The following is a 56,291-nucleotide window of genomic DNA, read 5'->3' on the forward strand; positions in this document are numbered from 1 at the left end:
ATCACTTCAGTATTTTCATTTACTGTTAGATTAGGTCCTGCTTCTACAGTGGGTAACTCATTTAATCGTAGTACATTTATTGTGACGATATCAGAACTAGTACCGCCGTCATTATCTGTTACCGTTAAAGTAAATTGTAGAGTCTCATCAGATAATAAATCTGGTGTTACGAAAGAAGGATTACTCAGAGTCACATCAGATAAATTAACTGAAGTGCCCATGTTTTGAGTCCAACTAAAACTTACAATACTTCCATCAACATCAGATGCTGTGCCACTTAAAATAACCTCTGAGCTCTCATTAACTGTTTGCTCTAATCCTGCATCTACTTCAGGCAAACTATTAACATTTTTGTTATTTAAGCCTCCAGAATTGCTTCCTCCACCACATGAAGAAATCATTAGACTGAACAACAATAAACGGCCTATTTTAAGCCTATAAAAGCTATCCATTTCTTATACCCTAGTATGTTGGTTTGTCTAATTTTTATTCTGTGTTTTGAAACTTATAATAAAGGTCAATTTTTAGCAATATCAACCTTTGCATAAACCTAAATAACTCACCCTTGTTATTAATACATATTAAACTCAAAAAATAAAATGGCTTTAACTTAGCAGTTAATGGAGCACCCAAACTCCCCTTTTCTATTAATAGCATAGCGCTAACCATGGTAGAAAAGTTACATTTAAAAGGTTATTTGGTACTACAGTTAACCATGGTTTCTACAATACACTCTATAAACCACTGCACAAATCAAACAAACAGTTACCGGAAAAAGTAGTGCATAAAAATGATATTCCGCATAACTAATAGTACCCACAGTTCCACCTATAACAAACCCTAAAATAATTAGACTGAATAATTTAGCCTTACGAGTGTCAAGAGGTTCTCCCCTTAAAACGGCTCCAATCATAATACCTAAATCCGTAAAGATCCCCGTAACATGAGTTGTTCTAACTACCGCTCCACTGTATTTAGTTGCCAAAGCATTTTGTAAACCACAGGCAGTAGAGGCCAAAAAGTGACCCAAAAAGGACTCATTAAGTAATGAAGTTAATGCACCTAACAACAAAATGGCTTCAATAAATAAAGCAGTATCGTAGTGCTTGCCCAATTTTAAAGTCGCGCCATGTAAAAGAAAACCAGCCAAGGCAGAGCCGATTAGGAATGACAATAGTATGCCAAGTAAGTGAAAAACTTGTTGCAAGGACCCATTAGCTAAACTTGTCCCCAAAAAGGTAGCAGTACCGGAAACATGTGAAACAGATTGATGCTCAAAACTCAAAAGCCCGATAGCATTTACAAACCCAGCAATTAGCGCCAAAACAAAGGCCCCAACTTCAACCCATTTAGGCAGTTTCGAAATCAATTTTGTAACTTCCTTAATAATCTCAATTTAATAAAGTAATCGGAAGGGCACCTTAAATTTTTCCATTATTATTTTCCCCTTGGTAAATACACTCATAATTTACTATTTACACACTTCGCCATCTTGAGTTTGATCAAAAAGCTCTTAAAATATTCTATCCAATTATTTTTAATTAAAAACTACTCTGCTATTAATCAATATCTGGATACAAGCCAAATTTTATATGCAGCGTGTAGCAAAGTATTTGATATTGATACTTTAAAGCCACCTTCATGATACTAATCGCATAATGGTTTATTTATTTATTACCATTAATTACTTTAGAGCCAGTTAAACAATACTACTGATTACAAATAAAGGAAATATTCATGAAAATTCAAGCACCTACTAAGTCTTACACTCTAGCCTCTATCGTTGCTTTAATTATCGGTGGCGCCGCCTATGGAATAGGACTATTTAACGCAGAAATGGCCCTGAATGAAAAAGGCTATTACTTGGCTATAATTTTATACGGGTTGTTTTCTATGGTGTCATTGCAAAAAACAATTAGAGATAAAGCAGAAGGGATCAGTACCTCGAAAATCTATTATAGCCTTTCTTGGGGATCGGCTGGCATATCAGTTGGGTTACTAATAATCGGTTTAATTAATGCGGATTTATTACTCAGCGAAAAAGGTTTTTACGCCATGGCCTATGTATTGAGTTTATTCGCAGCTGTTACTGTTCAAAAGAATGTTCGCGATAAACAAGCCTTCGAACCTGAAATAAATAACACCCCCGATATATTGCAGGAAAAGCAAGTTTCACAATAGCAAACTCCCATAAAAAGAGGACTTTAAAGTCCTCTTGAGCTTTTTCAGAAACCTTGCCTCAAACTGCTTAAATCAATTTCACTGTAAAACTTTCATTACCAAAGTGCACAATATCACCGCCCATAATTTTCTTACGTCGCCTAGTTTCTACAACGCCATTTACTAAAACTTTACCGTCATCAATTACCCCTTTAGCTTCGCCACCACTAGACACCAAAGCCTCAAACTTAAGTAATTGATATAAAGCTATAGGTTCATCGTTAATTTCAATAATTTTCATTGGATAGTCATGTCTAATTGTTTTAAATAAATTTACTCTATCGCCAATAACAATTACAGTATTTAGGTATTTTCTATAGAATATATATTCTTCCTAATACCATTATATTTGATCCACAGAGCAACATAAATGAAACTGTTAATTAAGCTTATTCGTAACCTACTAGGTAGTATTATTGCTGTCATTGATTTAATCACCAGAGGCCCCAAAAAAACACGCACACCAGAAGCTCAACAAAAAGTAACGCATGAAATACAAGGCCTATCTCTTTACCAATTCTTTGCATGTCCATTTTGCATTAAAACCAGAAGAGTGATGCACAAACTTAATTTACCTATAATTCGACGAAATGCTTCGAAATCACCCTATAGAGAGCAGCTTTTAGCAGAAGGTGGGAAAATCCAAACTCCTTGTTTGCGAATTGAAGATGGTGGAAAAGTTGAATGGTTATATGAATCATCTGAAATTATTAAATACTTGGAAAAACGTTTTTCTTAAAATACCAAGTAATTTAAATGAGACTCAAAATCAGCGACTAAAGTCGCTGTTTTTTTATATTATAAGTGCACTTCCCCACTTCTAAAAAACTCCAATTCCGTTATTGTATAAAACAAACAGATACCACTCAAAACTCTGAAATTATTTATTTTATAATACTAAATCAAATACTTCTCATTAATTCAATTTATAAATAAAGCCAAATAAAACATAGAAGCATTAAGTGGCTTTAGTAAATAACTATCAATTAGTAACACCTAGTTTAAATTGGGCGCTCTACCTTGTTCATCGAGTTTTTGCCCTTTAACAAACAGAGATATCCGTCGACATAATATGTAAAACACTGGGGTAAAGAGCAAACCAAATAAGGTTACCCCTAACATACCACTAAATACAGTTACCCCCAGCGCTCGACGCATTTCAGCCCCCGCGCCGGTTGCGATAGCTAAAGGTACCACCCCTAAAATAAATGCAAATGATGTCATTAGTATTGGACGTAATCTTAACTTTCCAGCGTCAACCACAGCTTTGTACATAGGTACACCCTGTTGTTCGAGGTGACGGGCAAATTCTACAATGAGAATAGCGTTTTTACTGGCTAAGCCTACCAAAACAATTAACCCAACTTGAGTCAAAATATTATTATCCATATCTAACAACCATACCCCAGTAATAGCACTTAGCAAACACATCGGCACTATTAGGATGACAGATAAAGGTAACGTCCAGCTTTCATACAATGCCACCAATAATAAAAACACAAACACGACAGCTAAAACGAAGGCAATGATTGCAGTATTACCCGCCTGTTGTTGCTGATAGGCAAGTTCTGTCCATTCAAAGTCAATACCCGGCGGTAATATCTCTGCAGCAAGCTTTTCCATAGTGGCAATCGCTTCACCCGAACTATAGCCCGGTGCGGTATTACCTAGTAAATCTGCAGCCGGATACAAATTATATCTTGGCACCCTTGAAGGCCCTGAGCGATATTCAAACGTCGCCACTGAACTTAAAGGCACCATCAACCCATCTTCATTACGAACTCGAATACGCCCTATGTCTTCAGGTGTCATTCTATACTGAGAATCTGCCTGAGCCGTTACTCTGAAAGTTCTTCCTAGATAACTAAAATCATTAACAAAAGCACTACCAAGATAGACCTCTAAAGCAGAAAACACTTCAGACACAGGTACACCTAAACGCTCTACCCTTTCTCTATCGATGTCTACATATAGTTGTGGAGTATTGGTTTCAAATAGGCTGAACACTTGAGTAGTAGCGGCGGCTTGGTTAGCAGCCCCGGCAAGTTGCCACATAGATTGTTCTAGAAACGGTAAGCCATGGCCTACTCTGTCTTCAATCATCATTTTAAAACCGCCGCCATTACCTATGCCTCGCACTGAAGGCGGCGGTATAACCACTATAAAGGCTTCTTTAATTTGTGCCATTTGAGCTTGAACATCAGCGTATATTTTTTCGAAGGTTAGTCCTTTCTCTGCCCTATCTTCAAAGTATAACATTTGAGTAAATATCGCCGCAGAATTAGACGCACTGGTAAAAGTAGCACCTGAAAACCCAGCAAATGCGACTGACGTACGAATACCCTCAACACTAAGTAAACGGTCTATCGCCTCTTGAACCACTTCATCGGTTCGCCCTAAAGACGCCCCCGCAGGTAACTGAATGCTAACAATCACATAACCTTGATCCTGTTGCGGAATAAAACCTCTGGGCACAGATGAGAACAAATACCCAGCCAAGACCATTAAACCTACGTAAACCAAAATCACTAACGGTATTAAACGAATAAGCTTACCTGTGATAAATCCGTAACCTTGAGACAACTTATCCATAAAATGATTGAAACTATCTGCAAGGGTTGTCGTAATACCGCGCTTGCTTGTTTTTTCACTGTCTTTTTTATGGGCTTTCAGCAAAACCGCAGACATGGCAGGGCTGAGAATAAGAGATACTGAAACTGAAATCATGGTGGCTATGGCAATAGTAATACCGAACTGGCTATAAAACTGACCAGATATCCCACCAATAAATGCTGTTGGCAAAAATACCGCAACCAGAACCACACCAATAGCCACAACTGCGCCACCTACTTCTTTCATGGTTTCTCTCGCCGCTTCTATGGGCCCTTTACCATCGGCAAGCAAACGTTCCATATTTTCAACCACAACAATCGCATCATCTACTACTATGCCTATGGCCAACACTAATCCGAAAAGCGTTAGATTATTGAGAGAAAAACCCAGGGCACTCATAATCGCAAACGTACCAATTAATGAAACCGGAATAGCAACAACGGGTATAATCGCAGCGCGCCAACTTTGTAAAAACACTATGACCACTAAAACCACTAAAGCGATGGCTTCGTATATGGTCATTTTAACCGCATCTATTGATTGGCTAATAAATTCAGTAGGGTTATAAGCAATTTGATAAGCTAAGTCTGGTGGAAAGTCCTGTTCAAGCTCTTCCATTATGCTTTTTATGGTGTCAGCTGTTTCCAATGCATTGGTGCCTGGTCGCTGGAATATGGGGATTGCTATGGCCTTTTTATCACCTAGATAACCACGGGTTGTATAACTCTCAGCACCTAACTCAACGCGACCTACATCTCTAAGTCTAACAATTTTACCATCCGTATTTTTGATGATGACATTCTCAAACTCTTCAGGCTCCTGTAATCGCCCTTGGGTTTGAACTGCTAATTCAAATGCTGTCTGCCCCTGTAAAACAGGAGATTGATTCAAAGTACCACTAGAAACCTGTATATTTTGACTTTGTAATTGTGCAACAACTTCAGCAGCCGTCATACCTATTGAGGCGATGCGATCGGGATCTAACCACACCCGCATAGAATATTGACTAGCTCCAAAAATCCGTAGGTTTCCTACTCCCTCTACCCTCGAAATCCTGTCTTGAATTTGTAGCGCAACATAGTTTGCTATATAGGTTTGGTCATAAGTACTATTGGGCGAGTACATGTTAACTACCAGCATTAAATCTGGAGAGTTTTTGGCTGTGGTTATCCCTATGCGTTTAACAGGCTCAGGCAATCTAGGCTCTGCAATCGCCACTCGGTTTTGTACCTGTACTTGCGCTTTATCAAGGTCTGTCCCTAATTTAAAGGTAACAGTAACTGTTACTGTGCCATCGGCGGTAGACTGTGACGATAAATAAAGCATATCTTCAACACCATTGATCTGTTGTTCAATGGGTGTAGCAACAGTTTTTGCAGCGATTTCTGCGTTTGCACCTGGGTAAGATGCCGTAACTTGAATAGTTGGAGGAGCAACTTGTGGATACTGCTCTATGGGCAGTCCTAAATATGCAATGCTGCCTATTATCATCACCATTATGGCAAGTACAGAGGCAAACTTGGGGCGGGAAATAAAATATTGAGTAAAATTCATGGGTAACCCTAATTACAAGTCAAACTGTTTACTGATATCGACAACATTAGGCGAAACAGAGGCTCCGGGGCGAGTACGTGCGAAACCGTTAACGATTAATTTATCTTCCGAAGTGATACCCGACTTGATGATCCTTAGCTCTTGAGTGTGTAATTTCCCTAGGGTTACATATTTTCGCCCTACCTTATTATCGCCATTAATTACCGTTACGTACTTACGGGATTGATCTGTACCAATAATGGCGTCGGGCACTAAAATTACGTTGGCATTTTTTGTTTCAATTAAGCTAATACGAGCAAAAAGCCCAGGCAAAATAAACCCGTCTTTATTATCAAAAATGGCTCGTCCTTGAATGGTTCCAGTACTGTCATCAACTTTATTATCGACAAAATCCATCACGCCAAAATGACTAAAACTATCTTCATCTTGTAAACGAACTTTGACCTCATTTGGATAGACTCGAGAGCTTTTTCTGTTGTCAGATTGAGCAAGGCGTAAGTATTTAAGTAGATCTCGCTCACCGGCCTCAAAATAGAAATGAATCGGGTCAACCGAAACTACAGTAGTAAGAAGTGTCGTACCAGAAGCACCACCAGTTACTAAGTTACCTTTATTAACCAAATCTCTAGAAACCACCCCATCAATTGGTGATTTAACTTCTGTAAACTCTAAGTCTAATTTTGCGTTATCAAAAGCGGCTTTAGCTAATTGATACTCAGACACTCGGCGGTCTGACTCTTCTTGTGAAATAGAGTTATTACTTTGTAACTCTAAGCCTCGCTTGTATTCTTTTTCAGCAATATCTAAATTTGATTGAGCGCTTTGTAAATTAATTTTAAATGGTCGCTGATCAATAATAAATAACACATCACCCGCTTTAACTTGCTGTCCGTCTTCAAATTTTATTTGATCTAGATAACCGCTCACGCGAGCTCGAATTTCAACATAATTAACAGCTTCAAAACGCCCCGTATAATCATCCCAAATATCAACGACCGCACTTATGGGCGTGCTAACATCAACCTCAGTTAAAGGGCGAGGTTGTTTTGGTGGTTCATCTTTATTACAAGCAACTAAAAACAAACTCGCGGTAATCGCCGCAAACGCATAAAAAGACCTAAAATTTCGAATAGGCATAACTGACCCTGTATGTATGTGTGTTTAAAAAAATACTCTTTTTGTCTTACATATTAATGAAATAAAAAGTTCAATAATATGTAAGGCACTAAAAGTTTTACCTTTGGAAATGCCTAATTGGGGTTGAAACTTAAAAGCCAAGAAACAAGTACAAAATTTGATAGATGCAGCACTTGTACTCGTTAATCTATCAACAAACTAGTTTTTGTACCTATTGATCATTACGTTTTGCATCTACAGAGTAGGAATCATATTCCTTGAAGACAATTAATACTAATGAAGCAAATAATAATGTTGTAGATGGGAAAAAAGTCAATTTGGCTGAGTCAGCGATGTACTTCCCAAACGGGTCGATTATATAGGGTAAAATTGGTAATAACCCCATAACATACCACACAAGTTGACCATAATAAGAAATACGCCTAAACAAGCCAATAACAACTAAAGCTCCTATTATTACTTGCAAAGAACCCAAGCCAAGATTGATTAAATCACCACTTAATAAACCATTGTAATATTTGTCAGAGACAGCATTAGCCTTATCTGTTGCGGCTAGTTTAACTGTACCCCAAAAAATTAAATATAAACCAGTGGAAACCCTAAGTAATAATAAACTGATCGCCTGCATGCTATTCCTTTCTAAAATTTAAATAAACAGTGAAAGCTTAAAGACCAGATAGTATCTAATAACCTTTCGTCAAAATAAAAATTATTAACGATTAAGTTGATTTACTTTCTGCGATTTCTATTAGAAGTTTTATTATTTCGCCCCTTAAAAGGTTTGCTATGTGCTTCAAAGTTACCATATAGATCATTATCACTTTCTTTTTGTGATATCTTCGGTTTTTTCTTAGATGGTGCAAACCCCGATACAAGTTCTCGTTGCAGTTTTTGCCCTATAAAATTTTCAATAGACAATAGCTGCTTAGATTCTTCTTCGCTAAATAATGTAATGGCCATACCAGACGCCCCCGCCCTGCCAGTCCGACCAATTCGGTGTACGTAATCTTCAGCCACAAATGGTAAATCGAAATTAATTACACAAGGTAACTGACTAATATCTATTCCCCTTGATGCTATATCTGTGGCAACCAAAACAGATAGCTTGCCATTTATAAAGTCACCTAACACTTGAACTCGGGCGTGCTGGCTTCTATTAGCATGAATTGAGGCAACATTAACCCCTGACGTTTCTAACTTTTGAACTAGTAAATCGGCACCATGCTTAGTGCTAATAAACACAATTACTTGGCGCCATTGGTGTTTATTTAACAGATGACTTAACAATTTTGCCTTATTATTCTTATCAACTGGGTGTATTAGTTGTTTGATATTACTAACAGTGCTATTCACCTTATTGACTTCAATCACGTTAGGTTGATTAAGTAAACCTGTAGCTAGACTAGTAATTTCTTTAGAAAATGTCGCAGAAAACATTAAGGTTTGATACTTTTTAGGTAAATGCTTTTGAATTTTACGGATATCGTCAATAAACCCTAACTCCAACATACGATCTGCTTCATCTAATACTAGGGTTTCTAGTTGCTGAAAATTCACAGCTTGCTGACGATAAAGATCTAACAAACGCCCTGGAGTAGCAACTAGCACATCTACGCCATCCCGTAACTTCGCTATTTGAGGCTCAATTCGCATACCCCCATATACGCCAGTGATATTGAGATTCAAATCACAGCCATAAACCTGAAAACTTTTAGTCACCTGTGCTGCTAACTCTCTTGTAGGCGTAATCACCAAAGAACGTATATTTTTAGGAAGTACCACTTGGCTAGCTGACATCAATTGCAAAATTGGCCATGCAAAAGCACCGGTTTTACCTGAGCCTGTTTCTGATATCACTACCAAATCTTCACCCTTGAGCACTACAGGTATTGACTTGCGCTGAACTTGAGTCGGGCTAGAATAACCTAAGTTTTCTGCGGTTTTTGATAACACATCACATAAGCCTAAATCGACAAATGACATTAAATTTCCTTAGGAGATATTGCTAAAATTGGTTAACACCAATAACTTATTAAAACTTTAAATAATGAGTTAACTGATATGTTTTAAAAGCATACTAGCTGAAATAGGTGGAATCTGTTGCTCTGGTACTCTAGATCTATTTTGTAAATTAGTAATCAGAGCACACATTTTTTCATTAACAGGGCAACTAATACCCAGTTTTTTAGCATGTCTTAGCACGGCACCATTTATATGCTCAATTTCAGTTATTTTACCTTGTGATACATCCCACCACATTGAAGACCTAACCTTAGGATCTATTTCTAACATTTTATTGGCTACACGGTTAAATATAAAGTTTGGTAACCCAAGTATGAAAGGTATTTTATGTACCGAAATTGCAGTGATTTTTGGAAGGTTCAGGCCTAAACCGTCAGTAACATTAAGGAGTTCTGTCATTAAAAGTCCAATAACTTTTCAATAACTCCTTTGCTGTAACATCGCTTTAACGGGAATGTCAGCTAAAGCATTAACACTGTTACCTAAGTTCAATTGTAACTTAGCCCACAATAAAGCATTCATGTATTGGGTACTAGTTATAGGCAAGATAAAAGATTGTAGCTCATTAACTAATTGAGTTACTTTGTGAGCAGTATCTTTAGTTTGTTCTATGGTTACAGAGCCCTCTGACCCACGATGAAATTGACCTGGCTGTGATTCTACAACATTAAAAGGCACCATAACTCTCAATACCTTGTTATTTGGATAGGCATTTTTGACAATAGCATCTGATCCTAACCCATTTTGACAACACAGGATCAATGTATTTGGATGCACCCATGGCTTCATATCTAGCACTGCTTGGTCTATACCTGTGCACTTTACTGTTAACCATAAAATATCAATTTTAGACTGCGACTTTTGAACCTCTCTATTTAGTAAATTATCAATACAGCTTATAGATACTGTGGATTTATCATTTCCTTGATAATCTGTAAGGCGTATGCCTGAACTTAAACCTAGTTTGATTTTAGGCCGACAAACCAGTGAAACTCTCTTTCCAAGAATGTTCAAGGCTCCACCGATATAACATCCAATCAAACCTGCACCGAATATTAGGTGCTGCTGGGATACATTTGACATCAAGGAAACTAACTCCACGCTACTTTAGTAATTAGCTGCAGACTAACATACGGGTATATCTATGATTGTAATATCCTTTACAATATCTCAATATTATTTACTCAGTCATTTAAAGCTAAGATAAAATCAGCTCTAGATACCTAGGCAGTAATCTTAGTAAACTTCAACAAATAGTGAATAGATGAACAAACAAAGTGTATTAGTTTTGGGTTATGTGTGGCCAGAGCCCAACTCATCCGCAGCAGGCAGCCACTTATTAAGCCAACTAAAACTATTTTTAAAACAAGGGTGGCAGGTGACCTTTGCAAGCCCTGCACAAATGGGTGAACATAAAATTGACTTAAACCAATTTGGAATTGAACAAGTTCATATCAAAATTAACTGCAGCAGTTTTGATGAATTTTTGCTGGAGCTTTCCCCAACTATCGTATTGTTCGACCGTTTTATGTTAGAGGAGCAATTTGGGTGGCGAGTGGCGAAGCATTGCCCCACTGCACTAAGAATTTTAGATACAGAAGACCTGCATTCCCTACGCAACGCTCGTCACCAAGCTCTTAAACATCAATCTAAAGTAGACCTTAATAGTGAGATGGCAAAACGTGAAATTGCGGCAATATTTAGATGTGACTTAAGCCTAATTATTTCTGATTACGAACTTGAATTACTCAAGAATTATTATGGTGTGCCGCAACACCTATTAATACATTGCCCCTTTATGTTAGAAGCCACAACTTTAAGTAACCCAGGTGATACTTTTATTAGTCGCCAACACTTTATCAGTATTGGCAACTTTCGCCATGAACCTAATTGGGATGCTGTATTATGGTTAAAACAAAAAATATGGCCATCTATTCGTAAACGGTTACCTAAAGCAGAGTTACATATTTATGGGGCCTACCCTCCTCCAAAGGCCACACAATTACATAACCCTAAACAAGGTTTTTTGGTTAACGGTTGGGCGAGCGACGCAAAACAAGTAATGCAGCAAGCGCGAGTCTGTTTAGCACCATTACGTTTTGGGGCAGGAATAAAAGGTAAGTTAGCAGAAGCTATGACTTGCGGCACACCAAATGTCACCACACAAATTGGTACAGAGGGTATGCAGTTTGGGCAAGCTTGGCCAGGCTTAGTTACAGACCTAACTCAGTGTGTAGATTTAAATTATGCTGCTGAACAACTAGCAAACAACGCGGTTAAACTTTATCAAGACCAAGTCCTATGGAAAAAGAGTCAAGAATTAGGCTATTCATTATTAGCTCAAAATTTTGATACTCAAACCATTGAAAATAGAGTTATGGCTAAAGTAGAAGAGGCACTAAATGATTTAGGAGAACATAGAAAGAAGAACTTTATTGGTCAAATGTTACAACACCATCATTTGAAAAGTACTCAGTATATGTCTCAATGGATTGAAGAAAAAAACAAATAAGCATTCGCTCTGAACGCTTATTCACATGACTATGAGTTTAGTACTAATAACCTAGCGATAAAAAGCCTCTACCTCACCTTTTTGAGTCATAAGTAAAGGTTGGCCTCGTCGATCTAACGCTTTAGGAGAAGGTATTTTAATCCACCCTTCGCTAATACAATACTCTTCGACATTAGTACGTTCTTTGCTATTCAAACGAATACCAATTTCATATTCAAAAAAACCTTCATTATAGAAAGGGCTTCGGGAGTTGCTGGAAAGGCGATCAGGGAGATCAGGGCGAGTAGGAGTGTTCATGTGTATTACCTAAAGTAGAAAATCACGCCATTGTAGACATAATAACTACAGTGCTCAAGTAACTAAAACACACCTTTGTTATAACTCAAGCATAGGAATGAAGTCTCTGTGTGACCAACCAATCAATTAAGTTTGGATCTAGAAAAAAGTTTTCGCCGACCTCATGCCCCACACCACCTAGCTCTTTATAAATCACATTACCCCCGGCATCTTGAATTGCTTTAACATTTTGCCGCGCTAAAGCATTGGTACTAATATGGTCGTCTGACCCTTGATACATCCATATATTCATTTTAGCTAGTTTTGGCGCATCACTTGGGACTATCACTGCTGACCCTGCCGAGGCAGCTATCGCTGAAATTTTATTAGAGTGTTGTGCGCCATATCTCATAGCACCTTCACCTCCCATAGAATGTCCAGTGAGACTAACTCTTAATTTGTCAATATTGTAATTGCTTAACACATATTGAATAGACTCAGTTAAGTAATCTGACACATTAGGAGCTGATTCTGTGCCAAAGGTACTTAACCTCCAATTCGTTTGAATTGGTTTGGCAGGTATATGAGCCCACACTTTATCCCCTAAACACAAAGGTAATAAAACGACAGCTGGAAACTCTTTCTCATACTCATTAATCGCTAAACGAATCAATTGATGATTAGCGAATCGAATATCAGCATCACAAAATCTCTCGCCTCCACCATGTAAGTAGACAATTAAGGGCCACTCCTTAGATGGGGAATAGCCTTTTGGAATAAATAAACCGGCAGTTCGTTCTACACCTTTTAGGTTAAAAGTAATTTTCTCAAAGTTCACCCCTCTAGGTGGAACCCCTTTTGAAGGAACCAAACTATAGATCAATGGCGTAATTAACCTTTTTATATTTCGAAAAATCCGTCCCATTACCATTCCGTATTAACCCTTATACAATCTCTCATCTGTTGTTTTGCCACCGCAGCTAGCAATATTTTATTACAATGTTGTATTACTTAGAGTCAGCCACTTAATTACTCATTTTTTACATTTAAAAAATATGTGTTCCATTTTGCCAAACATCCCAATTTTTAACTATTCGGTCGACTACTAGACTCCCTACTAAAACGATGTTTTCTAAGGTTTCTGTAAACCCTCCAGCGGTTTCACCGGGTGCAGGGTCAAGGTGCTCTAAGGTATTTTCGTTTTTATGCCCTTGATCAAAATTAACCGAACCTCGTAAACTTAAAATACGTTCAATGCCATGTAGCCGGCTAATCACCTGTGTTATCGCTGCAGCCTCCATTTCAGTGGAAGTATAATCATCTGCGCCATACAGCTCTGCTATATATTGAGCTTCTTTTGATAAACCAGGTCCGTGAAAAAACGTGTCCCCTGTCATATGGGTACCAACCAAAACTTTTGGTGAACGCCTAGCTTGAGGTTGAGAATAACGCATACGATAAGCCTGTGCTGAAGCTGAATCTCTTAATTTTACCTTAGAAGTAAGATTATATGCCCACTGAACCAACTCATTGTTCAATTGATAAAGCCTAATATTTTCATATCCTTTGCGAGGCATAAACACTGGTGCGCCAGGCTCTCCTTCTTCAGGTGCCCAGCGATGGCCTAGATCGTAATCGATTAACCAACTCCCCCAAATTACATCAGCTATAGTGCCTTTATTCGGAGGAGTCCCCCCCACACCACTTAAAACAAAATAAGCTTTATCAAAATTAAAGTTGGAATTAAGCAATATAGCTTGCATTGAAGCAGATGACGCGACTTTTCCCATGCCTAAAACAGCGCCGCACACCCCTGACTTATTACAATAAACAGGCCGGTGGGAACCTCTAACTTCAATGACTTGAGACTCTGAAAAATACTTTTGATACCAAAATTGGAATTCGCCTGGTTTATCACCCGTATTTGCACCAATTTCGAACATGGCTGCTACAAACACTTTAACGTCTATCGGCTTTTCATCAGCTCGGCTGATACTGCAGCAAAATGCATAAACAAAAGTACAGCCAATAAACACTATATGCTTAATCAAACTTTCTACCTTTGTTGTTTTTGTATGTCATTTAATAACTTACCGCTTTAGATACTTTTTGAAGATTATTAGTAAATTCCTGAGGCTCAAAAACTAGCGGTAACTGTACTAATTTGTTGGCATTGTCATCCAACACTAACAGTGTTGGAAAGCCTACTACATCATAGGTGTTGCGAAAATCTAGCCCTTCAGGTGTTTCGTATTCAATACGTGCAAATACATAATTCTGTTGTATCTGAGCCTTAACTATTTCACTGCTGAATATTTCTTTATCTAGTCGTCGACACGTTGGGCACCAAATAGCAGACATATCAGCCAGTACTAATTTTTGGCTACTTTTTGCAGCCTCTAAAGCATTATGCAATGACATAATATCAAGGCCTGTAGCGGCTATAGCAGATTGTCCAAGGTAGCTCTGCACCGTTTTATTAACCCAATAACCAGCAACAGATAACACAACAATAACGGCGCAACCTATGCCGAACTTTTGCAGTAAAGGCCGCTGTGTTTGTTTTGATGGATGAATTGACATCTAGTACTCCGGATTCATTTCTCGTTTTTTGAGTCGGCTTTACAAAAATCAAAAATATTATTTACCACAGCTTTAATACCATTGGCTCTAGAATCACTTAAATACCGAGCTAAACCAATTGAACGTAGATGCCCATCTAAATCAAATGCTAAAACTGTGGCAGGTTTTTTACCTTCAAGTGCTTCAAAAATGATAGCCAGTAACCCCCTTACTATTTTACTAGGGGAGTCACCTTGAATCTCTAATACTGTATCATTTAGCAGACACTTCACCCATACTTGGCTTTCACAGCCATACACTTCTAAATCTTTAGTATGTTGCCCTTGTGTTAAGCGAGGTAAGGTTTTTCCGGCTAACATTATTTGTCGGAATTTTTCATCCCAACTTTTAGCGTCAGCAATGGCTTGAGCCAACTCGCCTTGAGTATCAATCTTGGTATCTACTGACTTAACAGCCTCACCTTTAGTAAACAAATGAACACCTGCTTCTAAAGCCTCGACAAATTTATCTAATTCTTGTTCAGTGTTATAACAATGAATTGATACACGTATCGTGCCATTAATACCAAGAGATGCCATTAATGGCATGGCACAGTGGTGACCGACTCTTACAGATATATTCTGTGTATTTAAATAGCTTCCTAAATCATAATGAGTCACCCCACTAACGGTAAAAGAAAAGGTCGCTATTTTATTATTAAGATCGCCCCAAATAGTTAAGCCTTCAATTTTAGATAAACGTTGTTGTAAATAACACTTTAAATAGTCTTCTTGTTTTACAATCCCGTCTCTATGCTCTTGAATAAAAGAAGAAGCGACAGCAAAACCTAGTACACCCGCTATATTAGGAGTGCCAGCTTCAAACTTAAGAGGCGAGCCAAGAAACTCACTGCCTTCAAAGCTCACTGTTTTAATCATTTCTCCACCTGTTTGGTAAGGCGGCATTATTTCCAATAAAGCTAGCTTGCCATAAAGTACACCTACTCCAGTAGGTCCAAACATTTTATGGCTACTGAACACGTAAAAATCACACCCTAACTCTTGTACATCGACTTGTATATGACTAACAGCTTGGGTGCCATCAACAACGGTTAGTGCTCCTACAGCTTGAGCCTTAGCGATAATAAGTTTTACAGGATTTATGTTTCCAAGGGCATTCGATACATGGCCTATAGCAACCAAGGCAGTATTTTGATCAATAACCTCTAAGCCTTTCTTTATGTCTAGCACACCATAATTGGTTATTGGCATAACTTTAATCTGTAAGCCCATTTGTTCCGCCAGTATTTGCCAAGGCACTATGTTCGCATGGTGCTCTAGGGCAGATATAACGATATTTTGCCTTTTTCTAAATGACGCACGAGGGATACAAGCAGCCAATAAATTAATACTTTCAGTGGCTCCTTTCGTCCAAACAATTTCTCTACTATCTGCGGCGTGTATAAAGTTTTGTATAACTGCCCTAGCGTCTTCAAATTTTTGAGTCGTGTCTGACGCCTGTTTATAACTCGATCGATGCACATTAACAGAAGATTGATAGTATTGATCTGTGATATCTATAACGGTTTGTAATTTTTGAGTAGTTGCAGCGCTGTCTAAATAAACCCAACTAGCATTCGCTGAATGTGTAAAAGCGGGAAAGTAAGGCCTGAATGGATTAGGTGACATATTCAATTTCTATAGATGTTTGGTTGTTTTATTATGATTGCCACTTTGCTGTCGAATTAATTCGACCAAAGTCACAATCTTAATATTAGATAATTGGCGATAATCAAAATATGGGCAAACTATCAGCTTTGCCTTAGGTGCAATTGCAAAGTCATCATTAATCCACTCTAGTGATAATCCAAGGCTTTTAGCGTAGGTTTTCCCCATAACTATGTGAATATCATCATTAGATAGTTCAGGGGGTGTAAATAACAAGCTTGTATTTGACGCCGCTTGCAGCAGATACTTATCTCTGAACTCTTGCCAAGTTGCAGCCTTATGAACAGACACTAGGCGCTCACAGTTAAGTGCGAACAACACCTTGGCGTAAACATTAAATACTTTTCGCCAACCATTTCCGCACGTTTTACCTATCGCATCTAACTCTCCGCCCCCCAAAGGAGTTACCTTTTGGGTATCCTGAAAATCTGCAAAATTGGGACGGTTGGCTATATACACCTTAAACTGAGTGTTTATGTCACCAAGGCCTGTGTCCATCATGGAGCCCAATACTTATTCAATGTCGGGTTTTGGCAAGGTTCCTAAATCTTCCTCAATACAATCCAGCATTTCTTGGGCGTCTAGCATAATGCCTTCTTCTTCATCAGCAAGAGGAAAAACCAGCACTAAGGTATTGTTCTTTTTCATGCCTGGTAACCAGGTACCTAACCACTGTGGAAAACCGATTTGTTTCGGTTCACTGGCGGGGTCATCGGCTTTTTTCCAAGCTAAGGCAAACTCTTTGTGGGGCCAAACAGGAAAACACGCATCTTCATCAGCTCTTAGCATCACCCAGCCATTTTCGCCGTAAAGTCCCCATAAGATTTGCGTTTCATATATTTTCTCTAATGCATACTCGAACCTTTGTTCAGGGGACATTTTACTTAAGTCTTGAAATACGTCTTTTGGTAAATCACTCATTATTAAGAGCCTTTCTCAATTACTTTATATTGGCGGTATTTTAACGTGGAAGCGGCATAACTGTCTTGTTTAGTTTTGACTATTTGCAGCCACACTTGGGTTATTTTTGAATTCACTGTGCAAGATAGAATAAACAGCATGATCGACAAATTTGTCATACAACCATTCGCATTCTCGCAAGGTCGCCTCAAAGGTTAACCCTAAACGCTCTATTACGGCCTTACTTTTATGGTTTTGTGTTGCACAGCGAATTTCAATTTTGTGTAACTGCTGTTCGTTAAATCCGTAATCTAATAACTGGTTCACAACCTTAGTGATAATCCCTTTTCCCATGTAAGATTGACATAGCCAATACCCTATTGTGCCCCAACGATTTACATGGTCGAACTGATTAAACCCTGCCACCCCAACCAATTCTTGGTTATATAAAATAACGAATGTTGAGGCCTGGTTATGATTATGTTGATGTATAGCGGTTTCAATAAAGGTTTCCGTATCTTCATAGGTTTTTACCAAGTCAATCCAACCGAGCCACTGTTTTAAGTGCTCTCGATTTTTATCAGTTAGTTTAAATAGTCCTTGAGCATGCTCAGGGCTAATGTGCGTGATTTGGATACTTGAGTTCACCTGAAATTTCATGTTTTAACTGTTTTATATCACCAAAAAAGGCGATGATATTACATTAGCTAATACTTTTTCACGGGATATTTTTGCCGCATATTAATTCTGTAGATGTTCTACGTAAACAACAACAAGCATTATCAACAAAAAATTTTAGAGCTAGAGGCTACAAAGTTACTCGTTGTGATAGATGTTTGATCCCTGTCGATAACTGCATCTGCTCACAAAGACCTACTGTTAAAAGTGAAGCTGCGTTTTGTTTATTGATGTACAAAAGTGAATATTATAAGCCTAGTAATACTGGTAGATTGATTGCTGATGTCATAACTGATAACTACGCGTTTAAATGGGATAGAGTCGCTCCAGACCCGCAGTTTTTAGCTCTGTTAGACAACCCCAATTATGCTCCCATTTTAGTATTTCCTCACCAACATGCTGCGCCAGAAAGATGCATTGATGCCCCCAAACAAGCATTGATTAATCAAACACAAAAAATCCCCTTGTTTATTTTGCTTGATGGCACATGGAGAGAAGCGAAAAAAATGTTTAAAAATCCTTCTTTATCTGGAATCCCAGTATTAGGAATTGAACCAGAAAAAGCCTCTTCTTACCAGTTGAGAGAAGCGGCCCATGAACACCAATTATGTACAGCAGAAGTAGCTGTAGAGGTATTAAAGTTAACAGATGACAAAGCCACAGCTAAAGCATTACATGACTACTTTCAGATATTCAGACGGGCGTATATTAAAGGTAAACCCCATTTAACGTTTGTATAAATCATGCTCCTACAAAAGCAAAATACTTACGGCCTTCGCTACCTGATATGTTGGAATGAACCTTATTCATATGTTTAATTTCTTTCCAGTGATCCAATCGCTTCCCGATATTTAAATGTGGGAACACTTGGTTGTTAGTATGAGGCAAATTTAGAAAGCCAAAAAGTTGCGACATGCTATTGCTGTCAGCTATATCGATGCTAAGCAGATTATCTCGGCCATTGAAATAATCTTGCACGGCATTTTCATGTTGCTGATAACAAGCTTTCAAATCCGTGTAATTTGGCGCAGCAACTGCGTCTATCAGCTTAAATGTCTGCTCAAAACAGCGTTTTAAAATAGGGCTAACATATGTTTGATTGTGGAACGTAGGTATCATTTTATTTAAGAGCATAACAATAGACGGCAACCAAGCATCCAAATTACGCCTTAAATATATAAACTTCGAATTTGGAAACTGCACATCAAGCTGTTTATAATCACAAAAGCAAGGGCAATCAGAAATCACATCAGCCAATTCAAAGGTACGTTTAGTGTAACCAATATGCGCCACCGTAAAGTAATCCAACAAAGCGACACTAATACTCGTTGTGCCAGTTCGAGGTAGGCCTATGATAAAAATTTTACTCACCAAACTTCATTCAAAACACCTTTTATATTGATAGCGCGAAAGTGTAATACACAGACAATTAATTAATATCAAAAATCACACATACCTTATTCCAATAAATCACATCAACTTACCTGCCTTTAATTTGAATCAATGACCAATTACAGGCTATGGTTGATTAACAAATTAATTACAAAACGTATAAGGCTATCTTTTATGAAACTAGAATCTTTAGCATTACATCATGGCTATACCGCAGAAGAAACAACTAAAGCTGCAGCCGTTCCCATTTACCAAACCACATCTTATACTTTTGACAACACCCAACACGGTGCAGATCTATTTGACTTGAAAGTACCTGGAAACATCTACACACGAATAATGAACCCAACAACAGCAGTGCTTGAAGAGCGTGTAGCTGCAATGGAAGGAGGTATTGCAGGGTTAGCCGTGGCCTCTGGAATGTCTGCTATTACCTATGCGATTCAATGTATTTGCACTCTAGGAGATAACATCGTAAGTACTAGCCAATTATATGGTGGTACTTACAACTTGTTTGCCCATGCCCTTCCTAATCAAGGCATTGAAACTCGCATGGTAGCCTATGATGATTTTGCTGGCTTTGAAGCGGCAATTGATGAAAAAACAAAAGCCATTTTTTGTGAGTCAATTGGTAACCCAGCTGGAAATGTAGTTGATCTACAAAAGCTAGCAGAAATTGGGGCAAAACATGGTGTACCACTCATAGTTGATAATACAGTTGCCACACCATTTTTATGTCGACCCATTGAACACGGAGCCGCGATTGTAGTGCACTCTTTAACCAAATATATTGGCGGCCATGGAACATCTATTGGCGGTATAATTGTCGATTCAGGTAAATTTGATTGGGTTGCAAATAAAGAGCGTTTCCCGGTACTGAACCAACCAGACCCGTCTTATCACGGTGTGGTTTATACCGACGCCTTAGGCCCAGCCGCTTATATTGGTCGCTGCAGAGTTGCGCCACTTAGGAACACTGGTGCCGCTATTTCCCCTGCCAATTCATTTAATATTCTTACGGGCTTAGAAACCTTAGGTTTACGAATGGAAAGACATTGTGAAAATGCAGAAAAACTCGCTAAATACTTAAACCATCACCCTAAAGTTAGTTGGGTAAATTACGCAGCATTAGCAGATAGTCGATACAATGCCACATGTGAAAAAATCACTTCAGGCAAAGCCTCAGGAATACTAAGCTTTGGTATCAAAGCGAGTGATAAGGTTGATAGTAAAGTCGCTGGAGGACAATTTATCGATGCTTTACAAATGATTTTAAGATTAGTGAACATAGGCGATGCAAAATCGTTAGCCTGCCACCCTGCATCGACTACTCACAGACAACTTAACCCAGAAGAGTTAGCGGCGGCAGGTGTTAGTGAAGATTTAGTGAGAATATCTGTGGGTATTGAAAACATTGACGATATCATTGCAGACGTCAGCCAAGCCTTAGATGCGGTCCAATAAATTAAACTAAGCCAAATAAAAACCACTTATCGTATTCTTACGATAAGTGGTTTTTATATTAGAGATAATTAAGACGTTTTGCAGGCCAGCTTGTAATAATTATTATTGTTGTAGTCAAACTCCTTGATAACTTTCAATGGGGTTTTTCTAGTGTGAGCTTCGTAAGAACGGGGGTTTATCTTGTTAATAAAGGTTACCAAAATAGGGTAACGCTTAGCCATTTCTGCACGGGCAAACTCAAAAATAAGCTCAAACACGCCTTGCCCTCTTACGGCTTTATCTACACAAACAGGACCATATTGATAAGAGTTATCCTGGGTAACTTCTGTATCTGAACACTTTGAGTCATCTAAGTGCTCAATCATATAAGCAAACATGGGCCACTGGCTCCAAAATTGCCAGGACGCGGCCATTGCATAAGCTACAATTTTGTTATCTACACTGGCAATAAACAGCCCACACTCATCTTTAATTAAACTTGTCAGGTGCGCAACAGTGAATGCAGTGGTAATAAAACCGTCACTTTTATCTTCAGCACTAATAGAAGCTACTTGATACCGAAAATGTAACGCTAATATCTCATCTATATGCTCTAAGGTAGCAACCTTTAATTCTATATTCATGGTACATCCATTATCTAAGATCTATAGTGACTTTATTATTACGTACCGGTGCGATATTTTGAACCTCACTTGCATGTTTTGGCTTAGTTATATAACGTCTTTTATATATCGTAAATTCAAGCTTTTACCTGAATAACCTAATCTCAATTTAACAACTAAAATGACAGACAGAAGTCCTCATTTATAGTGGCAAAAAATACTTACTAACAACTAAAATAGTGATTGTGATAGCTCTGAAGTATTGCAAATCATCTTTATTATTACATCACTATTCTAACCAGAACGGAACACAGCAATGCAGCAGGAAAACATAGCCAGTGATCTGGTAGACATCTACCAATTTGTCCTAGAAAAACTACCAGCTATAAGTGTGGGTTTACTACTGTTTTTTGTTCTATTTTGGTTATCACGGCCCCTCGCGATTTTTCTGACTAAACCTATGCAAAAAGCCAATACCAGCAAATTAGTACAGCTGGTTGTTAGACGGATAATAAGCTTATTCATTATTTTAATCGGGCTTTATATATTTCTTAGGCTCGCTGGTTTAACTCAGTTTGCCGTTGCCTTATTAAGTGGTACGGGAGTAATAGGTTTAATAGTTGGCTTTGCATTTAAAGACATAGCAGAAAACTTCCTTTCAAGTTTACTATTGAGTATCCAACGCCCCTTCAAACTAGGTGACATAATCGAAGTAGTCGGTTTTGTAGGCGTAGTAAATAAGATGACTATACGTGCCACCACACTCGTAGATTTTAATGGCGACCATATTCAATTACCCAATGCCACAATTTATAAGAACGCCATACGCAACCTAACGGCCAACCCTAATATTCGCTCAAGTGTAGATATTGGTGTAGGTTATGATGTGGATTTAAATCACGTTCAAAGCATTGCCATGGAAATCATGCAGTCACATATGGCCATATTAAACGAGCCAGAACCTCAAGCACTACTTGACTCTTTAGGCCCATCAACTTGTAATTTAAAGCTGTACTTTTGGGTGAATAGTGAAATTGATAGTCCTTTAAAAGTAGCTTCTATCATTAGGAAACAGTTAGTCCAATCATTCCTAGAAAACAATATATCTATGCCAGACGACGCTAGAGAAAGAATCATTCTTAATTCAGGTGATTCAAATCAAACACAATCTACTACCCTACCCGCAGAGGTTACTCACCGAAAGGCTGAGTACATAAATGAAGACACCAGTAGTGATCATGATGAGATAAGAGAACAGGCCATCAAAGCAAGGGATCCAGAGGAAGGCAACAACATACTCTAACCAAACTAAGCAAGATGCCCATAAACTGACAATCGCTTATTAGTAGGCTAATTCACTTTCATAGTTTTTGCACAATCATGCTTAATAGTATTGATAATATTAAGTAACAAATTCTTACAAACCGTTGAGATAGACCTAATGAATAAACTTTCGATTTACGCAGGATTTCTAGCATCAGCCATATCCCTAGCTTTAACTGGGTGCAGTGATGGCACAAATAATACTGTTGATGATGTTATAGAAGATGTAATAGATGACTCAGATGACGATGCTGAAACCAGTGATGACAGTATTTTATCCGTAGACACGTCTTTATTTGCATCAGACTCTCTAGTTTCCGTTGAAACGGTTGATTGTACTTTATCAAACGGAACAGAAACCAGTTGTTACTCCATCACTATTTCGGGCTTTCCAGCTGATAGAACGGAATTAGGGGACTTTTGTCCAGATACTATTGAAGCCACCGCTGATGAAGGGGGAAAATGGTTTGATGATGGTGTACTTTACGACCTTACTGGCAGTTTTATAGAAAACTTAGATGTGTTTTATGGTGATAGCTATTGGCAGCTATATGACGAAGATACGGGCATCATAAACATAACCGACACCCAAGTAGCTTGCGAAGCCGCGGCGCAACCACAGGTTGAAGCCCAGTACTATAACCATTGTGTTCAATGTGACCTAGACTACTTTGCAGATGAAGTTGGTGGTGGTGTGGCAAGTACATACCTTATTCCTATCACACCCGTATTTCGTAGTAGTGCCGGTGATTTAAGTGGTAATACGGGTGTAGCATTAAACGGCGTCAATCTTGCGGCGGCAGCACCCACTGCAGCTATTCTAAGTGCTTATACCATTGCCGCTTTTGATGACTGTGTTGGCCATGTTAACCCTGTAGCTGGCTATCATTACCATGGGGCAAATCATGGTGATGGAGATTGCCCGGCCATTGAGTTCGAAGTGGATGGCCATGCAGGCATGATTGGTTATGCAATGGACGGTTTTGCCATCTACGGTATGCTTGATGAAAATGGCGATGAGGCTACTGATTTAGACAGTTGTCGAGGACAAACTGATGATGTACGTGGCTACCATTACCACTCAGCAGGCCCAGGGGAGAATACGTTTATTGGTTGTTTCTCTGGTGAGACGGCAAACTAGTAGGTAACAAAATGAAGATAGTCAAAAGCGTGACAATAGCTCTAAGCTTAGGTTTACTTTCTTTATCGGTTAGCGCCCACAATGGTCATGGTGATGAATTACCTTGGCAAGCATGTGCCGATGCCCAAAAAGATGAGGCCTGTCAATACACTAATAGCCATAACGACCGTTATATCGGTAATTGTAAAGTATTTAGTGGCGCATTAATGTGTGTTCGAAATAAACCTATTGTTCATTTAGAAAAACTTACTTTGTTTACAACAGTAGAATTGCAATCAGGGGAACTTCAGACTAGGGCTCCTAGCAAGTTAGATAAATGAGTAGACAGAGTCAGTATTTTATTTACTGGCTCTGTTTTTATAAGGTAAATACTCACATATTAAGGGATACATCTAATGGGCGTAATGTTTGCCACTGGTGTCAAATGTTACTACATTATTTTTAATATTAGGTAAAGTCACAGGCCAAACCTTAACACGTGTTTCCCACATACGACTAGCCTTAGCATAGGCTGCTACCGAATCAAGTTTATCCACTAATATTAGCATACTCGCTAAGGTACCTAATAGTGCATGCTCGGCATAGTCATCTTTAGTTTGCCCAGTCCATACACTTACTAAATAAAGAGGGTCTAACTCTTTTGGTTTTGTCACATAGGTGTCTAAAGTATTAGGTATTTCGACTGTGAATTTAGCTGTGCCTCTGTTAATGAACAAAGTCACGTCACGCAAGGGGTTAAACTCTAACTCGCCCCCCTCTCCTCTAAAACATAAGGTATTTTTATCCTCTAATAAGGCTGCGGTCTCTTGGTGTTTTTCATCTACTTTACGGTGAAAAATGCCCTGTAGGCTATTAGTCGCATTGGATGGATTGAGTAGTCTTGCTAGGGTATTTGCACAAGAACGTAAACCAAATAAATCTCTGAGTTGAATGATCCTATCAAGCTGTGGGTTGATTGACCTTAAATCCATATAAGCAAAACCAAAGGCGTTTAACCCAGCTCGTGCCTGCTCTGAATTTTCAGAAATATCAAAACCTAATTGAGGCAATACTTCTTTTAAATATAGACGCTTAGAGTCTGGTTCGTGAGTACCGTGTAAAAATACCCGTTTACCGTTTTGCCCTAACAACATAGCGGCAAGTAAAAACCATGGTAAATGACGGCGTTTACCGGCATAACAACCCATGTCTAAATCAATAGATAACAATTGTAAAGACTCAGAATTATACCCACGAAATGCTTCTGTAAAGCCCGCTAATTCTTCAGCCGTTTCTTCTCGCACTCTAAGCAACATCAAAAATGCACCTTGCTGCTCTGGTGTTGCCTCACCATTAATCAGCATACTCATGGCTTGTTTGGCTTCTGATTGGGTTAAAGTGCGCCCAGCCCTTTGGCCTCGACCAATAATACGAATAAAATCTTTAAACTTTACTTCTGTGTTGGTCATAAGACTCTATAGACTAAAAAAGTGGAGAGGAATTTTACTGAGTTTATAAGCATCAACAAAGTACAATTAACTCAAAATGTAAAAATAACTTCTTATGCAATTATCGGTTTAGTAACTTTTGACAGCAATGATAAATCTACATTATGTCTTTTGTTTACCACTTCACCCACTATGGTTATCGCTGGCCCCTGAAAATCAGCACAAAACACTTTTTGAGTAATATTCTCTAGAGTGCCAACGCACAACCTTTGCTGACTTGTTGATGCTTGATCTATAACGGCCACAGGCATACTTGCCTGCAAGCCATTCTCAGCTAAACGTTTCATTATAGTTTCAATACGCTTTAGGCCCATGTAAAAAACTAAAGTTTCACCTGTATTGTTTGTACCTTTAACACCGTTAGCTAATGCCGACCAGTTCGGTTCTGCGTTAGCAGATTTCAAATGAGCGGTAATAAACCGCACTGATTGAGCGCATTCGCGGTGTGTTAATGGAATACCGGCATAAGCTGACGCACCCGATGCCGCAGTGATACCAGGAACTATGGCAAAATCGATTTGGTGTTTTGCTAAAATGTCACACTCTTCACCTGCTCTGGCAAATATGGCTGGGTCACCGCCTTTTAAACGAACTATGTTTTTCCCTGTCCGCGCTACTTCAATCATTAGATCACAAATATCTGCTTGCTTCATACTATGATTACCGCATTTTTTTCCAACAAAAATTCGCTCTACTTTTGCAGGGATCATCTTGATAATATCTGGGTTAACTAGCCAATCGTACATCACAACATCAGCTTCTTGTATTAACCTATGTGCCTTTAACGTTAGTAGTTCTGCATCACCTGGCCCTGCTCCAATTAAGTATACAAGGCCTTTTTCTGAGCGTAGCGACTTATTAGAAGTAGTCTTGGTATCAAAAAATTTAAACTTAGCCATACTTGTAAGCATGTCAATATTTCTAAAAATCAAATTTAATACTTTCTGCAACGAAATGATAACACCTTGATCAACGACTGATTTATTTGTATTCATTATACGGCCTCTAGTGTAATCAGTTGCTCTTGACCTACAGGCAATTTACTTGGCTTATGTTGAGTGATGAGTTGGCTTAGTTCAGATTTACATGAACCGCAATTGGTACCACACTTTAAAGTGGCTCCTAAACCGTCCACACTACAATTACCTTGTTTAACTGCATCAATAATGGTGTTTTCACCCACTTTAAAGCAGCTACAAATTAACTTGCCCTGCTTAAAGCTTTCGTCAGGCTGTAAATTCAACAAGCCATGCAATTGCTCAAGATTAACATTCTGCTCACCAATTAAACTGCTGATCCAGTTTTGGTCTAGCTCTAAAGAAGTATTAGTTGTGCCCATTGAAAGCACTAACTCCCCTTCACGTAACCCACAGGTACTGCTAAATACCTGACTATTAGCCCCAATCCACTCCTCAAATAATGGGAAGTTATTGACTAGCCAAGTCCTTAGTGCAGTTAAATCTTTATTGGTAGCAAAACAAACTAGCGTCCCTTTCTCAAATGGAGTGGTAACAAAATATTCAAACGCTTGCTTAAGAAGTGTAATAGACAAGTTTTGCTGCACAAACAACTGTCCTTGATGAGCAAATTCTACTTTTTCAAGAGATACAGCAGCATGCTTTAGTTCTGGCTGCCCTGATATATCGTCATTAGCATCAGTATACAAAGCTGCAATATTTGAGCTAGAGCTATTGCTTGCACTCCAATGGATTGGTGCAAACAACTCCCCCTGTCTTTGGTTATTGTCTATCTTAACTGGGAGGCAGACGGTTAAGTCTCCACTAGTTAAATGAGCGGCATTAAGCTTTACAAGGTCATTGGCTTTTAAATTAAGCTTATCAGCATCTTTAGGATGTATAGCCAAATAAGGTCTGCCGATATGTGAAGTTAACTCTGCGGTTTTTCCAGTACGAGTCATAGTATGCCATTGATCTCGAACACGACCACTGTTTAAAACAAACGGGAAATCGTCACAGGTTAATTGCTCAGGTGGCGTATAACTAGTACTTATAAATTGCGCTTTACCACTGTCAGTATAAAACTGACCATCTGTGAATAAACGCTTTGTACCCTTAGGTTGTTCAGCATTACCACCTAGTGTTACAGGCCACTGGATGGGTTTTAAACGATTATAATCTTTGTCAGATAAGTTACATAACCCAGACAAATCTAAGTCCCGGGTACCATTATTATTGAAAGAGGTTAATCCTGTATATTCAGCAAATATTTCGCTAGGTTTACTGAAATTAAAACCTGAATCAAAGCCCATTGCTTTGGCTACTTCACAGATAATCTGCCAATCATGCTTGGCTTCACCCGTCGCAGGCATCAGGCCTCTCTGCCTTGATATACGCCTTTCAGTATTAGTTACTGTACCGTCTTTTTCAGACCAGCCAGTAGCAGGCAATGCAATATGAGCATAATCTAAGGTATCATTTTTCTGCACACAATCTGAGACCACCACCAACTCACATTTAGCTAACGCATCAGCAACTTTTTGGCGGTTAGGCATGCTCACCATAGGGTTAGTAGCCATGATCCACACAGCCTTTACCTTGCCTTGATTAATGTCTTCAAACATATCTACGGCTTTCAAGCCTACTTTAGTTGGGATAGACGGCGAGTCCCAATAGGTCTGTACTGTGTGGCGGTGATCTGGATTATCAATATCCATATGACAAGCCAACATATTTGCTAGTCCACCGACTTCACGACCACCCATAGCATTTGGCTGACCGGTTAATGAAAACGGTCCAGAGCCTTCCTTACCCATTTTGCCAGAGGCTAAATGACAATTAATAATACTGTTAGCCTTATCAGTACCTGACGTGGACTGATTGACCCCCATACAATAAGCGGTAACCACCTTATCTGTGTGCAAAAAGAGTTGATAGAAGTTGCTTAAATCAGACTCGGAGACATCACAGGTCTTAGCAGTTTCAATAAGGGTTGAAGTTTCACAAGACTCTAAAACACCATCAAAACCTTGAGTATAAGTATTGATGTAATCGCGATCTAAACCACCTTCACTCCACAAGTAATGGATTAAACCATTAAACAAAGCGACATCTGTTCCTGGTTTAATGGCCAAGTGCAGGTCAGCGAGTTCTGCACTGGCGGTGCGTCGAGGATCAACAATGACTACTTTCATATCAGGGCTGATTTTTTTAGCACGCTCTATACGTTGAAACAGCACAGGGTGAGTCCAAGCTGCATTCGAGCCCACTAGCACCAATAACTCAGTTTGCTCTAAGTCTTCGTAACAACAGGGTACAGCATCAGCACCAAACGCGCGCTTATAGGCAGCTACGGCTGATGACATGCATAAACGTGAATTAGTATCGATATTGGCGCTACCGATATACCCTTTCATTAATTTGTTAGCGACATAATAATCTTCAGTTAATAACTGTCCTGAAACATAAAATGCAACAGAATCAGCGCCATGCTCAGCTATAACCTCATTAAATTTTTTGGCAACGTGCTCTATAGCTTCTTCCCAACAGGCCTGCTCTCCCATTATGGTAGGAGTAAGCAAACGCCCTTCCGGTGAATTGGTCTCTAACAATTTACTGCCTTTAACACACAATCGACCAAAGTTTGCTGGATGATCTGAGCTACCTGTAACTGAAGAAAAATTACCTTTTGTGTCAAGAGTCACATCCACACCACACCCCACCCCACAATAAGGGCAAGTTGTAGTCGCTAAAGATGCATTACAGACCTTTGCTTGTTCAACTTTAGACGGGCTAGTTGACATAAATTATTCTACCAACTGTAACTGCACTTGATTTTGTTCAATACGAACAGGATAAACCTTTAACTTAACCTCTTGATCATCTAAACAAACACCCGTTTCTAAAGAGTATCTTTGTTTATATAACGGAGAAACAATTACTGTACAGTCAGCAACTGAGCCGAGTAAACCACGATATAGCACATTAGCTTTACCAATAGGATCCCAGTTACTTACTGCAAAAACTTGTTCATAATTTGCACTTTTTATTTTAAATAGGGCTATTTGTTGATCTTCAACTAAGGCACAAACTCCTGAATTAGCAACTAAATCAGCATCGCTACAAACGGTTACCCAATTATTTAGTGTTGTCATTGTTAAGCTCCTTAAACCAATTCTGTGGCAAGTTTTTCAACTTGTTCATCGCTAAGTTCCAGCTTTTCTTGTTCGGTAGCTGGGCGAATTTGCTCACGCTCTTCAACAAAAACGATGTTCATGTCTTTGTCATCACTATTTACAAATTGACGGAAACGTTTAAGGGATTGTTCACTTTCAATAGTTGTTTTCCACTCACACTGGTAGGTATCTTCAATGTGTTGCATTTGCGCTTCTAACTCATCACATATTCCTAGAGAGTCTTCAATAACCACTTGCTTAAGATAATCTAAACCACCTTCAAGATTTTCCATCCAAACTGAAGTACGTTGTAATCTGTCTGCTGTTTTCACGTAAAACATCAATACTCTGTCAATGTATTTAACTAAGGTTTCTGAATCTAAGTCTGTGGCAAACAAATCAGCATGACGAGGTTTCATACCACCATTACCACAGACGTATAAGTTCCAACCGTTTTCAACTGCGATAACACCAATATCCTTACCCTGTGCTTCCGCACATTCACGGGTACAACCAGATACACCAAATTTAATTTTATGGGGAGCACGTAGACCTTTATAACGGTTTTCTAAATCAACTGCTTTACCTACTGAATCTTGCACGCCGAAACGACACCAAGTGCTACCCACACAAGATTTAACGGTACGTAATGCTTTGGCGTAAGCGTGGCCAGTTTCAAGTCCAGCTGCGACTAATTTCGTCCAAATCCCTGGTAATTGGTCAACTCGGGCACCGAACAAATCGATCCGTGTGCCACCTGTTATTTTGGTATATAAGTTGTATTCTTTTGCAACCTGCCCAATAGCAATCAACTTATCGGGGGTGATTTCACCACCAGGAATACGGGGCACAACTGAATAAGTCCCGTCTTTTTGCATATTTCCTAAATAAGTATCATTGGTATCCTGTAACGCAACGTGGCCTTTATCTTGTTCCAAAATAAAGTCATTCCATACAGAGGCGAATATTGAACCCGCAGCTGGTTTACAGATTTCACACCCTAATCCCGTACCATGTTTATCTAATAACTCATCAAAAGTCTTGATACCGCCTACCTTTATTAAGTGAAACAATTCTTGGCGCGAATAAGCGAAATGTTCACATATGTCCTTTTTTACTTCTACTCCTCGCTTTTCAAGTTCGCAATCAACCACAGACTTAAGTAGAGCTGCACAACCGCCGCAACCTGTGCCAGCTTTGGTACAAGATTTTACAGAGCTCACATCACATGCACCTTGGTCAACAGACTCAATAATGTCGCCTTTTGAAACGTTATGGCATGAACAAATAGTAGCAGTGTCTGGAAGGGCATCCGGTCCTAACCCGGCTGGCGTATCACCAGTTGAAGGTAAAATTAAACTTTCTGGGTTAGCAGGTAAATCGATGTCATTTAGAGCATATTGCAATAAGGTATCGTAATCACTGGTATCGCCAATCAATACAGAGCCAAGTAGTTTCTTCTGTTCGGCATCAACAACTATCTTTTTATACACTTCTTCAGGTTGGTTTTCGTAGGTGTAACATAGCGCACCTTCAGTTTTAGCGTGGGCATCACCAATTGAGCCTACTTCTACGCCCATTAGCTTGAGCTTGGTACTCATATCGGCACCTTGGAAAGTCAAATCTCCGCCTATGATATGGCTCGCTGCAGCTCTTGCCATGGTGTAACCAGGCGCAACTAATCCGAAGATAAAGTTATTCCATAGGGCACACTCACCTATTGCATAAATATCGGCATCGCTAGTTAAACATTGATCATTAACCACTATGCCACCACGAGGACCAATCTCAATATCAAACTCTCTGGCTAAGGCATCAGATGGACGAATACCCGCGGAGAATAAAATCATATCGGTTTCTAAATCAGTTCCATCTACAAACACCATTTTATAACGGCATACGTCACCTTTCTCAATAACCTGGGTAGCTTTTTGGGTATGTACTTGCACCCCTAAATTTTCAATCTTGCTACGTAATAAACGACCACCACCGGCATCAACTTGTACCGCCATCAACTGAGGTGCAAATTCTACAACGTGCGTCTGTAAACCAGCTTCTTTAAGGGCATTGGCTGCTTCTAAACCTAACAAGCCACCACCTACTACCACACCTACTTTGCTAACAGCAGATGACGCACTAATGTTTTCTAAATCTTCAATGGTTCTGTAAACTAAACAATGGGGTTGGTCGTTCCCAGGGATAGGCGGTACAAATGGGTAAGAACCAGTAGATAATACTAATTTTTCATATTCAAAAACATCACCTGATTCAGTGGTAACGGTTTTAGCAAGTTTATTAATGTTGATAACCTTGGCGTTCAACTTAAACTTTATATTACTTAGCTCATAGTATTCTGGCGTTGTTAGGGCAAGTTCGTCAGCGGTTTTACCGCTAAAGTACTCTGATAAATGCACACGGTCGTATGCCAACCTTGGCTCGGCTGATAAAACCGTTACGTCTATCTGAGTATCATCAGCTTTATTCGCCTTGATTAACTCATCAACAAAGTAATGACCTACCATGCCATTACCTACCACCACTACTCGCATTTTTTGTGCGTCATTTGCATTTATCAAACTTGACATTGGGTCACCTCTGGCCTTTTTTTGAAGCAAAAAAAAACCCACTAAATTCATCAAATTTGACGAATTTGTGGGCTTCTTTGCCGATTTGCAATTACACGCTTTTATGTAAAGCAAACGAATTTAAATTAATTTTATAATTTTTACTAAGCATTAAGAATGCCAACTTTTATAACTATAAAAAACAACAGCTTATAAAAATCCGCTCCATTAAATGAAGCAATATTTCTGACAACATAGTGCAATAGCACCATATTGGCGCACAAAAAGTGCGGGTATTAATAAACAGCATTTACTAAGAATATAGTTATTCAAGAAGTTGCTCATTTGAGTTGGCGCATGGGCAATAAAAACAGTATTCTCTTGCAACAACAAAATACATGAGCCATCGGGCATAACTTTACATGACGTTTATTAGAACCTTATTTAGCATCTCTTTACTCCTATTCACATTCAATACTCACGCTGCATCGGTTTGGAAAGTTTCATCAAAAACTCACAGTTTATATATTGGGGGGACTATTCATATATTAACCCCTGATGACTACCCATTACCCAAAGAATATGACATTGCTTACCAAAACAGTAATAAGTTGGTATTTGAAACAGATATGGTGGCCGTTAGCCAAGCTGAATTTGCACAGAAAATGATGAGCTTAATGACATACAGTGATGGTACAACCATAGATAAAGTATTAGATGCAGATACCTATCAAGCACTAGTGGTATTTTTATCATCAAAAGGCGTACCTATTCAAGCATTGGCTGCTTATAAACCTGGCATGATAGCTATTACACTGAGCTTGATGGAACTCAATGCCATGGGTTACACCAGTGAAGGGGTCGATGTATTTTATTCAAAAATGGCAACTACGAACAATAAACCACAAGCCTGGCTTGAAACACCAGATGAACAATTGCAATTCTTAGCTAATATGGGAAATGAAGATCCAAGTGCAATGATTGATTACACCCTTAAAGATATTGCAACTATGGAAGAAACCTTTGGTAAGCTTCACAAAGCTTGGTTTAAAGGCGATATGTCAGCTATGGCAGATGTGGGGATCACGCCATTTAAAGCTGATTACCCTGGCATTTACGATGACCTAATTGCCACCCGCAATAATAACTGGCTACCCCAAATAGTCAGTATGCTAGATGACGAGCCTAAAGAATTAATTTTGGTTGGTGCACTTCATTTATCTGGTCCTGATGGCGTCTTAGCTAAATTAAAAGCTAAAGGCTATTCGGTTGAACAACTGTAATTCAGTGAATTGGCAGTTCTGGAATTACTAAACCGAAGCACACTAATATTAATAAGATACTTGGCCATTTCAGCCAGAGGTAATGATGCCATAACACCTTCATGATGTTATGGCTTTGGTTTCCTGGTAACTTGATCATCTGCTTTAAACGAAGTCCATACATGTACACGCCTGATATACCTAATCCTGTTAATATACTTCCAAATACAAACCATATATAACGACTTTTCCAGCCCCAAACGCGCCCCATATGTAACGGGTCTGCCGCTTCAGACACCCTAAAATGCCAATTTAACTGCTGCGCTTGTCTACCTGCTATAAAATCACCATTAACGGCGTCAAACTCTTGCTTGTTAGCTCGACCTCTCACTAGCCATGCTTTATTTTGCCCTTCAATACCTAACAGGTAAGGAGGCGTTTTAGACCATGTTAGTTCTTCTATAAGATAGTCTGGGTGGCTTTCATGAATTGTCTCTATCGCTTTGTTTACCGCTACTGGGGAGTACTTATTTAAAATTACTTGAGTATTGCTTTCTAAAGTATGTACTTTTGAATTGTAAAGTTTTGGGTATTTAATGCCCCCTCCCCACTGTTCAACAACATACCAAGTGCCTGTTACTGCAATTAGCAAAACAAACCATAGACACCAAAGCCCAGAAAATTTATGCAGGTCACTCCAAAATTTACGCTTTTTGGCAGCCACAACTCTTGGGTTGTTTGACATTTCAACAGTATAAAAAGGCTGATATTTAGGGAGTGTAAAAAAGCGCTTCCACCAATTTTTATAACTATACAACCCTGAAATCAATAGCGTCAGTAATGCAAACGCACACATCCCAACTATGCTAACGCCAACTTTAACAGGCAACATCATATGTCGATGCACTTGCCGAAAAAAGCGCTGCCAATTAAACCTAGCGCCTGTCCCTTGTACTTCGGCTGTTTTAGCATCTAAATAGATATAGAACCGTTCACCTTTCGTATTTAGCGCCATGGCTTTTACATTATGCCAAGCGGGATTAGGGCGTTCGATGCTTTGAAATGTAGCATATGGAAAAGCACGAGTGGCCGAAACCATTAAATCTGCCCATGGTAATTTTTGCTCTTCTGAAAGCATAGAATTACCCCTAATGGCGCTATTCGTTAACCAGTCTAATTCTTTAGAAATAGTCGCCAATGTTCCTGTAAACATCACAAAAACTAATAAAATGCTCAGTTGAAAGCCCACCCAATGATGTAAGTTAAACCATTGCCTTTGCTTCATCTTGATATACCTAGGGACATGACTACCTTTAAAAATTGAAAACGAAGCTTAACAACGAGCTTTTAGGGAGATATCTTGAAAGTATCCATCACTTTCACTAAAGCTCCTCGGAGTAAAACAAAGTAACTACAATAGGTTCAATTTTCCAAGTATTTTTACTTTAAACATACACTTACTGGCTAGCATTAAAATCGAGGGAATAGTAATTACGAAGATTTATAATTACAAGTTATTGATTAAAGCCGCCCTAAAAAATGCATAATAAACACTTTGAAAATAGCTATCTCTCCCAGCTGATTTTTGCGATAGTAATGCCATGTTACACCTTAGATAAATTAAGATTTAAAAATGCTCCACTCCTGTGAAACTCCTGGCCTGTTACCCATTCAAGCTGCTATTTCAAATATGCTTAAAAATGTTCACCCCGTATCTGAAAGTGAATGGGTGGATATTGAAGAAGCCTTAGAAAGAGTCTTGGCAGAGGACATAATCTCAACAATTAACGTTCCCCCGGCTGATAATTCAGCTATGGATGGTTACGCGTTACGCCATAAAGATTTGATCGAAAACAATCAGCTTACCTTGGTAGGCACTGCTCTAGCTGGCGCTCCTTATAATGCTCAAGTATCTGCTGGCCAATGTGTGCGGATTATGACAGGTGCGATTATTCCGGAAGGTGCAGACGTTGTTGTGATGCAAGAAAATACTAACATTCACGATAAACAAGTTACTTTTCAACAAATACCAAAGTTAGGAAACAGTATTCGTAGGGCCGGAGAAGACATAAAGAAAGGCCAAGTGGTAATTGAGAAAGGCACCCAACTTACCCCAGCTTACCTAGCTTTAATTGCATCAATTGGAATATCTGAGGTGGCAGTTATTCGCCGAGTCAAGGTTGGCTTGATTGCCACTGGCGATGAACTGACTCCACCAGGGGAAGCACTCGTCGAAGGGGCTATTTATGAAAGTAACCGCTATGCACTTACCGCTTTGCTAAGTACCTTTGCCGTTGAAATTTTTGACTTCGGTATTATCAAAGATAATAAAGAACAACTGAAAACCACCTTTGAACAGGCAGGTTCCCATTGTGATTTGGTCATATCTTGCGGCGGAGTTTCAGTTGGTGAGGCCGATTATGTAAAAGAAATACTAGACCAACTCGGACAAATCAATTTCTGGAAAGTCGCGATTAAACCAGGCAAGCCCTTTGCTTTTGGACAATTGAACAACGCACTGTTTTGCGGTTTACCTGGGAACCCAGTATCCTCTTATGTCACCTTTGAAACCTTAGTCACGCCATTATTAAATCAATTATGTGGCGCAAAAATTAAAGAACGCCCTTACTTCATCGCTAGAGCGGCTTGTACTATTTACAAACGCCCGGGACGAGCTGATTATCAAAGGGGCATATTTTATCGTGATGACAATGGTGAGTTAGTCGTTAAACCAAACGGCAAGCAAGGTTCAGGTATTATGAGTTCAATTGCCAATGCAAACTGTTATATACTATTAGGTCAGGATTCAGGTAATCTGGAACAAGGCAATACAGTCAAAATTCAACCGTTTTAACTAGCAAACATTAGCCTAATCATATTCACAGAAACTCAGCATAAAAAATAATGTAGAAGATATTTTATGCTGAGGTTTTAATTGCACTTATTAAAGAGACATCAGTGGTATTTAAACAAGAACTTAAAACTATTATCCAACTTGCTTGGCCACTATTAATTGCGCAAATTACCCAAACCTTAATGGGTGTGTCAGATACCATTATGGCTGGGCGCTATTCTGCTACAGATATGGCTGCTGTCGCCATTGGCTTTGGTTTTACTTTTCCTATTTTAGTTTTTTTACAAGGAATAACCTTAGCTTTACCGCCAATAATTTCTCGTTTTAATGGCTCTAAACAACTAGATAAAGTAGCTAATGTTACACAACAAATGGTGTGGTTAGCCTTAGGTATTTCTGCCTTTGCCCTGCTGTTTTCTTTTGGGTTTACACCTTTATTACAGTTTATTGACATGGACGCCGAATTACGCAGTATTACTATCGATTACATTCAATACGTATTATATTCAATGCCGGCATTTGCTGTATATCAAGTGCTTAGAAATTACTGTGAAGGTCTTTCTGTTACTAAACCCAGCATGCTTATTATGGTAATTGGGTTATTGGTTAATATTCCCGCAAACTATGTACTAATTTATGGAAAGCTTGGACTACCCGAAATGGGTGGCGCAGGCTGCGGTATTGCTACTGGATTAGTGTTTGTAGCCATGTTATTCGCCACTTGGTTTTATACTTTAAAGTCGAGTAAATTAGCTAAATTTGCTCTATATCAAAAAGTCTATCGCCCTCACCTACTTGATATGTGGAGTAACCTAAAGTTAGGTCTTCCTATTGCCTTGACTATTTTGTGCGAGGTGACTTTATTTGCTGCAGTACCCATTTTATTAGCCCCTTTTGGCGCTACTATTGTGGCATCCCACCAAGTGGCATTAAACTTTTCAGCTTTAATGTTTATGATCCCACTTAGTATAGGTATCACCGCTAGTATCCGCATAGGGTTTCTATTAGGAGAGCAAAAACCAGCACAAGCCAAGCTAGCTATAAAATGTGCCTTTACCTTAGGTTTTTGCACATCAGTATTCGCCGCTTTAATTACCATTATATTACGAGGCCCAATATCAAGGCTTTATAGTATTGATCAAGAAGTAATCGACCTCGCATCAAGCTTGTTATTGTTTGCCGCAATGTTTCAGTTTTCTGATGCGATACAAGTTATATCTGGCCACGCATTGCGTGGTTATAAAGATACTGCCGCCATGTTTTACCTCAGCTTTATTTCGTATTGGGGTGTGGGTATGACTACAGGCTGTATTTTAGGATTAACCGACTGGATAGTCCCTAAAATGGCTGCAGCTGGCTTTTGGATTGGTTTTATTTGTGGCTTAACAACTGCAGCCGTTTTATTAGGATTAAGGTTGCGGTATATTCAAAAATATCAATTAAATGATTTTGCATAAAAACTAAATGCAAGGTAGTAAATCACTTATGAACTTCTCAAGTTTGCTGCGAGTCTTAATTGTCACTTTTATATTATGTGTAACTGGGTTTGTAAATTCAGCACCTATACACTTCATCATTGATTCTGATTCATTTAAAACATTTTTTGAAAATGATAGTGAGCCTACAAATATGCATGAGGCTACTTATCAATTAATTTTTAATGAAATCAAAATGATACCTCAAATTTCTTTAATCCCACATCTACGAATGAAACACTTTCTTGATTCTACACAGGCAACCTGTACTTTCTATCACCTAAAAACGCCAGAAAGAACGAATCGATATATTTTTAGTTATCCAACAGACATTTTCCTTGGGGTTAAACTGTATCAACATAAATCCAGTAAACCTATTGATGAAAGGTTTTTAGATAACGAAGGCAGATTATTATCAGTTAGCAACTTTTTTAATGATAAAACCAACGATGCTAATTTACTGTTAATGTCAGGTAAGTCTTACGGCTTCGAATTGGACCAGCAAATTAAAGAGATTAATCCTATTTCAAAAATAATGATCTCAGGAGAAAGCCCTAATAAAGCCTTTCTTGGTATGTTTTTAAAAAAGCGAGTGGATTATATTATATATTACCCTACTGTATTTCTTCATTTTCCTGAAGAGGCAAAAACCTTAAGGTCTTATCCTATCAAAGGCTCGCGCCCATATATGTTTGGCAGAATAATGTGTAACAACACTGCTACTAGCCAAGATTTTATAACCCGTGTAAATCAAGTTTTAAAAAAACTCTATAGTTCAGACGAATTTTTAAATGCCATTTTAGACTTCACTCCAAGGGCTGAACATGAGCATGTTAAGGAGATTATTCGAACTAGATTTATTACTGAAACACTACAACAAGGTTAAATGATTTTAATACTATGCAGTTAACCGATATTGCCATTAGAAAGGTATCTAAAGGGCCAATGAAAACGTTGAGTGAAGTGATGGTCACTAGAGTTGCGGGACTAAATGGCGATTTTCGAGGCAAACCTGGTAAACGTCAGGTAACTATTTTAAGTCAAGAGCAGTGGGACATAACTTGCACTGAAATAGAGGCTGACCTTCCATGGACAACCCGGCGGGCAAATCTATTAGTTTCTGGCGTTAGTTTTAATAAAGATATGGTCGGAAAACTAATTAAGATAGGCCCTTTGATATTAATCATTACCCGAGAAACCGACCCTTGCCCAAGAATGGATCAACAATACCTAGGCTTGACTCAGGCTCTTATACCAAACTGGCGAGGTGGAATTTGTTGCCAAGTAATCGCTGATGGTAGGGTCAAAATAGGTGATGAAATACAAATTGTAGGTTAAATACTACTATTTCCTACTGGTTTTTCCTAAAAACATCGTTGGATTTCATCCATCTTACAAGTAATAACAGTCACATTTTCATAACCAACTCTTTGTAATTGTTCCGCAGCCAGAGCGGCACGAGCAGAGGTTGCACAGTGTAAATAGATTGCTCTTGTTGGATCTTTCTCAAGCTCCATCATTTTCATTTCAAGCAATCCCCTTGGAATATTAATCGCTCCTTCAGCTGGAAAAGCTTGGTGCTCAGCAGGTTCACGAACATCAATCAATAATCCACTATTTTCTGCTCGTTCCTCAGCAGCAGTTTTTGCATCAATACAGCGAATATTTTGTTTTACTTCAAAAATTAAATCTGCAATGCCTTTAAGCATGTTTTACTCCTGAACACCTAATTTTTTTAAAATGGTAATCATAGGACACCATAATGTGAATGCTGATTGAATTAAATTAGCGGCAATAAAAATACTGAAAAATATCCAATTTGGATGGACCCAATGGGTTAACGCTAACGATATTAAGAGCATTGCCCCTGCAATTAATCGTAAAGCAGCATGTAATTTCATTTTCACTCTCCAACTTCAAATTTGATAATACATTAGACCCTGCTAATATTAGTGTCAACTAATATTAGCATTTTCTTATATAATATTTATAATGGCATGATTAAAACTAAAGATAAGGTTATAAAATTGGATCTGAATCAACTGTCTAGTAACGCTGGTAATGCCGAAGCCTTCTTAAAAATAATGGCAAATAAAAATAGACTCATGATCTTATGTACTTTAATGAATGAGGAGCGCAGCGTTTCTGAGTTAAACCAAAACATTCCTTTAGGACAGTCAGCACTATCACAACACTTGGCTGTATTACGTAAACATAACTTAGTAGAAACACGAAGAGACGCTCAAAGTATCTACTATTCAGTCACTGATACTCGTGTTAAGCAAATTATTGAAAAACTGTACGAATTCTTCTGTGACGTATAAGCCCTTCATGATGGAGCTGTAAAATGCATAATTCATTAAAGTCTCACCCTTTTGATAATGCTGTACGTTACGCATTATTAAATCGGGGTTTACCACTGTTTTTATTTTTATTTGCCCTTATCGCCGGTGTTATAGCATTGCAAGCAACGCCCAGAGAAGAAGAGCCGCAAATTGTAGTACCTATGATTGAAGTATTGGTGGATGTCCCAAACTTATCGGCTCGTCAGGTTGAGCGGCAAGTAACCACTCCTCTAGAGCAGCTATTGACTCAAATAGCTGGTGTTGAACACGTTTATTCCACCTCTTTGGATGGGCAGCTATCGGTAGTACTGCGATTTTTTGTAGGAGAAAATCGTGAAAATGCCCTTATCAATACATACAACAAACTGTATGCAAATCAAGATTTAATACCGTCAGTGGTAAGCAACTGGATATTAAAACCCGTTGAAGTGGACGATATTCCGATTGTGATGATTGGTTTAGTAAGTAGTGATGAGCAAAAATATAATGATGTTGCTTTACGTAGAATAAGTCAGGAAATATCGACTTTATTACAGGGCTTAGAAAATACCAGCGAAGTGAATATCATTGGTGGCAGGCTTCGTAAAATTGAAGTTGAGTTAGATATTACCGCGCTAGCAGCTTATCAAACCAGTGCGCTAGATGTTTATAGTGCAATAACACGTTCTAATCAGCTCAATCAATCTTCAACTGTAGTCATGGGTGCAAAAGCTGTAGTGATTGAATCAGGCGATGTGATCCGTAGTATAGATGAGCTAAATAACCTTGTGGTTAACATGATCAATGGTAAGTCTGTAATATTACAAGATGTTGCCAAAATCCAAGACTCACAACAAACAGTGAACTCTTATCAGTGGCTTGAGTATAGTCATCAAGCTATACAGAATAGTACCAGCCCCTCAGATAAAGTTCTTAGCACACAAGCAAACCCCATGGTTACTATTAGCATTGCCAAACAAAAAGGTACAAATGCTGTACGGGTAGCAGATGATGTATTAAGCAAAATGGCCGAGCTTAAAGCAAGCTTTCTTCCGCCAGAAATTGATTACAAAATTCTTAGAGACTATGGTCAAACAGCAAACGAAAAGGTTAATAATCTAAGTTCCAGTTTAGCCTTTGCGGTATTTACTGTAGTGGTGTTTATTGGCATATTTCTGGGCTGGCGAGCTGCAATTGTTGTGGGTATGGCAGTACCTGTTTGTTACGGGCTTACTTTGCTTTTAGATTTAATGCTTGGTTATAGTATTAACCGGGTGACGCTATTTGCTTTAATACTGTCTTTAGGTTTATTAGTAGATGACCCTATTACGGGCATCGACAATATTACTCGCTTTCTAAATTTATCAAATAGTCAAAAAAACAAAACCCAACGCATTGTAGACGCTATGTCTGAGATACGCTCACCTCTTATTATGTCTACTGTAACTATCATATTGGCATTTGTGCCCTTAGCTTTTATCACCGGTATGATGGGGCCATACATGGCCCCAATGGCGTTCAATGTTCCTATCAGTGTAATATTGTCTGGTGTTGTTGCCTTTTTTATTACTCCTTGGTTAGCGTCACATCTACTTAAGCCTCAGGAAGTAAAAAACACTGATACAGAATCTGTTTATAAACGTCTCTTAGGGCCACTGATAGCCAATAAATCTAGAGCTAAATTTGGTTTATATGTGGTGTTAGGTTTATTTATCGCTGCTAGTTTATTACCACTACTTCGTGCTGTGCCTTTAAAGTTATTACCCTTTGATAACAAAAATGAAATACAGCTTTTAATAGATTTACCTGAATCAGCTACTTTAGAACAAAGTGCGGCTAAGACTCAGGAAGTCATAGAAATCGCTAAAACTCTACCTGAAGTGGCGCTCCTTGCTGCCTATGTAGGTGAAGCGTCACCTATGGATTTTAATGGCATGGTACGCCAATACTATCAGAGGAACTCACCCAACCAAGCCGAAGTTAGGCTAATTTTACTCGACAAAAATGAACGTGAGCAGCAATCCCACGGTGTGGTGCTAAGGTTAAGAGAGCTACTCACCCCTTTGCAAACTGAAGCCACTAACATAAAAGTGGTAGAAGTCCCACCAGGACCACCTGTATTAAGTACCTTTGTAGCCGAAATATATGCTGAGCCTTTTGTTGAATTAGCTAGCCAACAACAGGCGGCACAAACACTTATGCAACGTTTAGCGAAAGAGCCCTATGTAGTGGAAATAGATTCGAGTATCACCGCCCCCCAAGAAATAGCCCGTTTTATCGTAGATAAGCAAAAAGCAGCTTTGTCTGGTATTTCTACTGCTGATGTTAATCAAACCATAGACATTGCAGCTAGAGGGGTTAGCGCTGGCATATTACAAACTGAAAATGAAGTCACTCCTCTAGAAATTGAGTTAAAACTGCCTTTTAATAAAGCCAACCAAACCAGTGATTTTGATGGCCTATCCCTAAGGGGAATAACTGGCGTTGCTCAGCAAGATGCTGGTGTGGGATTAGAGCCAGCGCCCCAACCCATTGTAAACCTAGCGGAATTGGGTCAATGGCAAACATTTGAAGTTAGCCAACCAATATTACATAAAGATTTACGACCGGTAATCTATGTAACAGCGGAGCTATCTGGGCGCACACCAGCAGAAGTGATAGCCGACATTAGCGCTGATCGTATACAGGCCAATAACGCTAAATCTATAGATACATTAAACAATGATATACCGAATAAGCAGCCAAAAAACAGTTGGCAAACACGAACCTATTTAAACTCAGGTGCAGGTATTCAATGGGCGATCCCTGAGGGTATTAGTATTGAGTTTGGTGGCGAAGGAGAATGGTTGATTACAATTGATGTTTTCCGGGATATGGGTATCGCTTTTGCGTTTGCATTAGTAGGAATTTTTATAGTGTTACGTTGGCAGATATCTAGTAGCGCTTTAGCACTAATTATTATGTCTGCCATACCGTTAACCATAATCGGCATCATGCCAGGATTTTGGTTAATGAATCAATTTGGTGAACGCTGGATTGGCAATGCCCCTGACCCGGTATTATTTACCGCAACAGCTATGATAGGAATGATTGCACTGGCTGGTATTGTAGTGCGTAACTCACTAATTTTAGTGGAATTTATAACCTTAGCTAGAGCCAATGGAAACACCATAAAAGAAGCATTATTTGCAGCGGGAACTGTGCGTATGAGACCTGTTTTATTAACCGCGGGTACTACTTTGCTAGGTAATATCGTCATCATTCTTGACCCAGTGTTTAGTGGCCTTGCCCTAGCTATTATTTTTGGCATTATCGCCTCCACTTTCTTCTCTTTATTAGTGGTTCCTATGGTGTACTTTTTAGTATTTGATAAAGAAACCACAGCGTCTAATGAAGAAACTCCCCATATAAAACTAGCAAGTCATTCAACTCAGGAGAGCCAAGCATGAGTTCAAATATTCTTCGAAAAGCCATAGTGCCAGTCATAGCCATAATAGTGTTAACTCTGTCCATTGCATGGATGGCAGGTCTATTTACTGACAAAATCAAACCTCACGAAGTAACGGGCCCTACAAATAACGGAAAAGCCTCATTTAAAGTTACAGCTACTTTAGTGCCTAAATATGAATCTGCGCCTGCAAGTTTAAAAGCCCGAGAAACCACTCTAATTTCAAGTCGAATCTTAGCTCGAATTGAGAACATTCACGTTCGTGCTGGCGATATTGTCAATAAAGGCGATCTTTTAATATCACTTGAAAACAGTGAACTCACCAGCCAATTAGCGCAAGCGAAGTCAAGAATAGATTCATTGCAAGGTGACATGAAAGAAGCACAAAACACCTTAAAACGAATTGAAAAACTAAAACAGCAAGGGTTAGCTTCAACTGCAGATTTAGACCAAGCACAAGCAACATTTACACGTTTGCAAGGTGAAATACATACAGCAGAACAAGGTCAAGAAGTGGCAGAAACATCATTGGGCTATAGTCGTATTTTAGCGCCATTTTCAGGACGAATAGTTGATAGAAGCGCGGAACCTGGAAATATAGCCACCCCAGGCCAACCTATCCTTGCTTTGTATAATCCTAGTTCTTTAATAATTGAATCTAACGTCAGAGAATTAGTTGCGTTAAAATTAAAATTAGGTCAAAAATTGTCAGTTAATATCGATAGTTTAGGGCTACAGTCTATTGCTACGATTTCTGAGTTAGTTCCAGCAGCAGATCCAAATGCCCATAGTTTTGTTGTAAAAGCTGACATTCCATTTGATGAAAACCAGAGACCTGGTATGTTTGCTAGATTACTTATTCCTATTGGAGAGGAGCGTATAATTTTAATTCCATCCGAGTATGTCAGAAGTTATGGGCAATTACATAGAGTATGGGTGAATAACCAAGGTAATATAAGCCGACGATTTATTCGAGTTGGAGAGTCTTATGACGGCAAGGTTGAAGTTATCTCAGGGTTAGCCATGGGTGACATAATTACAGAGTTTGCAGAATAAAAGTTTTCCAAACAAGGCGTAAAATTCCTTATTTTTTGCACAATTGATTTGATTTCTCTAGCCAAAATAGATTTTTATATAACTTTAGTCTTAATAACGAGTATTTAAGAAAAAATAGCTTAACTAATGTGGATAGTTACGTTTATTATTCACGAAAAATTTTTAACACAATAGGATTTTAATATGAAATTTTCTGCATTACTTGTTTTTGTTGGTGCCCTTTCCTTCTCATCTGCAAGTATGGGAAAAGATTTGCTAAGCTCTGCAAAAAGCTTACTTACTGACAGTAAATCTGAAACCACATCTAGTTCACTTAGTGTTACCGATATGGTGAGCTCCGTTTCTGACTCTTTAGGTATTACTGAGTCTCAAGCCACCGGCAGTTTGGGTTCAATTTTTGATTACGCCAAAGATAATGTATCCACTGAACAATTCTCAACTATTACTGATTCGCTACCTAGCCTAGACACGCTTTTATCTGCTGTTCCTGCCATTACTGGTGATAGCAGTGACAGTGAAGGCTCTAGTGGTCTTGGTGGAATGCTTAGCAAAGCGACTGAGTATAGTGACACCCTTAGTGGAATTGCTACGTTACAAAAGCAATTTGAATCACTCGGTCTTGACGCGGACATGGTTTCTAAAGTTATACAAAGTGCTTATGCTTACTTAGACACCGAGCAAGGACAACAAGTGAAAAGCCTTTTACAAGAAGGTCTTAGTTCACTGTCTATATAATGTTTACATTAACCTATCGCCATTAATCTAGGCGATAGGTTTTCTTGATTTATTTACTTCCTTCTCCTTACCTATCTTCATCTAAACTTGGTGTACTGTCTTTTACTCACAATTGAGACTAATTAACTATATAAACTAGCCGATAAAACCATTTAAAATAGCGTTTTTATCTTGGGACCAAATTATCACCTGATAAAGAATTACTTTATTAACCCAAAGACTTAACTCGAAAAGGAAACTTTATGGAAAATTTAGATGAGAAGCTTCAAGTATTTTACGATAAGGCCATTGCATTAGGTACTGAATATGGAACCCAATTTATTTTAGCAATTTTAGTTTTAATAATTGGACTTTGGATCATCAGCAAGTTAAGTGATGTAGTTCGGAAATATTCAATAAAAGGCTTACCTGACGAAACTCTAGCAAAATTCTTAACTAATATTTTTGAGGTAATCTTAAAAGTATTATTAGTGATTAGTGTTGCTTCTATGGTCGGTATAGAAACAACTTCATTTGTCGCTATTTTAGGTGCTGCGGGTTTAGCTGTTGGCTTAGCATTGCAAGGCAGTTTATCTAACTTTGCTGGTGGCGTAATGATCCTTATATTCCGTCCGTTTCAGGTGGGTGATTATGTAGGGGCTCAAGGTTTAGAAGGCGCGGTTACCGATATAGGTATTTTTGTCACAACCTTTGAAACATTTGATAAACGTATCATTATTGTTCCAAACGGACCTCTAGCAAATGGCAACATTACAAACTACACAAAAAGCAGTATACGTGCAGTAGAGATCTCCATTGGTATTTCTTACTCCGATGATATTGCAAAAGGTAAAGCGGCTATGGAAGCAGTATTAAAAGCTGATCCACGCGTATTACAAGAAGAAGGTAACATTGTAGAAGTAGTTGACTTAGGCTCTAGCTCAGTAGACTTTTTGGTAAGAGCATTTGCTAAAACAGAAGATTACTGGACACTAAATTTTGCTCTGCGCCCAGCTTTAAAGGCAGCAGTAGAGGCGGAAGGTTTGACTATTCCATTCCCTCAGCGCGATGTGCATATGTTTCAAGAAAGTGCATAAGCAAATCTAATAATAAGAAAGGTGTGCAAGTTATTGCACACCTTTTTTTTGCTTAATTTAAAACGAAGGTTGTTGTTGAAATAACCAGGTTATAGCATCAGAGAATTCTGCTTTCCAAAACTTCTCTCCAGGCTCTGCATCTGTCACCCGTCTAAATTTCATATTGTCTCTTGGATGTCCTTGGGATTTTAACTGTCGATACATTTTATCTGTATCAGCTATCATTCCATCACCTTCAGCGTCGCCATATACAAGGTAGAATCGACTATCTAACTTAGCTTTTTTAAACTGAGTATATGCAAATACATCCGGTGAATACCAATAAGCGGGAGAGAATATGCCGGCTTTACTAAACACTTCTGGGTAAGCAAGTAGCGCATAATGACTAATTAAGCCGCCCATCCCAGCCCCCATAGTTGCAGTATATAAACGTTCAGGCTTAGTACGAAAATTATTGTCAACATAGACCTTAACCACTTCCACTACAAAATCCATATAAGCTTGACCCTGAGCAGGCCCAAAACGTTTATTTTCCCAAGGTGATAGTTCGTTCATGCGTTCTTCTGCGCCATGATCTATCGCCACCACGATCACTTCAAATTGTTTGCTCTTTGCCAATGCGTTTAACGACTCATCTACCTGCCACTCCTCTCTATCGGCCGTTAAATTATCAAATAAATTCTGGCCATCATGCATATACACCACTGGATAAGACTTTTCGGAAGAGCGATAACTGGGAGGTAAGTAAAGGCGCACAGTTCTTTGCTTATCTAAACCAGTTATTACAAATTGAAAGGGCAAACTTTGTACATTGTCAGCAGCAGATGAAGGCTTGATAGACTCTGAACATGCCATTAGACAATTACATAAAATAAATAAGATAAATGGAATCAATCGCTTAATTAACATATCAATACTACCTAGCCTTTTTATAACGTCGATAAAAGAAAAAACATTATCCACTATTAATAGAAATTAATCGCCTTATGACAGCCCCCACTCTAAAATATTTAGCAATGACAATATAGGTAAATGTGTATTAATATCATCACTGAAGCTGTTCAATAATCAATCTATTATCATATATTTAGTAGTACACGGCTTAGCCAAGGAACCTTAAAAATGAATACCAAAAAAGTGCTTTTTACAATTTGCTTCTTCACTGTGCTTAGTGCATGTTCAAAACAAAAAATTACAGAAACAGAAGATACGCCGACCAAGCCCTCAGTAAGTTTTGAAACTTATTCGGCTCATGACTTTTTCCAGACAACAAGCTACGGCCTAGCAAACTCCAATGGTTATGCTTGGTCCCATGACAATAAACATATTCTTATTCAATCCGACAAATCTGGTGTCTTTAACGCCTACACTGTCGATGAAAATGGAGTTCAAACTTTATTAACAGATTCTGATTCAAATGCCTACTTCGTAAGTTCATTTTTCCCCGATGACAACAGAGTTATTGTCTCCGCAGACCAAGGCGGAAATGAGCTCAACCATATATTTGTTCGCCAGTTGGATGGTACCTTAATTGACGTCACGACAGGCGACAACCTTAAAGCGTTCTTTGGTGGCTGGGCAAAAAACAATCGGGCTTTTTATGTTTGGCACAATGGACGTAACCCTGCGAACTTTGACCTATACAGTATTGACGTTAAAAGCTATGAAGCTTCGTTACTATTCGAGAATCCTGGTTTCGCGCCAGGATCTATAAGTAAATCAGGAAAATGGTTAACACTTGATAAACCCCGTACAAGTGCAGATTCTGATATCTATTTAGTCGACTTACTAAGTGAAGAAAAGCAGCCGATTTTAATCACTGAACATCAAGGTAACATTGCTTATTCAACTTATGATTTTACACCCGACGAAAAGCATGTAGTTATGAGTACAAACGAGCATGGTGAATTTAATCAAGCATGGACTTATAACATTGCGACTAAAAGCAAAGCTCCTTTAATTCAAGCTGATTGGGACGTTAGTTTCGTTTTCTACTCACCAAGTGGAAGATATCGAATTCATGGCATCAATGCAGACGGCTTAACAGATGTTATTATCTATGATCAAACCACAGGCAAAGACTTATCGCTTAACGAGGTTCCAGAAGGTGAGTTAGGACAAATTAGGTTCTCAAGAGATGAGTCTAAGCTAGCCTTTGGATTAAACACGGATACCTCCCCATACAATTTATATATGTCGAATATTGGTGGCGATAGCGTGAGGTTAACTAACGCGCTCAACCCTATAATAAATGAAAGCAATTTAGTTACCGCTACTGTGGAACGTTTTGAAGCTTCAGACGGCACAGTTATTCCTGGGATCATGTATAAACCCAAGCAAGCATCCGCACTGCAACCTGTACCTGCATTAGTTTTTGTTCATGGCGGGCCAGGAGGACAAAGTACAAGAGGATACCGAGCGCTAATTCAGCACTTAGTCAATAACGGGTACGGAGTTTATGCTGCTAATAATCGTGGCTCATCGGGTTATGGCAAAACGTTTTTTCATATGGATGATAAACGGCATGGTCAAGAAGACCTCCGCGATATTGTAGAAGCGGGTCATTTTTTACGTAGTCTTGATTGGGTTGATGATGAAAAAGTAGGAGTTATGGGGGGGTCTTATGGCGGTTATATAACAGCGGCTGCTATGACCTTCCATCCAGACGAGTTTGAAGTAGGCATCAACATTTTTGGTGTAACAAATTGGCTTCGAACTTTGTCTAGCATACCCGAATGGTGGGCATCGTTTCGAGAGTCACTTTATGATGAAATGGGTGATCCGGCAACTGACTCTGAAAGGCACAAAGCTATTTCTCCATTGTTTCATGCTGAAAAAGTCACCAGGCCAATGTTAGTAGTTCAAGGAGCGAATGATCCACGAGTACTTCAAGTTGAAAGCGATGAATTAGTACAAGCCATTAGGGATAACGGTGTTTATGTAGACTACATACTATTTCCAGATGAAGGTCATGGTTTTTTACGGAAGGAAAACAGAATAAAGGCGTCGGAGGCGTATCTTAGCTTCCTCGATGATTACCTTAAAAAGCCATAGGTTTGACTATTTAGCGCCTGTTCGTCTAACAGGCGCTTTTTTAAAAACTAAGGCTCGATACTTTTAATGGCTTCTTCAATATCAAGATAATTCACAGACTCAACGAACCCAATACTGAAAGTTTGAGGGGTTGTGAGATACTTATCTTTGTTACTTCTGCCAAAACCTAACACTGTCATATGAGGTCTACTTACGTAATTATCTGGGTGGTCATCATCTTCGTGGTGAAACAAGTACAGCAATCTTGGGGATTTAACATCACCAAAAGCCATCCACTCGGGGCTGGGTAAGTCACCGATAAAAGGTTCATTGATAGAATGAGATTTGTTATCTGCAGACCCATACCAAAAATCTGTTGGGTCCATTTCGCCACCAGGTACCCCTTCATATTGCACCCAATATTTATAACCAGAGCTTACTGTTTTCATGGTGAAATCTAACCGTTCTGGATAAAAATCCCATTGCCCTTGCCACATACCATTATCAGATGTGAATATAATACGTACATGATCTGATGTGTTTATTTCAACTGCAGATGTCGCAGGATCGGTTCCAGCATTCATAGCATGAAAATAACTACCATCTTGCTTGTGAATCGCATTTGGAAAACCTCTGTATTCACCTTTGTGACCAGAACCTTTTTCTGGATGAAAGCCTATCCAATCAAACCCATCTTTATCAATCATACTAGACAGACCACCGCCTGTTTTCTCTAGGTAATAAGTAGCATTGCTAGTATTAATAACATAGGAAGGTAGACCACTTGCTGATTCATCAGTGCCATGAGTTAATATAATACTCGCTGAATCTTTAGATGCAGTACACCCTAAAACAAATACCATTAATGCTAACAAGGTTGCCGACTTTTTATTTTTTATAAGCATCACCTACTCGTACGTCTAGTGGCTAATAAGAGGATTAGATTGAGGCTTTGCACTTTTCTTTAATAACAGCCCTACAACCAAAATAGTAAATGAGCATGCTATGAAGATCCCTCTTCCCCAAACAGGATTGGGTATTAACGCCATAATACTGATGCCAATCCCCATATATATCACCATAGAGCCAAGCTTATGTCTTTGTTGCCTATCATAATTGTCTTGTTGATCATCTGCGATGACAGGGGTTTCAAGGTCTTTAAAGAACTCATCAGTTTGTAGCTTATATTGATCTTTTTCTGCTTGGTAAAACAAACTCGTTAAACAGAAGAAACCAGCTGTAATTAGTAAGTGCGAGCCGATCGTCAGGATAAGGTTCATATCTGACGCTTCCCTTCGGGTAAATTCTTCAAGCCCTACTAAGGTTGCAAATACATCTGCTGTAAATACGTTTCGTACAAACCAAGATACAAACAAACCAAGCATAACAGTTACCCATGGAGCCCATGATGGGGTTTTCTTGATAAATAAACCAAAGATTAATGGCACTAAAATAGGTACCTGGATCATCACAGAGAAAGACATCATTAAGTCAAATAGACTCAGCTCTTTCAGTGATTTGAAAAACAGTGCCATCACGATCACCAACAAGCCACTAATAAAACTTAATAATTTTCCCATATGCAAAAGATGCTTATCATCCACAACCTTATTACGCTTAGCTAAAAATGGTTGATAGATACTTCGAATAAAAATCCCTGAATTCTTGTTTAATGCCGAATCCATCGATGACATAGAGGCCGCGAATAAAGCGGCAAGTAGTAGGCCTACCGTACCTAAAGGCATAGCGTTTCGAGCAAATACCAAATACACAGCATCAGCAGCTTTGCTTCCAAGTTCAGTGTAAGATGCTGCCGCATCTGGATATAATATTGCAGAAGCCCAAGGAGGAATAAACCAGATAATACTGCCTACTCCCATTAAAACCATAGCTAATAAAGAAGCTTTTCTGGCATTATCTGAATCTTTGGCATTTAAAAATCGAAAAGAATCATTCAAATTCATTATGGTGATCAATTGCTTCGCAAGGAAGAAAATAAAGGTCCCTACTAACAACAAGCCATAATTCATATCAGGCCCCATGACGAAACCTGACGGGAATTGTGTAACGAGTTCAACTGGCCCACCAACCATGACTAAGGCCACAATTGCACAAGCTATGGATACAACGGCCACCACTAAGGTTTGCACAAAATCAGATGCTACCACTCCCCATGCACCTGAAAGCACAGAGATAAACAACACAGCTAAGCCAGTAGCGATAATAGTGGCATTGATGTCTGCTTCAAATACGGCACTCGTGAATACCCCAAGAGCATTCAACCAAATACCCGCATTTAAGAAGCTAAATACAATCAAAGCACAAGAGAAAAACAGTTCATTCTGCTCTCCAAAACGACGCTTTATCCCCTCTGTTGGTGTATCGACTCGCATTTGGCGAAAACGATAAGAGAAATATGCCCAACCACAAAAGTAGGCAAAAGTATTCGCAAAAAACACCAAACTAACCGCAAAACCATCAGTAAAAGCTTTACCTGCGGCACCTGTGAAAGTCCAAGCAGAAAATTGTGACATAAAGGCTGTTGAACCCACCATCCACCATAACATGCGGCCCCCCCCTCTAAAGTAATCACTGGTGGACTTTGCCGCCATTTTTTTGAAGGTAAAACCAATCCCCACAACTAAAAGAAAATAACCAGCTATTACTGCGTAATCATAGACCATGTTATCAAGCCTTAACTAAAGTTTACTTACATCAATCCAAGTGTCACTAGTACGAATCACATCGATAAGCTGTTGATATAGAGCACCTTCTCTGAAGGTTTGATAAGGTGGTACTGACTCACCTTTAATATCTTTGACTAGCTCACGGATTAGATACTGCCAGTTTCTTTCAGTATCACCTTTTATGTCTGGAACATCTGCTGCAATCTCAAAGGGCAACTGAGTCTCTATCCACTCTTTGTTTTCGCCATACAAATACAATGGCCCAGCGCCATAATGTCCTTTGATATAAATAGCCCCTTTACTGCCATAAAATGCCAGGTGATCTTCGTTGAACCTAGGATGCAAGCCACCGTGCTTAAACATCACAGACACTGGTTGTTTAGCAAACTCACTTTCAAGTTTAGCCATCACGTTATATGACCATTCAACATTAGACTCGCCCCATTTTAATGACGGATCGGTTATATCTTTTGGAATAAAATCACGACGAGTTTTAAAGTTATGCACCCCCTCAACTATCGGAGCCTTACCTAAATCATCTCGGACTTCCCCCATAATAGATAAAATTTTCTCGCCTATGACAGAGGTAACAATCGACATCATATGGGTGAAGTTATTATTTAAGCGCCCCCCCCCATCTTCTTTACGGTGTGACCAACCAAAAGGAATATCTCGTTCTAGGTTAAAATGAGAAATACACTCAACTTCAAGTGGCTCACCAATAACCCCTTCAGCGACTAACTTTTTAGCATGCATGATTTCGGGCATGTAACGAAAGCTTGAAGCAAACGCTGTTTTAATACCTTTTGCTTTTGCCAATTCATATAACTCTTTAGCACTTTCCCCACATGCAGTTAATGGCTTATCACTAAAAATATGACAGCCAAACTCTATGGCCTGTTTTATTGGCTCAACATGGGCACCACCGGGCGTGGCAATTGACACTACGTCAGGTTGACAGTCGATAAGTGCTTGTTGCCAATCTGTCCCCGCATAGGGAATGTCCATGTCTTTAGCCACTTCCTTCACTACACTCTCGGTTCGACCGACTATTCCTACAAGCTCTGCACCCACATTTCTAAATGCTTCTCCGTGACCTTGCCCAGCAAACCCAGTACCGCATATTAAAACTTTTATTTGTTTACTCATTTTTTCATCCTTTAATTCTAAAAGAACTTACCAATTCCATAAGGTCCCATCTTCTAATCTACTAATGGGTAAATATGAACGCTTATAGGGATATTTACTCGCAGCTTCTTCGCAAAATTCAATACCTAAGCCAGGTTTGTCGCTCATTAACGCCATACCATTTTCAACTTTAAAATCGTGATGGAATATTTCTTGTAATTGCTCGTTTCCAAAACCTACAAATTCTTGAATACCAAAATTAGGAGCCCAAATATTCAAGTGCATGTGAGCTGCAAAACAAACTGGAGATAAATCGGGGGCACCATGGGGGGCGGTTTTAACATTATAAATACTTCCAAAATCAGCAATACGCCTTAAAGAGGTGATCCCACCTGCATGGGTAGCAGCTGTGCGTATGTAATCGATTAGCTGGTTTTGAATTAAATCTTTACAGTCCCAAATGGTGTTATAGGTTTCACCTATGGCTAAAGGCACGGTAGTTTGTTGCCTGATCAACTTATAATTATCTTGGTTTTCAGCCATGGCCGCATCTTCTAAAAACATTAGATTATACTTTTCTAGTATTTGCCCTAATTTTGCAGACTCAACAGGTAAAAGGCGACTGTGAACATCATGTACAAGATGGATCTCATTGCCAAAACGCTCTCTTGCTTTGCTAAATAACTCTTCAATCATGTTGAAATATTTAGGGGTAGACCACTCCTCTTCAGGCGGTAAAGGTCTATTTCCCTGCAATTCAAAGTAATCCTTTTTATCCCCTAACACACCATAGGTTACCTTTAAGCCAGGAACGGCTGATTGTAAGCGTATTGCTTTGAATCCTTGGTCTATAAGTGCTTGGGCTTTATCTAGGGTGTCATCAATATTTTCACCATTGGCGTGGGCATATAAGGTGACCCCAGTGCGACTTCTTCCCCCTAATAGCTGGTAAACCGGTAAATTGGCCACTTTTCCTTTGATGTCCCAAAGAGCCATATCAATACCAGCAATAGCAGCCATAGTAATAGGCCCTTTACGCCAATAAGCACCACGATATAAATACTGCCAAATATCTTCAATATCCTGTGGATCACGACCAATTAAACATCGCGCTACGTGCTCTTCTAAATAAGCCACCACAGACATCTCTCGGCCATTTACGGTAGCGTCACCTAAGCCGTAAACACCTTGGTCAGTTGTGACCCTGACGGTGACAAAGTTTCTGCCTGGGCAAGAAACAAATACTTTGACTTCTGTAATCTTCAATTAGTGGCCTCTTAACTAAATAATGGTATAAACCGGCAAACTAAACCGGTTTAGTTGAATAATCTAGCATAATACTTCAAGATGTCAACATTATGTTAATTACCCTTATCAACGAAATTTTACATGGCAAAAATAAAACTTATCGATGTGGCTAACCTTGCAGGTGTTTCAAAAAGTACGGCATCACAGTATTTAAACGGGCGCTTTGAGTACATGTCTCAAAAAACAAAAGACCGCATTACCGACGCGATAAAAACACTAGATTATGTGCCTAATCCAATTGCGAGAAGTCTTAAATCAGACAAAACAAAAACAATTGGTGTGATAGTTCGAGACTTAACAGGCTTTGATACAAGCCATGTACTGAGGGGCATAGATGACTTTTGTAAAAACGGGGAATATAACGTCATTATTTACAATACTGACTTTGATCCAGAGGTAGAGGCTCGTTCAATACGAGCATTATATCAACTGAGAGTTGATGGCATCATTGTCTCTTCTTCTGGTAATAACTTGCATTTATTGCAAGAATACTCTGAGAATGGACTTCCCATTGTAGAGTTTCAGCTTGAACATGACGATACTGACAAGAACATTATCATCTCAGATTATAAACAAGCAGCCTTCGATGCCACTGAATATCTGATTCAGCTTGGCCACAAGCATATTTGTTTTTTAACGCAAAACTTTGAAAATGTAAAATCTAGAAATGAGAGATATCAAGGTTTTGTATCAGCTTTAGATAAACATAATATCCCGCTAGACAAAAACCTAATCCAGTATTGGCATAGAGAGACAGGCTTTCAAAACTCTGTAAAAGATATGCTCCACTCAACTCCTGCCCCAACCGCTATTTTTACCCAACATTTAGCGATCACCACGGAATTATTAACGCAATTTAACCAAGAAGACATTAGCGTACCTGAAGATATTTCTTTAATAGGGTTTGATGAAATCCCTATGGCGGAATTTTTTAAAGTTCCCATTACAGTGGTGAAACAAGAACCTTACAAAATTGGCTCAGAAGCAGCTAAACTTTTACTAGAGCATATTCACAACAAAACACTAGCTCACAAGAAAATATTAGTGCCCTGCTCTGTTGTAAAAAGACAATCATGTAAATTGAATGCATAAAGAAACCTATAGCCAAAGGCTATAGGTTTTTAATTTTTCATTTACCTATTATAAAGACCTAACGCACAGCGCACGGGCAAAACTATCTTTTGAGTCATTACTCCAAAAAGCGGTTCCATTACCATAAACCATATAAGCATTTAATGGATTATCAGGTGGCTCAGTAATTGACCATAGTAGAGTTGCGGAAACATTTTCTTCTACAGTGAGCACAAACAACGGTTCTTCTGCTAACTGTAACGCCGCTCTAAGCTCTTCTATTCGAGGTAAACGCCAGTCTTCATTAGCATTTAATGTCAATTCCTCGCAATATGCCACAGCGCTATACCAATTAATCTCAGGTCCTTCAGGTAACTTGTTGTCTTCCCACTCTATTAAAGCGTCTGGGTCATATGGTTCAACCACGGCAACATTAAGGCCAGACAAATCAATAACTTGTTTCTCGAAATTAGTTTCAACAATTATAGAAGCATAAACCCCAGTCAACCCGACACGCTCGATTGATAT

General features: G+C 38.9%; 53 protein-coding genes. 20 read left to right on the forward strand and 33 right to left on the reverse strand.

Annotated features, from left to right (window positions below; genetic code table 11):
* Window positions 1-452, reverse strand: a 452-nt coding sequence (locus tag EOK74_RS19145; protein WP_239024177.1) for a PKD domain-containing protein, incomplete at its 3' end; no start/stop codon positions are given.
* 257 nt (window positions 453-709) lie between these two features.
* On the reverse strand, window positions 710-1,369 hold the full coding sequence (locus tag EOK74_RS19150) for a YoaK family protein (RefSeq protein WP_133471727.1): 660 nt from the start codon (window positions 1,367-1,369) through the stop codon (window positions 710-712).
* Window positions 1,370-1,737: 368 nt separating this feature from the next.
* Between EOK74_RS19150 and yiaA the strand changes: the two genes are divergently transcribed.
* Window positions 1,738-2,181 carry an inner membrane protein YiaA gene (gene yiaA / locus EOK74_RS19155; RefSeq protein ID WP_133471728.1) on the forward strand — a complete coding sequence of 148 codons (444 nt, stop codon included), beginning with the start codon at window positions 1,738-1,740 and terminating at the stop codon, window positions 2,179-2,181.
* A 67-nt stretch (window positions 2,182-2,248) separates the two neighbouring features.
* Here yiaA and EOK74_RS19160 read toward each other — a convergent pair whose 3' ends face one another.
* Window positions 2,249-2,461: an RNA-binding S4 domain-containing protein gene (locus EOK74_RS19160; protein WP_133471729.1), complete on the reverse strand. Its 213-nt coding sequence runs from the start codon at window positions 2,459-2,461 to the stop codon at window positions 2,249-2,251.
* A 129-nt stretch (window positions 2,462-2,590) separates the two neighbouring features.
* Between EOK74_RS19160 and EOK74_RS19165 the strand changes: the two genes are divergently transcribed.
* Entirely contained in the window at window positions 2,591-2,959 is a 369-nt protein-coding gene (locus EOK74_RS19165) for a glutathione S-transferase N-terminal domain-containing protein (RefSeq protein ID WP_133471730.1), read from the forward strand.
* A gap of 257 nt (window positions 2,960-3,216) precedes the next feature.
* Here the strand turns inward: EOK74_RS19165 and EOK74_RS19170 are convergent, their stop codons facing one another.
* From EOK74_RS19170 to EOK74_RS21135, 6 genes are all read right to left on the reverse strand, one after another.
* Window positions 3,217-6,387: an efflux RND transporter permease subunit gene (locus EOK74_RS19170; RefSeq protein ID WP_133471731.1), complete on the reverse strand. Its 3,171-nt coding sequence runs from the start codon at window positions 6,385-6,387 to the stop codon at window positions 3,217-3,219.
* A gap of 12 nt (window positions 6,388-6,399) precedes the next feature.
* Complete coding sequence (locus tag EOK74_RS19175) at window positions 6,400-7,524, reverse strand: efflux RND transporter periplasmic adaptor subunit (RefSeq protein WP_133471732.1); 1,125 nt, start codon at window positions 7,522-7,524, stop codon at window positions 6,400-6,402.
* A 211-nt stretch (window positions 7,525-7,735) separates the two neighbouring features.
* Entirely contained in the window at window positions 7,736-8,152 is a 417-nt protein-coding gene (locus EOK74_RS19180; protein WP_133471733.1) for a DoxX family membrane protein, read from the reverse strand.
* Window positions 8,153-8,253: 101 nt separating this feature from the next.
* The gene (locus tag EOK74_RS19185) at window positions 8,254-9,507 is read right to left on the reverse strand and encodes a DEAD/DEAH box helicase (RefSeq protein ID WP_133471734.1); all 1,254 of its coding nucleotides are present in this window, start codon (window positions 9,505-9,507) and stop codon (window positions 8,254-8,256) included.
* A gap of 69 nt (window positions 9,508-9,576) precedes the next feature.
* On the reverse strand, window positions 9,577-9,945 hold the full coding sequence (locus EOK74_RS21130; protein WP_239024178.1) for a ketopantoate reductase C-terminal domain-containing protein: 369 nt from the start codon (window positions 9,943-9,945) through the stop codon (window positions 9,577-9,579).
* A gap of 18 nt (window positions 9,946-9,963) precedes the next feature.
* The gene (locus tag EOK74_RS21135) at window positions 9,964-10,629 is read right to left on the reverse strand and encodes a 2-dehydropantoate 2-reductase N-terminal domain-containing protein (RefSeq protein ID WP_239024179.1); all 666 of its coding nucleotides are present in this window, start codon (window positions 10,627-10,629) and stop codon (window positions 9,964-9,966) included.
* A 181-nt stretch (window positions 10,630-10,810) separates the two neighbouring features.
* Here EOK74_RS21135 and EOK74_RS19195 point away from each other — a divergent pair, with 181 nt between their 5' ends.
* The gene (locus EOK74_RS19195; protein WP_133471735.1) at window positions 10,811-12,058 is read left to right on the forward strand and encodes a glycosyltransferase; all 1,248 of its coding nucleotides are present in this window, start codon (window positions 10,811-10,813) and stop codon (window positions 12,056-12,058) included.
* Between the two features lie 51 nt (window positions 12,059-12,109).
* Here EOK74_RS19195 and EOK74_RS19200 read toward each other — a convergent pair whose 3' ends face one another.
* From EOK74_RS19200 to EOK74_RS19235, 8 genes are all read right to left on the reverse strand, one after another.
* A complete protein-coding gene (locus EOK74_RS19200; protein WP_133471736.1) occupies window positions 12,110-12,355 on the reverse strand; it encodes a DUF3297 family protein in 246 nt (81 codons plus the stop codon).
* 85 nt (window positions 12,356-12,440) lie between these two features.
* Window positions 12,441-13,259 carry a carboxylesterase family protein gene (locus EOK74_RS19205; RefSeq protein ID WP_166638805.1) on the reverse strand — a complete coding sequence of 273 codons (819 nt, stop codon included), beginning with the start codon at window positions 13,257-13,259 and terminating at the stop codon, window positions 12,441-12,443.
* Between the two features lie 121 nt (window positions 13,260-13,380).
* On the reverse strand, window positions 13,381-14,373 hold the full coding sequence (locus tag EOK74_RS19210; protein ID WP_420818942.1) for a purine-nucleoside phosphorylase: 993 nt from the start codon (window positions 14,371-14,373) through the stop codon (window positions 13,381-13,383).
* A 43-nt stretch (window positions 14,374-14,416) separates the two neighbouring features.
* A complete protein-coding gene (locus tag EOK74_RS19215) occupies window positions 14,417-14,917 on the reverse strand; it encodes a thioredoxin family protein (protein WP_239024180.1) in 501 nt (166 codons plus the stop codon).
* 14 nt (window positions 14,918-14,931) lie between these two features.
* Entirely contained in the window at window positions 14,932-16,584 is a 1,653-nt protein-coding gene (locus EOK74_RS19220; protein WP_133471738.1) for an aminotransferase class V-fold PLP-dependent enzyme, read from the reverse strand.
* A gap of 9 nt (window positions 16,585-16,593) precedes the next feature.
* On the reverse strand, window positions 16,594-17,124 hold the full coding sequence (locus EOK74_RS19225) for a DUF6942 family protein (RefSeq protein WP_133471739.1): 531 nt from the start codon (window positions 17,122-17,124) through the stop codon (window positions 16,594-16,596).
* A gap of 12 nt (window positions 17,125-17,136) precedes the next feature.
* Complete coding sequence (locus EOK74_RS19230; protein ID WP_133471740.1) at window positions 17,137-17,544, reverse strand: DUF2750 domain-containing protein; 408 nt, start codon at window positions 17,542-17,544, stop codon at window positions 17,137-17,139.
* A gap of 69 nt (window positions 17,545-17,613) precedes the next feature.
* Window positions 17,614-18,183: a GNAT family N-acetyltransferase gene (locus EOK74_RS19235; protein WP_133471741.1), complete on the reverse strand. Its 570-nt coding sequence runs from the start codon at window positions 18,181-18,183 to the stop codon at window positions 17,614-17,616.
* 71 nt (window positions 18,184-18,254) lie between these two features.
* On the opposite strand from EOK74_RS19235, the gene EOK74_RS19240 reads away from it, so the two are divergent.
* Entirely contained in the window at window positions 18,255-18,941 is a 687-nt protein-coding gene (locus tag EOK74_RS19240) for a tRNA-uridine aminocarboxypropyltransferase (protein WP_133471742.1), read from the forward strand.
* Between the two features lies 1 nt (window position 18,942).
* On the opposite strand, the gene EOK74_RS19245 is transcribed toward EOK74_RS19240, so the two are convergent.
* The gene (locus EOK74_RS19245) at window positions 18,943-19,572 is read right to left on the reverse strand and encodes a sulfotransferase (protein ID WP_133471743.1); all 630 of its coding nucleotides are present in this window, start codon (window positions 19,570-19,572) and stop codon (window positions 18,943-18,945) included.
* 195 nt (window positions 19,573-19,767) lie between these two features.
* Here EOK74_RS19245 and EOK74_RS19250 point away from each other — a divergent pair, with 195 nt between their 5' ends.
* Window positions 19,768-21,057, forward strand: a complete 1,290-nt coding sequence (locus tag EOK74_RS19250) for an O-acetylhomoserine aminocarboxypropyltransferase/cysteine synthase family protein (protein ID WP_133471744.1) — start codon at window positions 19,768-19,770, stop codon at window positions 21,055-21,057.
* A gap of 68 nt (window positions 21,058-21,125) precedes the next feature.
* On the opposite strand, the gene EOK74_RS19255 is transcribed toward EOK74_RS19250, so the two are convergent.
* Complete coding sequence (locus tag EOK74_RS19255) at window positions 21,126-21,680, reverse strand: GNAT family N-acetyltransferase (RefSeq protein WP_205964737.1); 555 nt, start codon at window positions 21,678-21,680, stop codon at window positions 21,126-21,128.
* Window positions 21,681-21,975: 295 nt separating this feature from the next.
* Between EOK74_RS19255 and EOK74_RS19260 the strand changes: the two genes are divergently transcribed.
* The 3 genes from EOK74_RS19260 (at window position 21,976) to EOK74_RS19270 (ending at window position 24,443) form a co-directional block, all read left to right on the forward strand.
* A complete protein-coding gene (locus tag EOK74_RS19260; protein WP_133471745.1) occupies window positions 21,976-22,962 on the forward strand; it encodes a mechanosensitive ion channel family protein in 987 nt (328 codons plus the stop codon).
* Between the two features lie 138 nt (window positions 22,963-23,100).
* Window positions 23,101-24,123: a YHYH protein gene (locus tag EOK74_RS19265; protein ID WP_133471746.1), complete on the forward strand. Its 1,023-nt coding sequence runs from the start codon at window positions 23,101-23,103 to the stop codon at window positions 24,121-24,123.
* Between the two features lie 11 nt (window positions 24,124-24,134).
* The gene (locus EOK74_RS19270) at window positions 24,135-24,443 is read left to right on the forward strand and encodes a hypothetical protein (protein ID WP_133471747.1); all 309 of its coding nucleotides are present in this window, start codon (window positions 24,135-24,137) and stop codon (window positions 24,441-24,443) included.
* A gap of 72 nt (window positions 24,444-24,515) precedes the next feature.
* Here EOK74_RS19270 and EOK74_RS19275 read toward each other — a convergent pair whose 3' ends face one another.
* The 5 genes from EOK74_RS19275 to nirB all read right to left on the reverse strand — a co-directional run bounded on the left by EOK74_RS19275 (window position 24,516) and on the right by nirB (window position 32,327).
* Window positions 24,516-25,571 (reverse strand): glycosyl transferase family protein, encoded by a 1,056-nt coding sequence (locus EOK74_RS19275; protein ID WP_133471748.1) that lies wholly within the window; start codon window positions 25,569-25,571, stop codon window positions 24,516-24,518.
* Between the two features lie 92 nt (window positions 25,572-25,663).
* Entirely contained in the window at window positions 25,664-26,509 is an 846-nt protein-coding gene (gene cobA, locus EOK74_RS19280) for a uroporphyrinogen-III C-methyltransferase (RefSeq protein WP_420818943.1), read from the reverse strand.
* 95 nt (window positions 26,510-26,604) lie between these two features.
* A complete protein-coding gene (locus tag EOK74_RS19285) occupies window positions 26,605-29,370 on the reverse strand; it encodes a nitrate reductase (RefSeq protein ID WP_133471749.1) in 2,766 nt (921 codons plus the stop codon).
* 3 nt (window positions 29,371-29,373) lie between these two features.
* The gene (nirD, locus tag EOK74_RS19290) at window positions 29,374-29,721 is read right to left on the reverse strand and encodes a nitrite reductase small subunit NirD (RefSeq protein ID WP_133471750.1); all 348 of its coding nucleotides are present in this window, start codon (window positions 29,719-29,721) and stop codon (window positions 29,374-29,376) included.
* 11 nt (window positions 29,722-29,732) lie between these two features.
* Window positions 29,733-32,327 carry a nitrite reductase large subunit NirB gene (gene nirB / locus EOK74_RS19295; protein WP_133471751.1) on the reverse strand — a complete coding sequence of 865 codons (2,595 nt, stop codon included), beginning with the start codon at window positions 32,325-32,327 and terminating at the stop codon, window positions 29,733-29,735.
* A 401-nt stretch (window positions 32,328-32,728) separates the two neighbouring features.
* On the opposite strand from nirB, the gene EOK74_RS19300 reads away from it, so the two are divergent.
* Window positions 32,729-33,589 (forward strand): TraB/GumN family protein, encoded by an 861-nt coding sequence (locus tag EOK74_RS19300; RefSeq protein WP_133471752.1) that lies wholly within the window; start codon window positions 32,729-32,731, stop codon window positions 33,587-33,589.
* 1 nt (window position 33,590) lies between these two features.
* On the opposite strand, the gene EOK74_RS19305 is transcribed toward EOK74_RS19300, so the two are convergent.
* The gene (locus EOK74_RS19305; protein ID WP_133471753.1) at window positions 33,591-34,853 is read right to left on the reverse strand and encodes a PepSY-associated TM helix domain-containing protein; all 1,263 of its coding nucleotides are present in this window, start codon (window positions 34,851-34,853) and stop codon (window positions 33,591-33,593) included.
* A gap of 348 nt (window positions 34,854-35,201) precedes the next feature.
* Here EOK74_RS19305 and moeA point away from each other — a divergent pair, with 348 nt between their 5' ends.
* The 4 genes from moeA to EOK74_RS19325 all read left to right on the forward strand — a co-directional run bounded on the left by moeA (window position 35,202) and on the right by EOK74_RS19325 (window position 39,235).
* Window positions 35,202-36,422, forward strand: a complete 1,221-nt coding sequence (gene moeA / locus EOK74_RS19310) for a molybdopterin molybdotransferase MoeA (RefSeq protein ID WP_133471754.1) — start codon at window positions 35,202-35,204, stop codon at window positions 36,420-36,422.
* Between the two features lie 104 nt (window positions 36,423-36,526).
* On the forward strand, window positions 36,527-37,879 hold the full coding sequence (locus tag EOK74_RS19315) for an MATE family efflux transporter (protein WP_133471755.1): 1,353 nt from the start codon (window positions 36,527-36,529) through the stop codon (window positions 37,877-37,879).
* A gap of 28 nt (window positions 37,880-37,907) precedes the next feature.
* A complete protein-coding gene (locus tag EOK74_RS19320) occupies window positions 37,908-38,783 on the forward strand; it encodes a hypothetical protein (protein WP_133471756.1) in 876 nt (291 codons plus the stop codon).
* A 14-nt stretch (window positions 38,784-38,797) separates the two neighbouring features.
* A complete protein-coding gene (locus EOK74_RS19325; protein WP_133471757.1) occupies window positions 38,798-39,235 on the forward strand; it encodes an MOSC domain-containing protein in 438 nt (145 codons plus the stop codon).
* 26 nt (window positions 39,236-39,261) lie between these two features.
* Here the strand turns inward: EOK74_RS19325 and EOK74_RS19330 are convergent, their stop codons facing one another.
* Window positions 39,262-39,606, reverse strand: coding sequence for a rhodanese-like domain-containing protein (locus tag EOK74_RS19330; RefSeq protein ID WP_133471758.1), 345 nt, complete (start codon window positions 39,604-39,606; stop codon window positions 39,262-39,264).
* Between the two features lie 3 nt (window positions 39,607-39,609).
* Window positions 39,610-39,798: a YgaP family membrane protein gene (locus EOK74_RS19335; protein ID WP_133471759.1), complete on the reverse strand. Its 189-nt coding sequence runs from the start codon at window positions 39,796-39,798 to the stop codon at window positions 39,610-39,612.
* Between the two features lie 126 nt (window positions 39,799-39,924).
* Here EOK74_RS19335 and EOK74_RS19340 point away from each other — a divergent pair, with 126 nt between their 5' ends.
* The 5 genes from EOK74_RS19340 (at window position 39,925) to EOK74_RS19360 (ending at window position 46,536) form a co-directional block, all read left to right on the forward strand.
* Window positions 39,925-40,221, forward strand: a complete 297-nt coding sequence (locus tag EOK74_RS19340) for an ArsR/SmtB family transcription factor (protein ID WP_133471760.1) — start codon at window positions 39,925-39,927, stop codon at window positions 40,219-40,221.
* A 23-nt stretch (window positions 40,222-40,244) separates the two neighbouring features.
* The gene (locus tag EOK74_RS19345; protein WP_133471761.1) at window positions 40,245-43,670 is read left to right on the forward strand and encodes an efflux RND transporter permease subunit; all 3,426 of its coding nucleotides are present in this window, start codon (window positions 40,245-40,247) and stop codon (window positions 43,668-43,670) included.
* Complete coding sequence (locus EOK74_RS19350) at window positions 43,667-44,725, forward strand: efflux RND transporter periplasmic adaptor subunit (RefSeq protein ID WP_205964741.1); 1,059 nt, start codon at window positions 43,667-43,669, stop codon at window positions 44,723-44,725. Before EOK74_RS19345 ends, EOK74_RS19350 begins: the two co-directional genes overlap by 4 nt.
* Window positions 44,726-44,908: 183 nt before the next feature.
* Window positions 44,909-45,460: a DUF2780 domain-containing protein gene (locus EOK74_RS19355; protein ID WP_133471762.1), complete on the forward strand. Its 552-nt coding sequence runs from the start codon at window positions 44,909-44,911 to the stop codon at window positions 45,458-45,460.
* A gap of 242 nt (window positions 45,461-45,702) precedes the next feature.
* Window positions 45,703-46,536 carry a mechanosensitive ion channel family protein gene (locus EOK74_RS19360; protein ID WP_133471763.1) on the forward strand — a complete coding sequence of 278 codons (834 nt, stop codon included), beginning with the start codon at window positions 45,703-45,705 and terminating at the stop codon, window positions 46,534-46,536.
* Between the two features lie 57 nt (window positions 46,537-46,593).
* On the opposite strand, the gene EOK74_RS19365 is transcribed toward EOK74_RS19360, so the two are convergent.
* A complete protein-coding gene (locus tag EOK74_RS19365) occupies window positions 46,594-47,445 on the reverse strand; it encodes an alpha/beta hydrolase (RefSeq protein ID WP_133471764.1) in 852 nt (283 codons plus the stop codon).
* A 213-nt stretch (window positions 47,446-47,658) separates the two neighbouring features.
* Here EOK74_RS19365 and EOK74_RS19370 point away from each other — a divergent pair, with 213 nt between their 5' ends.
* Window positions 47,659-49,590, forward strand: coding sequence for a S9 family peptidase (locus tag EOK74_RS19370; RefSeq protein ID WP_133471765.1), 1,932 nt, complete (start codon window positions 47,659-47,661; stop codon window positions 49,588-49,590).
* A gap of 47 nt (window positions 49,591-49,637) precedes the next feature.
* On the opposite strand, the gene EOK74_RS19375 is transcribed toward EOK74_RS19370, so the two are convergent.
* From EOK74_RS19375 to manD, 4 genes are read right to left on the reverse strand one after another with little or no spacing between them, the layout of a single operon-like run.
* Window positions 49,638-50,474, reverse strand: coding sequence for a hypothetical protein (locus EOK74_RS19375; RefSeq protein WP_420818941.1), 837 nt, complete (start codon window positions 50,472-50,474; stop codon window positions 49,638-49,640).
* Window positions 50,475-50,489: 15 nt separating this feature from the next.
* Entirely contained in the window at window positions 50,490-52,253 is a 1,764-nt protein-coding gene (locus EOK74_RS19380; protein ID WP_133471766.1) for a sodium:solute symporter family transporter, read from the reverse strand.
* A 15-nt stretch (window positions 52,254-52,268) separates the two neighbouring features.
* Complete coding sequence (locus EOK74_RS19385) at window positions 52,269-53,405, reverse strand: Gfo/Idh/MocA family protein (RefSeq protein WP_133471767.1); 1,137 nt, start codon at window positions 53,403-53,405, stop codon at window positions 52,269-52,271.
* Between the two features lie 27 nt (window positions 53,406-53,432).
* On the reverse strand, window positions 53,433-54,650 hold the full coding sequence (gene manD / locus EOK74_RS19390; RefSeq protein ID WP_133471768.1) for a D-mannonate dehydratase ManD: 1,218 nt from the start codon (window positions 54,648-54,650) through the stop codon (window positions 53,433-53,435).
* A 123-nt stretch (window positions 54,651-54,773) separates the two neighbouring features.
* Between manD and EOK74_RS19395 the strand changes: the two genes are divergently transcribed.
* Window positions 54,774-55,784: a LacI family DNA-binding transcriptional regulator gene (locus tag EOK74_RS19395; protein WP_133471769.1), complete on the forward strand. Its 1,011-nt coding sequence runs from the start codon at window positions 54,774-54,776 to the stop codon at window positions 55,782-55,784.
* A 48-nt stretch (window positions 55,785-55,832) separates the two neighbouring features.
* On the opposite strand, the gene EOK74_RS19400 is transcribed toward EOK74_RS19395, so the two are convergent.
* Window positions 55,833-56,291: Lcl domain-containing protein (locus EOK74_RS19400; RefSeq protein ID WP_166638806.1), on the reverse strand; the 459-nt coding region annotated here is incomplete at its 5' end.

This window comes from Paraglaciecola marina (genome assembly GCF_004360155.1).
Taxonomy (GTDB): domain Bacteria; phylum Pseudomonadota; class Gammaproteobacteria; order Enterobacterales; family Alteromonadaceae; genus Paraglaciecola; species Paraglaciecola marina.

What these genes read in the sequence shown, in the direction of transcription:
- yiaA (WP_133471728.1), top strand. Translation starts at nt 1,738, where the DNA reads ATGAAAATTCAAGCACCTACTAAGTCTTACACTCTAGCCTCTATCGTT.
- EOK74_RS19160 (WP_133471729.1), bottom strand. Translation starts at nt 2,461, where the DNA reads ATGAAAATTATTGAAATTAACGATGAACCTATAGCTTTATATCAATTA.
- EOK74_RS19165 (WP_133471730.1), top strand. Translation starts at nt 2,591, where the DNA reads ATGAAACTGTTAATTAAGCTTATTCGTAACCTACTAGGTAGTATTATT.
- EOK74_RS19170 (WP_133471731.1), bottom strand. Translation starts at nt 6,387, where the DNA reads ATGAATTTTACTCAATATTTTATTTCCCGCCCCAAGTTTGCCTCTGTA.
- EOK74_RS19175 (WP_133471732.1), bottom strand. Translation starts at nt 7,524, where the DNA reads ATGCCTATTCGAAATTTTAGGTCTTTTTATGCGTTTGCGGCGATTACC.
- EOK74_RS19180 (WP_133471733.1), bottom strand. Translation starts at nt 8,152, where the DNA reads ATGCAGGCGATCAGTTTATTATTACTTAGGGTTTCCACTGGTTTATAT.
- EOK74_RS19185 (WP_133471734.1), bottom strand. Translation starts at nt 9,507, where the DNA reads ATGTCATTTGTCGATTTAGGCTTATGTGATGTGTTATCAAAAACCGCA.
- EOK74_RS21130 (WP_239024178.1), bottom strand. Translation starts at nt 9,945, where the DNA reads ATGACAGAACTCCTTAATGTTACTGACGGTTTAGGCCTGAACCTTCCA.
- EOK74_RS21135 (WP_239024179.1), bottom strand. Translation starts at nt 10,629, where the DNA reads ATGTCAAATGTATCCCAGCAGCACCTAATATTCGGTGCAGGTTTGATT.
- EOK74_RS19195 (WP_133471735.1), top strand. Translation starts at nt 10,811, where the DNA reads ATGAACAAACAAAGTGTATTAGTTTTGGGTTATGTGTGGCCAGAGCCC.
- EOK74_RS19200 (WP_133471736.1), bottom strand. Translation starts at nt 12,355, where the DNA reads ATGAACACTCCTACTCGCCCTGATCTCCCTGATCGCCTTTCCAGCAAC.
- EOK74_RS19205 (WP_166638805.1), bottom strand. Translation starts at nt 13,259, where the DNA reads ATGGGACGGATTTTTCGAAATATAAAAAGGTTAATTACGCCATTGATC.
- EOK74_RS19215 (WP_239024180.1), bottom strand. Translation starts at nt 14,917, where the DNA reads ATGTCAATTCATCCATCAAAACAAACACAGCGGCCTTTACTGCAAAAG.
- EOK74_RS19220 (WP_133471738.1), bottom strand. Translation starts at nt 16,584, where the DNA reads ATGTCACCTAATCCATTCAGGCCTTACTTTCCCGCTTTTACACATTCA.
- EOK74_RS19225 (WP_133471739.1), bottom strand. Translation starts at nt 17,124, where the DNA reads ATGATGGACACAGGCCTTGGTGACATAAACACTCAGTTTAAGGTGTAT.
- EOK74_RS19230 (WP_133471740.1), bottom strand. Translation starts at nt 17,544, where the DNA reads ATGAGTGATTTACCAAAAGACGTATTTCAAGACTTAAGTAAAATGTCC.
- EOK74_RS19235 (WP_133471741.1), bottom strand. Translation starts at nt 18,183, where the DNA reads ATGAAATTTCAGGTGAACTCAAGTATCCAAATCACGCACATTAGCCCT.
- EOK74_RS19250 (WP_133471744.1), top strand. Translation starts at nt 19,768, where the DNA reads ATGAAACTAGAATCTTTAGCATTACATCATGGCTATACCGCAGAAGAA.
- EOK74_RS19255 (WP_205964737.1), bottom strand. Translation starts at nt 21,680, where the DNA reads ATGAATATAGAATTAAAGGTTGCTACCTTAGAGCATATAGATGAGATA.
- EOK74_RS19260 (WP_133471745.1), top strand. Translation starts at nt 21,976, where the DNA reads ATGCAGCAGGAAAACATAGCCAGTGATCTGGTAGACATCTACCAATTT.
- EOK74_RS19265 (WP_133471746.1), top strand. Translation starts at nt 23,101, where the DNA reads ATGAATAAACTTTCGATTTACGCAGGATTTCTAGCATCAGCCATATCC.
- EOK74_RS19270 (WP_133471747.1), top strand. Translation starts at nt 24,135, where the DNA reads ATGAAGATAGTCAAAAGCGTGACAATAGCTCTAAGCTTAGGTTTACTT.
- EOK74_RS19275 (WP_133471748.1), bottom strand. Translation starts at nt 25,571, where the DNA reads ATGACCAACACAGAAGTAAAGTTTAAAGATTTTATTCGTATTATTGGT.
- cobA (WP_420818943.1), bottom strand. Translation starts at nt 26,509, where the DNA reads ATGGCTAAGTTTAAATTTTTTGATACCAAGACTACTTCTAATAAGTCG.
- EOK74_RS19285 (WP_133471749.1), bottom strand. Translation starts at nt 29,370, where the DNA reads ATGTCAACTAGCCCGTCTAAAGTTGAACAAGCAAAGGTCTGTAATGCA.
- nirD (WP_133471750.1), bottom strand. Translation starts at nt 29,721, where the DNA reads ATGACAACACTAAATAATTGGGTAACCGTTTGTAGCGATGCTGATTTA.
- nirB (WP_133471751.1), bottom strand. Translation starts at nt 32,327, where the DNA reads ATGTCAAGTTTGATAAATGCAAATGACGCACAAAAAATGCGAGTAGTG.
- EOK74_RS19300 (WP_133471752.1), top strand. Translation starts at nt 32,729, where the DNA reads ATGACGTTTATTAGAACCTTATTTAGCATCTCTTTACTCCTATTCACA.
- EOK74_RS19305 (WP_133471753.1), bottom strand. Translation starts at nt 34,853, where the DNA reads ATGAAGCAAAGGCAATGGTTTAACTTACATCATTGGGTGGGCTTTCAA.
- moeA (WP_133471754.1), top strand. Translation starts at nt 35,202, where the DNA reads ATGCTCCACTCCTGTGAAACTCCTGGCCTGTTACCCATTCAAGCTGCT.
- EOK74_RS19320 (WP_133471756.1), top strand. Translation starts at nt 37,908, where the DNA reads ATGAACTTCTCAAGTTTGCTGCGAGTCTTAATTGTCACTTTTATATTA.
- EOK74_RS19325 (WP_133471757.1), top strand. Translation starts at nt 38,798, where the DNA reads ATGCAGTTAACCGATATTGCCATTAGAAAGGTATCTAAAGGGCCAATG.
- EOK74_RS19330 (WP_133471758.1), bottom strand. Translation starts at nt 39,606, where the DNA reads ATGCTTAAAGGCATTGCAGATTTAATTTTTGAAGTAAAACAAAATATT.
- EOK74_RS19335 (WP_133471759.1), bottom strand. Translation starts at nt 39,798, where the DNA reads ATGAAATTACATGCTGCTTTACGATTAATTGCAGGGGCAATGCTCTTA.
- EOK74_RS19345 (WP_133471761.1), top strand. Translation starts at nt 40,245, where the DNA reads ATGCATAATTCATTAAAGTCTCACCCTTTTGATAATGCTGTACGTTAC.
- EOK74_RS19350 (WP_205964741.1), top strand. Translation starts at nt 43,667, where the DNA reads ATGAGTTCAAATATTCTTCGAAAAGCCATAGTGCCAGTCATAGCCATA.
- EOK74_RS19355 (WP_133471762.1), top strand. Translation starts at nt 44,909, where the DNA reads ATGAAATTTTCTGCATTACTTGTTTTTGTTGGTGCCCTTTCCTTCTCA.
- EOK74_RS19360 (WP_133471763.1), top strand. Translation starts at nt 45,703, where the DNA reads ATGGAAAATTTAGATGAGAAGCTTCAAGTATTTTACGATAAGGCCATT.
- EOK74_RS19365 (WP_133471764.1), bottom strand. Translation starts at nt 47,445, where the DNA reads ATGTTAATTAAGCGATTGATTCCATTTATCTTATTTATTTTATGTAAT.
- EOK74_RS19370 (WP_133471765.1), top strand. Translation starts at nt 47,659, where the DNA reads ATGAATACCAAAAAAGTGCTTTTTACAATTTGCTTCTTCACTGTGCTT.
- EOK74_RS19375 (WP_420818941.1), bottom strand. Translation starts at nt 50,474, where the DNA reads ATGCTTATAAAAAATAAAAAGTCGGCAACCTTGTTAGCATTAATGGTA.
- EOK74_RS19380 (WP_133471766.1), bottom strand. Translation starts at nt 52,253, where the DNA reads ATGGTCTATGATTACGCAGTAATAGCTGGTTATTTTCTTTTAGTTGTG.
- EOK74_RS19385 (WP_133471767.1), bottom strand. Translation starts at nt 53,405, where the DNA reads ATGAGTAAACAAATAAAAGTTTTAATATGCGGTACTGGGTTTGCTGGG.
- EOK74_RS19395 (WP_133471769.1), top strand. Translation starts at nt 54,774, where the DNA reads ATGGCAAAAATAAAACTTATCGATGTGGCTAACCTTGCAGGTGTTTCA.